This is a genomic window from Streptomyces sp. NPDC053426, assembly GCF_055585405.1.
Genome location: NZ_JBVJKE010000004.1, coordinates 1 through 56,012, shown reverse-complemented (window position 1 = coordinate 56,012; position 56,012 = coordinate 1). Strand labels below are relative to the sequence as shown.

Genomic DNA, 56,012 nt, shown 5'->3' with positions numbered 1-56,012 from the left:
CCGACCAGGCGCCGATCAGCTCCTTGCGGCTGAGCACGGCGGGCTCGCCGCCGTTGAGGCTCGTGTAGTCGAGCCGGATCTCCTCGCTGAACACCTCCGCGAGCGCCTCCCAGGCGCCCGAGTCGATGTACCAGGCCATACGGGTGCAGGTGTCGATGACGTCCAGGCGGTCGGCCACGGAGCTCATGGGCGGGATACCTCCAGTTGTGCGGGTGTACGGACGGGGTCGGTGCGGTGGACGAGGTGGCCCATCCGGCGGGACCAGCGGTGCTCGCTGATCACGGCGCTGACGATGAGCAGTCCGAGCAGGGCCACTTCGACGACGGCGGCGAACAGATGGCCCACGGGAACGGCGGCGACGCCGAGCAGCGCGGCGGCGCAGTGGAAGCGCTGGGGTCCGATCTTGAGGATGCCGTGGAACCACGCGATGCCGGCGAGGTAGAGCGAGACCCCCAGGGCCAGCGCCGCTCCGGGGGCCAGGGCGAGCGGCTCGTAGGGGGCCGCGATGGTCTTCTTGACGGCCGCCGCGATGAGGATCAGCCCCAGCAGCATCGGCACATGGGCGTAGAAGAACGCGGACAGCGCCAGTCTCGACCGCTGGTGCGCGTCCTGGCACTCCAGGGCGTACTCGGCGCGCCGCGCCTTCTCCGACTCGTCGAAGTACACCCACCACAGGCAGGCGGGGATGACGAAGATCAGAACGGCGGTGGTGACCATGGACAGGCCGGCCTGCGCGCCGTCGCTGCCGATGCCGAGCGCCAGGAACGAGTCGCCCAGCGCGATGATCATCAGCAGTCCGTGCCGCTCGACGAAGTGGCTGGGCCGCAGCTCGAAGCCGGAGACCCCGGTCACCATCGGCGCCACGACCTCCAGCACCACGGCCCCGGCCCACAGCGCGTACACCACCGGCCCGTCCAGCAGCCCCGCCACGATGAGCAGCAGCGCGACCACGAGGTGGAACGGTGCGATGCTCAGCATGTTCCGGGCGGCCTTGGGGCCGCCGAACGCGAACAGCGCGGCGTGCACGGAGACGATCAGCAGGTAGCCGACCCCGAAGGCGACGCCGTCACCGTCGAAGGCGTTGGGGGTCGCCAGGCCGAGCACCAGGAACGAGGCCATGCCCAGCAGGAGCAGCAGCCGGTGGCGCTTGCGGTGCGGCGGCAGGTGGTTGGTCAGCCAGGCGTAGCCGCCGTACATCCACCACAGCAGCCAGAAGATCAACAGCACCTGCAGCAGACCCCGGGGGGTCATGTCCCGGCTCAGCAGCCGGGCGAGTTGGGTGAAGTTGAAGACGAAGGCGAGGTCGAAGAACAACTCGAGCGTGGTGACCCGGGTCCCGCCCTGCGGGTCCGCCGGGCCGCCCTTGGCGGCACCTTCGGTGCAAGAGGTTGAGGGCGCATCCGACATGCCGGCGAACGTAACGGCTGCCCGGGTACGCCGGTCAACGATCCCGCCTCGACTCCAAGAGGTCGACGACGGGCCCGCCGACGCCGGGCCCCGACGGGGCGGGGCCCGGCGGGGCGGGGCCCGGCGGGGCGGGGCCCGGCCGCCCCGTCATCCCGGGTCCCGACGGGGCGGGGCCCGGCCGCCCGGCCGACGCGGGGGCCGGGGGCCGAGGTCGGGGGCCGGGCCGGGAGCCGGTGGCCTGGGCCCGGAGCCGGGATGCTGCCGGCGCTCCCATCGTGCTGCCGGGACCGGCCCCGCCGGCACCGGGTCCCGGCGGGGCAGGGCCTGACCGCCCCGCCGCACGGGCCGGGGGCGAAGCACCAGAAAGGGCCGGAGCGCCGGAGGCAGAAGCCGGGGCCGCCCCGGCTCCTCAGGTGCCGAGTGCGTGCCGGTAGACGGTGTGCACCCGTTCGGCGACGCGGTCCCAGCCGAAGAACTTCTCGGCCCTGATCCGGCCCGCGACGCCCATCGCCGACGCCAGGTCCGGATCGGCGATCAGCCGGTTCACGGCGGCGGCCAGGTCCGAGGCGAACCGCTTGGGATCCAGCGGGGTCCCGGTGCCGTCCTGCTCCTGCTCGACCGGGACGAGCAGCCCGGTCTCGCCGTCCGCGACGACCTCGGGTATCCCCCCGGTGGCGGTGGCCACCACCGCCGTCCCGCAGGCCATCGCCTCCAGGTTGACGATGCCCATCGGCTCGTACAGCGAGGGGCAGACGAACACGTCGGCGTGGGTGAGCAGTTGACGCAGGGAGACCTGGTCGAGCATGCCGTCGATGCGGACGACCCCGCCCCGCGAGCGCCCCAGCGCCTCGACCAGCGCGGCCGTCTCGGCGGCGATCCCCGGCGTGTCCGGCCGGCCGCAGCACAGCACCAGTTGCGCCTCCGGGTCCATCTCGAAGGCAGCGCGCAGCAGTTGGGGCAGACCCTTCTGCCGCGTCACCCGCCCGACGAACAGCACGAGGGGACGCTCCGGGTCGATGCCGTGCCGCCGCAGGGCGGCGGTGCCGTGGTCGGGCCGGTGCACGGCGGTGTCGATGCCGTTGTGGACGACGTGCACCCTGTCCGGGTCGATGTCGGGGTGGACGCGCAGCACGTCCCCGCGCATCGCCTCCGAGACCGCGATCACCGCGTCGGCGTGCAGCAGCGCGGTGCGCTCCACCATCGAGGAGAGCGCGTAGCCGCCGCCCAACTGCTCGGCCTTCCACGGGCGCAGGGGCTCCAGGCTGTGCGTGGTGACGACGTGCGGGACGCCGTACAGGGTGCGGGCGAGATGACCGGCCCCGTTGGCGTACCAGGTGTGGCTGTGGACGAGTTCGGCGCCCGCGCAGCCCGCCGCCATCTCCACGTTCGCCCCGAGGGTGCGCAGCGCGGCGTTGGCGTCGTCGCCGAGCCGGGGCTCGCGGTACGCGGTCACCCCCTCCTCGTCCCGGGGGCCGCCGAGGCAGTGCACCCGCAGGTCCACCAACGACCTGAGCGAACGGGCGAGTTCGGCGACATGGACTCCGGCTCCGCCGTAGATCTCCGGCGGGTACTCCTTGGTGAGCAGATCGACGCGTGTCTTCATCTGACTTCCTGAGGTCGGCGGTCCTGGGCGACGCCGGCACGGCAGCCGCGGCGCGCACCGGAGGGCGGGCGTCGGCCGGCCGCGTGCCGGTCGCGGGGTGCCTGTACTGGCATGACCGGGCGCCCGTGGCCGCGCGACGGCGGGGGATCCACCGCACGGCCCCGGGCGCCCTCGGACGCACGGTAACCACATCCGCGCCCGCCTCACTTGGTCCCGACGGTCCGCAGCACCGTCAGCACCAGCGTCCGCGCGGCCTCCACCACCTCCCGCAGGGACACGTGTTCGCGCTCGCTGTGGGCCACCGCGATGTCCCCGGGGCCGTACTGCAGCGTCGGTATCCCGGCACCGGTGTAGTGCCGCAGGTCGCTGCCGTACGTGGCGCCGCGCCGCCTCGGCCGCGGGCCGCCCGTCGCGTCGGCGTACGCGGACCCGACCACGTCCGCGAGGACGTGCCCCTCGGGCAGCCGGCCGCTCGCGAACTGCCCGCCCGGCCAGCTCACCACGGCCGGACGGTCCCGCAGCCAGGGGTCGGCGGCGCACGCCTGCGCCACGCACCGCTCGAACTCGGCGCGCGCGTCGGCCGGTTCCTCACCGAGGCGTACGCCGAACCGCCCCTCGGCGACCAGCAGATCGGGCACGCTGCTCGCCCAGTCCCCGGCACGCACGGTGCCCACCGACAGGCCGTACGGGATCGGGTACTCGGCGAGCAGCGGGTCCGGGTCCCGGTTCCGCTCCGTCTCCAGCGCGGCCAGCGCCCGGTGCAGCGGCAGATACGCGTCGACGGCGCTGACCCCCCGCTCCCGCGAACTGCCGTGCGCCGCCCTGCCGGGCACGGCGAGACGGAACGTCAGCGCGCCCGCGTTCGCGGTGATCAGCGTGGAGGCGGTCGGCTCGGCGATCACGCACGCGTCGCCGCGGTGACCGCGCCGCAGGGTGGCGTAGGCGCCGAGTCCGCCGTCCTCCTCGCCGACGACGAAGTGCGCGGCGACCCGGCCGCGCAGCCGTATCCCGGCGGAACGTATCGCCGCGAGCGCGGCGAGGTGCGCCGCGAGCCCGGCCTTCATGTCGCAGGCCCCGCGCCCGTGCACGAGGTCCCCGGTCACCCGGGGCACGAACGGGTCGCCGTCCCACGCGGCGGGATCACCCGGCGGTACGACGTCGACGTGGCCGTTGAGAATCAGGGTGGGCCCGTCGCCCCCGTCCGGGGTGGTCCCGACCAGCCCCCACGCCTCCTCCCGCGGCGCCTCCGTCCCCGGGAAGTCCGGTTCGGCACGCAGCGCGGACAGATCCATCGACCACAGGTCGACATCCATCCCGAGCGACTCCAGCCGCCCGGCCAGCCGATGCTGAAGCTCCGACTCGGCCCCACTCCCCGTCACACTGGGCACAGCCACCAACTCCAACAACGACCGCCCCAACGCCCCCTCGTCAACCGCCGCCAACGCGGCAGCCTCCTCACCCGTCAGCACGCTCGCCCTCCCCTCACCGGGAGACGACACTCCGCCGCCCCCCCGCACACATACCTGCCCGGAATCGCGGGCAATCGTGCCGCAGGGCGGCACGGGTGGGCGCGACGGCACCCCGCAAGCGCCGGGCAGCGCGACCCACTCCCGCCGCACCGCAACACCGTTCACCCGTCCGACGGCTGCGCGGCCACACCCCCCACCGTGAACCCGGTCACCGTCCCCCCGCCCTCGCGGGAGAAGGCGTACGGCGCTCCCCCATGCGCAAGCGCGACCTCCCGCACGATGGAGAGCCCGAGCCCCGACCCCGGCAGGGACCGCGCATCAGCGGCACGGTAGAACCGGTCGAACACCCGCACCAGATCGTCATCGGCGATCCCCGGCCCCCGGTCCCGCACCTCCACCCGCACCACCCCCGCCCGAGCCGCCCCCGCCCGAGCCGCCCCCGCCCGAGCCGGCCCCGCGACCCGGATCTCCACGGGAGCACGACCCTCCCGGTCGAACTTCACCGCGTTCTCGACGAGATTGGACAGCGCCCGCGTCAGCATCCCCGGCCGCCCGTCGGTCGCGGTGTCACCACTCACCTCGACCACGATCTCCCGCCCGGTACGGCGCCGCGCAAGACCCGCCACCTCCTCCGCGACGTCCGCGAGGTCGACCCGCTGCGGCGGCTCGGTGTCGGACTGCCCGGCCGCGAGGTCGACGAGTTCGTTGACGAGGTCGGTCAGCTCGCGGGCCTCCTGCGTGAGATCGGCGACGAGTTCCTCACGGGTGCCGGGCGGCAGCTCGTCGATGCGGCGCAGCAGGGAGATGTTGGTGCGCAGCGAGGTGAGCGGCGTACGCAGCTCGTGCCCGGCGTCCTGGACCAGCCGCCGCTGGTCCTCCTCCGACTGGGCGAGCCGCCCCAGCATCCGGTCGAAGGCCCGGCCGAGCCGCCCCACCTCGTCGTAACCGGCCACCGGCACCTGGATGCCGAGCCGCCGCGTACGGGCGACGGCCTCGGCGGTGTTGGTGAGGACGACCAGGCGCCGGGTGATGCGCCGGGCCACCCACCAGCCGAGCAGCCCCGCCCCGACCACCACCGCCGCCATCAGGATCAGCGTGCGCCGCTGGAGCGCCCGCAGCAGGTCCTCGGTGTCGCTGAACTCCTGCGCGACCTGCACCGCGCCCCGCTCGCCGCCCAGCGCGACGGTCGCCACCCGGTAGACGTCGTCGCCGACGTCGACGTCCGCGTGCACGACCACCCGCCCCGCGGTCGCGGCTCCCGCGACCCGCCGGTCGGCGTCGACCACCGGCAGGCCGGGGTCGCCGGGGTCGAAGACACTGCCGTCAGGCCCGAGCACCTGCACATCGGTCCGCGCGGGCCGCACCAGATCATGACCGGGCGCGGCGGAGGAGAAGTCGAGCGGCGACATCCGGTTCTCCCGGACCTCGTCCCGCAGGTCCTGCACGACCTCGTCGAACACCGACTGCTGGTCCACCCGCACCAGCCGGGCCGCCGCGTTGTACGACAGGATCCCGACCAGCACGGTGACGGTGGCGGTCACCGCGGCGAACGCCACCGCGAACGTGGTCCCCAGCGACAGCAGCCGCAGCCGCCTCCGGGAGACCGGCCGCCCGTACGACACTCAGCCCTCCCGCAGCACGTAACCCACCCCGCGCACGGTGTGGATGAGCTGCGGCGCGCCGGGCTCGTCGAGTTTGCGGCGCAGGTAGCCGACGTAGACGGCGAGGTTCTTGGAGCCGGGGCCGAAGTCGTAGCCCCAGATGCGGTCGTAGATGGTGGAGTGGTTCAGGACGATGCCCGCGTGGCGGATCAGCAGCTCCAGCAGCTCGAACTCGGTGCGGGTCAGCTCCAGCTCCCGCCCGCCCCGCCAGGCCCGGCGCGCCTGCGGGTCCATGCGCAGCCCGGCCGCCTCCAGGAACCGGCCGGGGGGCTCCGGCCTCGTCTCCGCGACGGGCTCGGGCACCGGGGCCGGAGCCGGGGCAGGTGCCGGGGCCACCCGGCGCAGCAGCGCGCGCAGCCGGGCGAAGACCTCCTCGACGTCGAACGGCTTGACGACGTAGTCGTCGGCGCCCGCGTCCAGTCCCGCGATCCGGTCGGCGGTCTCCACCAGCGCGGTCAGCATCAGCACCGGCGTGCGGTCGCCCTCGGCGCGCAGCACCCGGCACACCTGGAGCCCGTCGATGCCGGGCATCATCACGTCCAGGACCAGCACGTCGGGCCGGCTGCGGTGGGCCTGCGCGAGGGCCTCGACGCCGTCGGCGACGGCCGTGACCCGGTAGCCCTCCAGGGTGAGGGCACGCTCCAGGGCGTTGCGGATGGCGCGGTCGTCTTCGGCGAGCAGAAGGGTGTGCGGCACGCCCCCAGTCTGCCAACCGCCGCCGTCCCGCGGCCCCGGTGGACGGCACCGGGGCCCGCTTCTTACTCCGCTCTCACCCGGCGGGCCGCAGCGCCGCGAGCCGCTCCTCGAACGGGGTGACCTCCTCGAAGGAGTCCCGCCGGGGCAGCGGGCGGGCGGTGGCCGCCCCGGTCGTCAGCGCCGCCAGCTCCCCGGCCGCCCGCTCGACACGCCCGTCCAGGCCCTCGGCGCCCCAGTCCTCGGAGGCGGCGTAGACGCCGGTGGGGACGACGACGGCCTTGAGGTAGGAGAAGAGCGGACGCAGCGCGTGGTCCAGCACCAGCGAGTGCCGGGCCGTACCGCCGGTCGCCGCGATCAGCACCGGCTTCCCGGCGAGGGCCTCGGGGTCGCCGACGCTCAGCGCGTCGAAGAACGACTTGAACAGCCCGCTGTACGACGCCGAGAACACCGGCGTGACCACGATCAGCCCGTCGGCCCCGGCCACCGCGTCGAACGCGGCGGCCAGCGCCCGGCCCGGGAAGCCGTTGGTGAAGTTGTGCGCGATCTCCACGGCGAGGTCGCGCAGCTCGATCACCTGGACGTCGGCCGGGGCCTGCGCGGCGGTCGCGGCGGCCAGCCGGTCGCCGAGCAGCCGGGTGGACGACGGGACGCTCAGCCCCGCCGAGACGACGACGAGCTTCATGCCCGCGCTCCTTCCTTCGCCTTGGCGGTGGCCAGCAGCGAACTGTGGGTGGGCGCGTCCGGCACGTCGGCCGGGCGGTTCTTGGCGAACTCCTCGCGCAGCACCGGCACGACCTCCTCGCCCAGCAGGTCGAGCTGTTCCAGCACGGTCTTCAGCGGCAGCCCCGCGTGGTCCATCAGGAAGAGCTGGCGCTGGTAGTCACCGGCGTACTCGCGGAAGGCGAGCGTCTTCTCGATGACCTGCTGCGGAGAGCCCACGGTCAGCGGGGTCTGCTCGGTGAACTCCTCCAGCGAGGGCCCGTGCCCGTAGACCGGCGCGACGTCGAAGTACGGCCGGAACTCGCGCACCGCGTCCTGGCTGTTCTTCCGCATGAACACCTGACCGCCGAGCCCGACGATCGCCTGCTCGGGCGTGCCGTGCCCGTAGTGGGCGTACCGGGCCCGGTACAGCTCGACCATCCGCCTGGTGTGGTCGGCCGGCCAGAAGATGTTGTTGTGGAAGAAGCCGTCACCGTAGTACGCGGCCTGCTCGGCGATCTCCGGCGAGCGGATCGAGCCGTGCCAGACGAACGGCGCCACACCGTCCAGCGGGCGGGGCGTGGAGGTGAAGCCCTGCAGCGGGGTGCGGAACTTCCCCTCCCAGTCGACGACGTCCTCGCGCCACAGCCGGTGCAGCAGGGCGTAGTTCTCGACGGCGAGGTTGATGCCCTGACGGATGTCCTTGCCGAACCAGGGATAGACCGGGCCGGTGTTCCCGCGCCCCATCATCAGGTCCACCCGGCCGTCGGCCAGGTGCTGGAGCATCGCGAAGTCCTCGGCGATCTTCACCGGGTCGTTGGTGGTGATCAGGGTGGTGGAGGTGGACAGGATCAGCTTCTCGGTGCGGGCCGCGATGTAGCCGAGCATGGTGGTCGGCGAGGACGGCACGAACGGCGGGTTGTGGTGCTCCCCGGTCGCGAACACGTCCAGGCCCACCTCCTCGGCCTTCAGCGCGATGGCGACCATGGCCTTGATCCGCTCCCGCTCGGTCGGCGTACGCCCCGTGGTCGGGTCGGGCGTGACATCCCCGACGCTGAAGATCCCGAACTGCATGGCCGCTCACCCTCCAGGTTGTTGACGGTTCAACTATACCTCTGGAACGACTCCCCACCCCCTCCTATTCCACCCCCGGCCGCACGCCCACGGCACCGGCACCGGCACCGGCCGCGCACGGGTCACCGAAGCACCTCGGTGCCACGACCGGCCGCGATCACACTGCGGAAGGGGAACGCCACGAGCAGCGCGATCACGACGAGCAGTCCACTCACCCAGAACGGCCCGAGGTCTCCGAGGGCGGTGTCGAGGGAGGCCGCGGCGATGAGCGGTCCGACCGCGGCGCCGATGTTGAAAGCCGCGGTCGCGTACGAGCCGGCCATGGTGGGGGCTCCCGTCGCCTCGTAGAGGACCCGCGTGATCAGGGTGCTGCCCAGCACGAACGACAGCGCGCCCTGCAGGAACACCAGGACGAACAGGGCGGCCGGCCGGTCGGCCAGCACGGCCAGGGCCGGCCAGCCGAGGAGAAGCAGCGGGCCGCCGAGAGCGACGACCGGGCCGGGGCGGTGGTCGGACACTCGTCCAGCGACGGTGATACCGACGAAAGCACCGAGACCGAAGAGCACCAGAACGACCGAGACCCACAGACCGCTCAGGCCGGCGACGTCGGTCACCACGGGGGCGAGGAAGGTGAAACTCGCGAAGGTCGCCGCGTTCACCAGGGCACCGAGCAGCATCACGAGGGCCAGGCGCGGGCTCTTGAGCCGTACGAGCTCCGCTCGCAGCGCCGGCCTGTGCGACTCGCCTCCCCGCACGGGACCGGCCGGGACGCCTTTGAGGATGCCGATGGCCGCGGGCAGGCAGAGGACGGCGACGGCCCAGAACGTGGCTCGCCAGCCGAGCACGGTGCCGAGCACCGATCCCGCCGGGACCCCGGCGATCGTGGCCACCGTCGTCCCGGACAGCAGCACCGCGAGCGCGCGTCCCTTCCTGTCCGCTGCCACCAGCTCGGCGGCGGTGGTCAGGGCCACGGCGAGGAATCCCGCGTTCGCGAGCGCCGCGACCACCCGGGTGGCGAACAGGACCGGGAAGTCCGCGGTGGCGGCGCCCAGGACGTGAGCCGCCGCGAAGACGAGGACGAACCCGAGGAGACCGGATCGTGCGGGCCAGTCGCGGGCAAGCCCGGCCATGAGCGGAGCCCCGACGACCATGCCGATCGCGAAGGCCGACGTGAGCGTGCCCGCCGTCCCGACCGTCACGTCGAGGTCGGAGGCGATACCGGGCAAGAGACCGGCGAGCATGAATTCGGAGGTGCCCATGGCGAAGACGGCCATGGCAAGCAGGTACAGCGCGAGAGGCATCGAGTGGCTCCGAGGCGATGAGAAGCAGGAGTGAAGGCGTTCTCGTCACCGCGGTCAGCACCCACGGGCACAGGCGTCCGGCCGCAGAACACGGCGGGACGGCAGAACTACGGACTCAGTGGTCCAGGGGGCTGACGGCGTGACCGAAAGCCCCCGCCCTGGATGCTTCGGGGCTCGACATGCCCCGCACGCTACCCGACCGATACCCGACGGCGCACACCGGTTCGCGCGCGCCGGCACCGCCGCCGGCGCCACGACCGGCCACGACTAGGCGCCCGGAACCTCCCCCGACCGCAGCCGGGCCGCCTGCTCCGCGCTGAACTCCGTCACACGCCTCATATGGCCGGTGAACAGGGCGAGCTGCGCGTCGTCGAGGTCCTCGAAGAGCGCGAACCAGCCACCGCCCAGCCGCTCCCACACCCGCCCGAACTCGGCCCCCCGCTCCGGCACCACCGCCACCAGCACCAGCCGCCGGTCCCCCGCGTCCCGCTCCCGCACCACGTACCCCGCCCGCTCCAGCCGGTCCACCAGCCGCGTCGCCGACCCGGTCGTCAGCCCCGTCAGCTCCGCGACCCGGCCCGTGGACACCGGACCGCCCTCCAACGTCAGCAGGTTCAAGCACTGCAGATCGGTGGGATGCAGGCCCAGATGATCGGCGAGCGCCTGGTTGAACAGGGCGTGGGCCGCCATGTACCGCCGGGACACCACGGCCAGCTCCGCCAGCAGCCCGGCCCGCGTGTCTCCCGTCATGCGCGGCTCCTCTCCGCTCCTGCGGATGTATCCCACCCCCGGCCCGCGCCAGGCGCCGTCCAACAGGTGATCCCCCGCGTGCGAGGCTGCCCGCATGCCGATCCTCCGCTCCGCCGCCCTGTTCGTCCTCGCCGCCGTACTGGAGATCGGCGGCGCCTGGCTGGTCTGGCAGGGCGTACGGGAACACCGCGGCTGGATGTGGGCGGCCGGCGGCGTCCTCGCCCTCGGCGCCTACGGCTTCGTCGCCACCTTCCAGCCCGACGCCCACTTCGGCCGCGTCCTCGCCGCGTACGGCGGGATCTTCGTCGCCGGTTCGATCCTGTGGGGCGTGATCGCCGACGGCTACCGCCCCGACCGCTGGGACATCACCGGCGCACTGGTCTGCCTCGCCGGCATGGCCGTGATCATGTGGGCCCCGCGCAACGGCTGACACCTCACCCACCGCCCCCGCTTATGCTGACCTGGACCGGCCCCGACCGCCCGAGGAGCAGCCCATGGCCACCGCCGTACCGCCCGCCGCGTCCCGTATCGCCGTCGTCACGGGTGCGAGCAGCGGGATCGGCGCCGCCACGGCCCGCCGACTCGCCGAGGCCGGCTACCGCGTCGTCCTCACCGCCCGCCGCAAGGACCGCATAGAGGCGCTCTCCGAGGAGATCACCGCGGCCGGACACCAGGCCACGGCCTACCCCCTCGACGTCACCGACCGCGCCGCCGTCGACGAGTTCGCCACCGCCTTCAAGACCGTCGGCGTCCTCGTCAACAACGCCGGCGGCGCACTCGGCGCCGACCCCGTCGCCACCGGCGACCCGGACCAGTGGCGCACCATGTACGAGACGAACGTCCTCGGCACCCTCAACCTCACCCAGGCCCTGCTCCCCAAGCTGGACGCCAGCGGCGACGGCACGGTCGTCGTCGTCTCCTCCACCGCCGGCCACGCCACCTACGAGGGCGGCGCGGGCTACGTCGCCGCCAAGCACGGCGCCCACGTCCTCGCCGAGACCCTCCGCCTGGAGATCGTCGGCCGCCCGGTGCGCGTCATCGAGATCGCGCCCGGCATGGTCAGGACCGACGAGTTCGCCCTCACCCGCTTCGGCGGCGACACGGAGAAGGCCGCCAAGGTCTACCAGGGCGTCGCCGACCCCCTCACCGCGGACGACGTCGCCGACACCATCGCCTGGGCGGTCACCCGCCCGCCCCACGTCAACATCGACCTGCTGGTCGTCCGCCCCCGCGCCCAGGCCTCCAACACCAAGGTCCACCGGGAGCCCTGATGCCCGAAGACAGCGAAAAGCGCCGCCTGGCCCTGGAGAAGAAGCGCGAACGCTACGTCTGGTACTACCTCGGCTACTTCCTCTTCGGCATCCACATCGTCGCCTTCGTCATGATCTACGCGGTGACCCACGCGAAGTGACCCGAACCGGAAACGGACCACGGGGTACCCCACCATCCGCACCGCAGACCCGGTGACGGCCGCAAGGAGCCTCCCCGTCTCCCTATCGCGGCCGCATGAGGTCCAGATCCTCGCCCCACGCGTCCAGCACCTCGCCATGTCCGGCTTCTCGGGCCGCCCTCTCCACAAGGGTGAACAGATGCCGCTGCAGGGCCACATCGCCAGTCGCCGAAATACGGTCCACAGCGCGGAGCAACACGTCGGCGTCCCAGCCCGGAAGCGGATACCGGGCAAGCTCCCACTCCAGGTACTTGTTGTAGGGGCGGGGGCGACGATCGAGAGCGAAAAGCAGCTCGAGCAGGAACCGAACGCTGTCGGCGGCGTCCAGACGAGCGGCGAGAGCCTGACCGTCCCGATGATTCTTGACCGACCGGTAGAGAGAGTTGACATAGGCGTCGAGCCGGCCACCGGCATCCTGGAACGCCTCATCGGCACCCAGGCGAGCCTTGTCGGCGAGGATCCGGGCGATGCCTCCGTCGAGCCGGTCGAGCACGATCAGGGCTCGGGCGAGGGCGTAGCGTTCAAATCCGGGCATCCCGGCGGCGCGGAACTCGGTGAGAGAGACGATGACGAGATCCAGCTCGGCGGTGCGGTGGCCCGCGAGCCGAGTGAGACCGGTCGTGACGTCATCGGCGAGGATCACGTACAGGTCGTGGTCGGAGTGCTGGGTGGTCATGCCGTCGTGGGCTCGGGAACCTTTGAGGACGAGACCGACGACGGCTGGATCGGCGGTGGCGAGTTCGACGAGCGCGTCGTAGGTGAGAGGCTGCTGAGCAGTCATGGCGTGGATCTCCACTGAGGCGATGACAGACATGCTGACCGAGAGCGACCCCTTCTCCGAGAGGCGCCCCGCACCGTCTGCGGCTGCTCGGGGCCGCCGCCCGGGAGATCAACGCACATCCGGACTCTACCTCCGGCCGACCCGGACATGCCGGCCCTCCTGACCACAGCCGCTCGTCGAGGACGGTGACCAGCACAGCCACCTGACAGCGACCGTGCGGATCCGGTTGATCAGGCGTCCGCGCGGCGCAGCCGCTCAGGTGCTTCTTCCGCCAGCCGAGCGACGGCGGAACCGTCCGGCCGGCCGACCGATGCCTTCTTGGCGTTGAAGGCCAGCACCCACAGCCCCGCGGCCCAGGCCACCTCGGACTCCTCACGCGTCCAGCGCCGTCCGCGGACCCGGGCGTATCCGTTCAGAAACCGCTCGGTCTCGGCGACGGTCGCAGGCCGGTCCTCGGGCCCGCCCGCGGGGAAGACCGCGGCCGCCAGCCCGGCGAGTGCCGCCTCGGGCCGGGCTACCACGCTGTCCCAGTCGTGCACCACGTGCAGCCTGTCACCGTTCCAGCGGATGTTCTGGGACTCGAAGTCACCGTGCCCGACCACCTCGGGCAGAGCCGCACGCCGCAGCCGGGCACGCACCCGACGGGCCGCCTCGTCCAGCCAGCCGGGACCGGAGCGGTCGTTGAGGTCCACGCCCATGTCGTCCGGCCACGGCCAGGGCCGCGGATCGGCATGGTCCCAGCCGTTCCACGGCGGCGCGGGAGCCAACGACGGCACGTCCGCGACCGACGGCGCCGCCGCCATCAGACGGGCCAGCGCCGCAGCGAACAGCTCGGGCGCATCCGGACGCGACGGCAACACGGTGCCACCGGGGACCAACGCCTCGGCCGTGACGACCTGGCCCCTCAACGGCCCCCGGCCGTCCACAGGCTCCGGCCCCGCCAGCACCTCCGGACACGGGAAGCCGGCTCGACGCATACGGCGTTGCACCTCCAGACAACCGACCAGCCGCTCCTCGAACGGCCTTGCCTTGACGACGACTTCGCGGCCGTCCGCCAGCCGCAGACCCACGACCGTGGACAGGTGCGCGCGTTCGAAGAGCGTCTCGACGGGCGGCGACCCCAGCCACTCGCCACACCACGTGGCCAGTCCCCCCACCACAAGAACCCCCGTTCTCGACATCACCGCGCCCGGACAAGGGCGATTGACCATCAACTTCATTAGCCCACAGGGGTGAATGACATCGATAGCACGGCCGAGACATGAACACCCGACCTAGGCTCGCCATCAAGTCAACAGAACGGCACTCGACCGGGATGCCCGTCCCGGCCGAGCGCCTCACCATCAGGAAGGCACAACTTCCCATGGCTGAACAGGACTTTAGCGCGCCCACCCGGCGTTTCATGGACCTCGAAGACCCCGAGTACGCCTACATGTTCGGCTTCCTCCAGGCCGACGGGCACCTCCACCAAGGCACAGGGCAGAAGGGACGCCTCTCGGTCGAAATCAATGCCCGGGACGCCCACATCCTCCACGAGTTCCAGCGGCTGACCCCGTACCACAGCTCCATCAGCGAGCGGACCCGCGCCACCAACTTCGCCGAACAGCACCACTCGGCCACCTGGACGGTGTGCTCGCTCGAAGCCCGCACCATCGTCAACGAACTCGGCATCCCGTACGGAAAGAAATCACTGCTCATCCGGCCGCCCCGCGTCGACTTCCGCCGCCGCGACTACCTCCGGGGAATCATCGACGCCGACGGTTCGCTCGGCTGGACGGCCGAGGGCCTCCCGTACCTCTCCCTGACGTCGGCCAGCACCGGCCTCGCCACGTACATGTGCCACTACGCGAAGAAGGTCACGGGCGCGGAACGCGTCCCCCGCCGCAACACCCGTGACCGGGTCTACGTCCTCACCTACTTCAAGGAGCAGGCACAGCGGCTCGCCGAACACCTCTACTACCCCGGCAGCCTCGCCCTGGACCACAAGAAGGCCAACGCCGCGTCGATCCAGACCTGGACCCGCCCCGCGGACATGAGAATCGCACCGTCCCGCCGCCGATGGACCCCGGCGGACGACCGCGAACTGCTCCGGCTCGGTGATCCCGCAGCCGCGGCCCTCACCCTCGACCGCACCCAGCAGAGTTGCTTCATGCGCCTGTGGCGAATCCGCACCGGCCAGGTCGCGATGCCCGCCGACTGACGCAAGGACCGGGGGCGCCGCCACCCCGGCGCCCCCAACCCCTCACCCCTTCACGCAGACGACCTGCTTCAGCTTCGCCACGACCTCCACGAGGTCCCGCTGCTGGTCGATGACCTGCTCGATCGGCTTGTAGGCGCCCGGGATCTCGTCCACGACGCCGGAGTCCTTACGGCACTCCACGCCCCGCGTCTGCTCCTCCAGGTCCTTCGTCGAGAAGCGCCGCTTCGCCGCATTGCGGCTCATCCGCCGACCGGCGCCGTGCGACGCCGAGTTGAAGGACTTGGCGTTCCCGAGGCCCTTGACGATGTACGAACCCGTGCCCATGGAGCCCGGGATGATCCCGTACTCGCCGGAACCCGCGCGGATCGCGCCCTTGCGGGTCACGAGCAGGTCCATGCCGTCGTAGCGCTCCTCGGCCACGTAGTTGTGGTGCGCGCTGATCTCCGGCTCGAAGACCGGCTTGGCCTTCTTGAACTCCTTGCGGACCACGTCCTTCAGGAGCGCCATCATGATCGAGCGGTTGTACTTCGCGTACTCCTGCGCCCAGAACAGGTCGTTGCGGTACGCCGCCATCTGCGGGGTGTCCGCGATGAAGACGGCGAGGTCGCGGTCGACCAGGTTCTGGTTGTGCGGGAGCTTCTGGGCTATGCCGATGTGGTGCTCGGCGAGCTCCTTGCCGATGTTCCGGGAACCGGAGTGCAGCATGAGCCATACCGAACCGGACATATCCACACAAACCTCACAGAAGTGGTTTCCTCCGCCCAGCGTCCCCATCTGCTTGACCGCGCGCTCCTCGCGGAACTTCACCGCGTCCGCCACCCCGCCGAACCGGCCCCAGAAGTCGTCCCAGCCTCCCGTCGCGAAGCCGTGCAGCCGTCCCGGGTCGACGGGGTCGTCATGCATCCCCCGGCCCACCGGAATGACCTGCTCAATCTTCGACCGCAGCCGCGACAGATCACCCGGCAGGTCGTTCGCCGTCAGGGACGTCTTCACCGCCGACATGCCGCATCCGATGTCGACACCCACCGCCGCCGGGCACACCGCGCCCCGCATCGCGATCACCGATCCGACCGTCGCGCCCTTGCCGTAGTGCACGTCCGGCATGACCGCCAGGCCCTTGATCCACGGCAGGGTGGCGACGTTCCGCAGCTGCTGGAGCGCGCCCTCCTCCACCGTCGCCGGATCCGTCCACATCCGGATCGGCACCTTCGCACCCGGCAGTTCCACGTACGACATAACGTCCCCATTCCCCCATAAAGCCAACAGAAGTCCTGTAATCGCAAAACCGGCGCCAAGGTCGGCGAAAAGGGATGACGGACCGGCGTCCACGGCAGTGCGTGCGATACACATTGTCTGCAGGGGGCGCCCCCGTGCGGCAAACGATTAACCAGCGGGGACACTGGGGAGACCCGGCGGGCACCGGCCCGCACCCACCGTCGAGAGGAGCCCGAACGTGCAGCGGAAGGCGTACGTACCCGGCGTCGCCGCGCTCCTGGCGGCCGTCCTGGCCGGCTGCACCGGCAGCTCGGACGACGGCGGCCAGTCGGACAACTCCAACCCGGGAAGCGCCGGTACGGCCACCCAGGCCGCCCAGCCCGGCAAGTACGCCACGCTCCCCGAGCCCTGCGGTGTGGTCGAGAACGCGACGCTCGACCAACTCCTGCCCGGCATCGAGGAGATGACCGACGAGGCGCAGCGCGAGAAGGCGTACGCGGGCGAGGCGACCCTCACGTACGACACCGACCGCAAGGTGGGCTGTCGCTGGAAGGTGGAGTCGGCGGAGGCGACCGACCATCTGCTGGTCGACTTCGAGCGGGTCGTCTCCTACGACAACGCCGTCAGCGACGACACTCAGGCCGAGGAACTCTTCGCCGAGAAGCGGGAGGCGGCGCACCTTCCGGAGCCGGCGGTGACGGCCTCGGAGTCCGGCACCCCGTCCATCGGCCCTTCCGCGAACCCGAGTTCGTCCCCCTCGTCCGGGTCGTCCGCCACCGCCTCGCCGTCCGCCGCCCCCTCCGACCTCCAGCCCCGTCTGCTGGAGGACCTGGGTGAGGAGGCGTTCCTCGACGACGAGCTGAACAGCTCCGGTTCGACCGCCGAGCAGCGCACGGTGACTGTGGCGTTCCGCACGTCCAATGTGATCGTGACCGTCGAGTACGCGGAGCAGCCGGTGACCGTCGGAGTCGTCCCGGACAGCAAGGAATTGCAGGACAGGGCACGGAAACTGGCCTCGGAGCTGGCCGATTCGCTGAGCGGCTGAGTACCGTCCGGGGTCCCTTCGCCCTCCTGCGCAAAGCACGCGAAGGACGGCCGCGCGGGTGGCTCACCGCGTACCGTGACCCCTCGGACCCGTTCCGACCGCAGGGAACACGAGCGTCATGAGTGAAGGAACCATGCAGCGACGAGTACAGCGAGACCCGCGATCACCGCGAGCGAAGCGCCTCACCCGCGTCCTTGTCTGCGCGGTCGCCGTCCCCCTGGTCGCCGCCGGCTGCTCCTCGGACTCCGGCTCCGACGAGGGCAAGGGCAAGGACAAGGGCGCCTCCGCCTCCGCCTCGCAGTCCGCGAGCCCGTCCCCGACGGTGCGGGCGGCGGCGTACAAGACGCTCCCGGAGCCGTGCACGGTGTTGTCCGAGAAGACCTTGGACGACCTGGCGCCGAAGGCGAAGCAGGGCAAGGAGGGCTCCTCGGACGACGTCTCCACCCGGGGGAGCTGCTCCTGGAGCAGTCTGGACAACAACGGTGTGAAGGGCTCGCAGTTCCGCTGGCTGAACGTGTCGCTGCTGCGCTTCGACTCGGACACCACCCGTGGTGCGGGTGACAAGCTCGCCCAGGAGTACTACGACAAGCAGGTGCGGGACGCGCAGTCGGCCGAGGGTGCGAAGGGCGCCAAGTCGGAGCCGGTCGAGGGGGCTGGTGACGAGGCGACCGCGGTGCGTTACGACCTGAAGAAGAAGGAAGGCGCCTTCAAGCAGCAGACGGTGGTGGCGCGCGTGGAGAACGTGGTCGTCACCCTCGACTACAACGGTGCCGGTCTCGCCGGTGACAAGACGCCGGACGCCGACGACCTGATGAAGGATGCGCAGAAGGCGGCCAAGGAGGCGGTGGCCTCGGTGACGAAGGCGAACGGCACGGGCGCCGCGCCGTCGGCGTCCTCGTCCCCCTCGGAGTCGGCCTCGAAGTCCGCTTCGAAGGCGTCGAGCAAGGGCTGATCCGGCCCTGAACGGGAACCGGCCACCCGTCTCCCGCACACATGTGCCACTCTGTTGCGCGCAACAACACGCACTGGGAGGGGAGTACGGGTGGCCGCGCCACTGCAGCTGACACGGATGCACCGGGTTCTCATCGGCGTGGTCGTCTTCGGTGCCGTGATCATCGCCGGAATCGGCTTCGCGGGTTCGTACGCGGCCGTCCGTGAGCTTGCCCTGCAGAAGGGCTTCGGGAACTTCAGTTACGTCTTCCCGATCGGCATCGACGCCGGTATCTGCGTCCTGCTGGCCCTGGATCTGCTGCTGACCTGGATCCGTATCCCGTTCCCGCTGCTGCGGCAGACGGCGTGGCTGCTGACGGCGGCGACGATCGCGTTCAACGGTGCGGCGGCGTGGCCCGATCCGCTCGGTGTGGGCATGCACGGCGTGATCCCGGTGCTGTTCGTGGTCTCCGTGGAGGCGGCCCGGCACGCGATCGGGCGCATCGCCGACATCACCGCCGACAAGCACATGGAGGGCGTCCGGCTGACCCGCTGGCTGTTGTCGCCGGTGCCGACGTTCCTGTTGTGGCGGCGGATGAAGCTGTGGGAGCTGCGTTCCTACGAGCAGGTGATCAAGCTGGAGCAGGAGCGTCTGGTCTACCAGGCCCGCCTGCGTTCCCGCTTCGGCCGCTCCTGGCGCCGCAAGGCCCCGGTCGAGGCCCTGATGCCGCTGCGCCTCGCCAAGTACGGCGTTCCCCTGGCCGAAACGGCCCCGTCGGGCCTGGCGGCGGCGGGCATAGAACCGGCCCTGATACCCCCGGCGTCCGAGGCGTCGGCACCAGCGGTGGCTGCGGGCGGTCGTGCCGACCTGGCTGCGGGCGGTCGTGCCGCCGGGGCGGCAGCGGCGCCTTCCGGCGAGCAGCGCCTGGAACTGGAGAGCAACCAGGATCCCGGGTCCCAGGAGGACACGGCCCCCGACCAGAACCAGTGGCTCCACGCCCGGGACCCCCGGACCGTCGAGTACCACGGCGGCTACGACCCCACGTACGACCCCGACGAGGAGTACGCCCGCTGGTACGCGGAGCAGCAGCAGGCCGAGCAGTACGAGGACCAGTACCAGGAGGAGCCTCCCCTCCAGGAGCCCTCCCCGGAGGAGACCGGCAGTTTCCCCATCCCGGTGGTCCCCGGCCGCACCCGTGAGCTGGGCGAGGGCGGCGGCACCCCTCTCTCGGACCCGGACGAGGAGGCGTACTACCAGGTGTTCCGCCAGTCGATAGACGGCAGCTACCCCACGCCCCGTGTCCTGGGTGACAACATCCAGGCGACCTACGGCACGACGCTGAATCCGAGCGAGCTGAAGACCCTCGCCGAACGCTTCCAGCAGCGCCACACGGCGGAGCTGGAGGAGGACCACATCGCGTGAGGCGCGAGTACGACGACAGGGGGCGCCCGGTACCGGCCGGGCGCCCCCTGTCGTCGTACGGGCGGAGAGGCGTACGGGCGGGGGCTACTCCCCGAGCAGCACCCGCACCCGCTCCTGCCCCACCGCGAGCAGCAGCGTGGGCAGTCGCGGTCCCGTGTCCCGCCCGACCAGCAGGTGGTACAGCAGTGCGAAGAACGACCGCTGGGCGGTCTTGATCTCGGCCGGCAGTTCCTTGGGCGTGGCGTCGGCGGAGAAGCCCGCCTGGACCTTGGGCACGCCGTAGACGAGGTGGGTGAGTCCGTCCAGCGACCAGTTGTCGGCGAGTCCGTCGAGCAGCAGCCGCAGCGACTGCCGTCCCTGTTCGTCGAGCGACTTCAGCAGTTCGGTGTCGGGTTCCGCGCGGACGATGGTGCGCTGGTCGGCGGGGACGTGGGTGTTGATCCACGCCTCGGCCTTGTCGTAGCGCGGCCGGGCCTCGTCCAGGGAGCCCAGCGGGTCGGTCGGGTCCAGCTCGCTCAGGATCCGCAGTGCCTGGTCCTCGTGTCCGGCGGTGATGTCGGCCACGGAGGCGAGCGTGCGGTACGGGAGCGGCCTGGTCGTCCGCGGCAGCTCACCGCTCGCGGTGCGCACCGCGCGGGAGTGTGCGGCGGCGTCGGCGGGCAGGGCGGAGCCGTCGGCGACCTTGGCGTCGAGGCGGTCCCACTCGTCGTAGAGGCGCTGGATCTCCTGGTCGAAGGCGATCTTGAAGGACTGGTTGGGGCGGCGGCGGGCGTAGAGCCAGCGCAGCAGCTGCGGCTCCATGATCTTCAGTGCGTCGGCGGGCGTGGGCACGCCGCCCCGCGACGACGACATCTTCGCCATGCCGCTGATGCCGACGAACGCGTACATCGGTCCGATCGGCTGCTTGCCGTCGAAGATCCCGACGATCTGCCCGCCGACCTGGAACGACGATCCGGGGGACGAGTGGTCGACCCCGCTCGGCTCGAAGATCACGCCTTCGTACGCCCAGCGCATGGGCCAGTCGACCTTCCAGACCAGCTTGCCGCGGTTGAACTCGTTGAGCCGGACGGTCTCGGAGAAGCCGCACTCCGTGCAGGCGTAGGTCAGCTCGGTGGAGTCGTCGTCGTAGGCGGTGACCGTCGTCAGGTCCTTCTCGCAGTTGCCGCAGTAAGGCTTGTACGGGAAGTATCCGGCGGCGCCGGAGCTGCCGTCGTCCTCGGCGGCGGCGCCGGAGCCCTCGGCGGCCTCCAGCTCGGCCTCGTCGACGGGCTTCTGCTGCTGCTTCTTCGCCGGGGCCTTCTTGGTGCGGTACTGGGCGAGGATCGCGTCGATGTCGGCGCGGTGCCGGACGGCGTGCAGGATCTGCTCGCGGTAGACGCCGGAGGTGTACTGCTCGGTCTGGCTGATCCCGTCGAACTCCACGCCCAGCTCGGCCAGCGACGCGGTCATCGCGGCCTTGAAGTGCTCGGCCCAGTTCGGGTGCGCGGAGCCCTTGGGGGCGGGGACGGAGGTCAGCGGCTTGCCGATGTGCTCGGCCCACGTCTCGTCGACGCCGGTGATGCCGGCCGGGACCTTGCGGTACCGGTCGTAGTCGTCCCAGGAGATCAGGTGCCGGACCTGGTGGCCGCGGCGGCGGATCTCGTCGGCGACGAGGTGGGGGGTCATGACCTCGCGGAGGTTGCCCAGGTGGATCGGGCCGGAGGGCGAGAGCCCGGACGCGACGACCACAGGTTTGCCCGGGGCCCGACGCTCCGACTCCTCGATGACCTCATCCGCGAAACGGGAGACCCAGTCGGTGGTCTCGGTGCTCTGAGCCACGATCGGCACGTCCTTCTTTCTGCTCGGGCAGCCGGTACGGTCGCACGGCTGACCGCTCCATTCTCCCAGTACGGCCCGCATCCGCGAAAACCGCTTTTCACCGCGTGGGATACTCGGCTTCGGTAGTAGTCCACGAACCCGAGCAGAACGGCAGCCTCCATGGCCTCGGTCACGTCCCTCACCGACTCCGTCCAGCAGCATCTCGCGTCCGCCCTCTCGGCCACCCGCCCCGAGGCCGCCGGCGCGGACCCGCTGCTGCGACGAAGCGACCGGGCGGACTTCCAGGCCAACGGCATCCTGGCGCTGGCGAAGAAGTCGAAGGCGAACCCGCGGGAGCTGGCGACCGAGGTCGTCTCGCACATCACCACCGGCGGCGACCTGATCGAGGACGTCGAGGTCTCCGGCCCCGGCTTCCTCAACATCACCCTCGCCGACCGGGCGATCACCCGGAACCTCGCCGCGCGGCACGCGGACGGCGAGCGCCTCGGCGTGCCGCTGAAGGAGGACGCGGGCGTCACGGTCGTCGACTACGCCCAGCCGAACGTGGCGAAGGAGATGCACGTCGGCCATCTGCGGTCGGCGGTCATCGGTGACGCCCTGCGCGGCATGCTCGACTTCACCGGCGAGCGGACGATCGGCCGGCACCACATCGGCGACTGGGGCACCCAGTTCGGCATGCTCATCCAGTACCTGTTCGAGCACCCCGGCGAGCTGGCCCCGCCGGAGGACGTCGACGGCGAGCAGGCCATGTCGAACCTGAACCGGGTCTACAAGGCGTCGCGTGCGCTCTTCGACTCGGACGAGGAGTTCAAGGAGCGGGCCCGTAAGCGGGTCGTCGCCCTGCAGTCCGGCGACAAGGAGACGCTGGAGCTGTGGCAGCAGTTCGTGGACGAGTCGAAGGTCTACTTCTACTCCGTCTTCGAGAAGCTCGACATGGAGATCCGCGACGAGGAGATCGTCGGCGAGTCCGCGTACAACGAGGGCATGCCCGAGACCGCCCGCCTCCTGGAGGAGATGGGTGTCGCGGAGCGTTCCGAGGGCGCGCTCGTGGTGTTCTTCGACGAGATCCGCGGCAAGGACGACCAGCGGGTGCCGCTGATCGTGCAGAAGGCCGACGGCGGCTTCGGCTACGCGGCGTCCGACCTGACCGCGATCCGCGACCGCGTCCAGGACCTGCACGCGACCACGCTGCTGTACGTCGTCGACGTGCGCCAGTCGCTGCACTTCAAGATGGTCTTCGAGACGGCCCGCCGGGCCGGCTGGCTGAACGAGGACGTCACCGCGCACAACATGGCCTACGGCACGGTGCTCGGCGCGGACGGCAAGCCCTTCAAGACGCGCGCGGGTGAGTCCGTGCGCCTCGAGGACCTGCTGGACGAGGCGGTGCAGCGGGCGGCGGAGGTCGTGCGGGAGAAGGCGCGGGACCTCACCGAGGACGAGATCCAGGAGCGGGCCGCGCAGGTCGGCATCGGGGCCGTGAAGTACGCGGACCTGTCGACGTCGCCGAACCGCGACTACAAGTTCGACCTGGACCAGATGGTCTCGCTCAACGGCGACACCAGCGTGTACCTCCAGTACGCCTACGCCCGTATCCAGTCCATCCTCCGCAAGGCCGGCGAGGTCCGCCCGGCGGCTCACCCGGAGCTGGAGCTGCACGAGGCGGAGCGGGCGCTGGGCCTGCACCTGGACGCGTTCGGGGACACGGTCTTCGAGGCGGCCGCGGAGTACGCCCCGCACAAGCTGGCCGCGTACCTGTACCAGTTGGCGTCGCTGTACACGTCGTTCTACGACAAGTGCCCGGTGCTGAAGGCCGATTCGCCGGAGCAGGTGGCCAACCGCCTGCTGCTGTGCGACCTCACGGCCCGCACGCTCCACCGGGGCATGGCCCTGCTGGGCATCCGGACTCCCGAGCGGCTCTGACGTCGCCGCCGGGGTCCGGCCCGGTCCCCGTCACCGCAGGAGCGTCAGGCCCGCCGGTGCGTCGATGCCGAACTCCTCGGCCAGCGCCCGGCGGGCCTCCGTCTCGTCGGACAGCTTCCTCTCGGTGACCGTGCCGTCGTCGGTGCGCGTCACGGTGAGGCGGTCGCCGTCGAGGAGCAGGTGGGTGTCCGGGGTGAGGCGCTGGACGTAGGGGCGCCGGGAGAACGGGGAACGCGGGTTCGTGGCGATGTGCCAGTTGATCATCTCGTAGTCGGACGGTTCGAACGGCTCCAGGGTGAAGGCGTACTGCGCCTGCCAGCCGCCCGCCACGTGCGCCTGGAGCACCCAGGTCTCCAGCGGTCCCCGGCGCGGTGCGTGCACCAGCCGGTGCCGGCGTCCGGCGTCGTGGAACTCGGTGTCCGCCGTGAGCGGCACCGGTTCCAGCAGCGAGCCGACGGCGCCGAAGCCGACGTCGGCCAGGTGGGGCCGCGGGTCGCCGGGCAGCTCGGCGAGGAGCGCCATGTGGGTGCGCGGGCGGTCCTCGAAGCGGTCGGCGCCGACGACGACCCGCGCGGTCAGCCGGGTCACCCGGACGCCGAGTGCCTCCAGGGCCGCCGCGAACAGGGTGTTGTGTTCGTAGCAGTAGCCGCCGCGCCGGCGGCCGTGGACCAGTTTGGCCATCAGGTCGGAGAGGTCGAGGGAGGGGGCACGGCCGCCCAGGGCGTCGAGGTTCTCGAAGGGGATGGCCCTCATGTGGGCGAGCTGCACGCCGCGGAGCGTGGCCGTGTCGGGGCGCCGCCCGCCCTCCCAGCCGATGCGTTCGAGGTAGGCGTCGAGGGAGAAGGGTGTCGTCGTCCGTGCGCTGTCAGACATGGCATCACCGTACGTGCGGCGGCGGCGCCCCCGCCCTCGTCCGTTGGTCCTACGCCGGGCCCGCCGCGGGCCCTAAGCCGTCCGGTGCGCCGCCGCCCGCAGCCCCTCGCCCAGCCTGCGCAGCCCTTCCGCGATCTCGTCCGGGGTCTGTGTGACGAAGCAGAGCCGCAGCGTGGCCCGGTCGGGGTCGTCGGCGTGGAAGGGCGCGCCGGGGACGTACGCCACGTCGTGCCGGACGACGTCGGGGAGGAGGGCGGTGGTGTCGTACGGGTCCGGCAGCCGGACCCACAGGAACATGCCGCCCTCGGGCCGGGTCCACGCCGCCCCCGCCGGAAGCGCGTCCGCGAGTCCCGCGAGCATGGCGTCCCGGCGTGCCCGGTAGGCGGCGGTGACGCGGGCGACGTGGGCGTCGAGGTCGTTGTCGGCGAGGTAGCGGGCGGCGGCGAGCTGGTTGACGGTGGGGGTGTGCAGGTCGGCGGCCTGCTTGGCGACGGCGCAGGCGCGGCGCAGCCCGTCGGGCGCCCGCAGCCAGCCCAGGCGCAGGCCGGGTGCCATGACCTTGGAGAAGGAGCCCAGCAGCACGGTCCGGTCCCGGGCGCCCTCGTAGGAGGCGATCCACGGCACCCGCTCGCCCTCGAAGCGCAGCTCCCCGTACGGGTCGTCCTCGACGATCCACAGCCCGTACCGCCCTGCGGCCTCGGCGACGGCGGCGCGGCGGGCGGCCGTCATGGTGCGGCCGGTGGGGTTGGAGAAGGTGGGGACCGTGTAGAGCAGCTTGGGGCGTTCGCGCACCACCAGTTCCTCCAGTGCCCCGGGGTCGATCCCGTCCTCGTCCCCCGGCACGGCCAGCACCCGGGCGCCCGCGAGGCCGAAGGCCTGGAGCGCGGCCAGGTAGCAGGGGCGCTCGACGAGGACGGTGTCACCGGGTTCGAGGAGGGCGGTGGCGAGGAGCGACAGGGCCTGCTGGGAGCCGGTGGTGACGAGGACGTCGTCGGCGTCGGTGGCCAGTCCGCGTGCCGAGGTGCGGGCGGCGAGCGCGGCCCGCAGGGTGGGCTCGCCCTCGGTGGTGGAGTACTGCAGGGCCCGCGCGGGTGTCTCGGCGAACACCGCGCGGTACGCCGCCGCTATGCCGTCGGTGTCGAACAGTTCGGGGGCCGGCAGCCCGCCCGCGAAGTTGATCACCTCGGGGCGGGCGGTGACGGCGAGGATGTCCCGTACGGGCGAACCGCCGGTCGACCGGGTCCGCGCGGCCAGTGGCGGCGGCGGAGCGGTCACGGCGGTGGCGGTGGAGGCGTTGTCGGTCACGGTCATGCGCGCACCCTAGAGAAGTACGTGCTGTCTACAAGGGAGTTTCCGCGATCCGGACGGCCGGGCCCGTCTCAGCCCTTCGTGGCGACGGCCCCGTAGACGTTGATGTCGGCGTCCGTCACGTCGTCGATGTCCTCGTAACTGACCCGTTCGACGGGGTCGAGGCCCTCCAGGCGGGAGGCCTCAGGGCGTTCGGGGACGGGGGCGGCGTGGCCGGGGCGCCAGTGGTGCACGGGGACCACGCCCGGGTCCACGACGTCCAGGGAGTTCCCGGTGAGGAACCGCTCCACGTCCGTCCGCGTGCGCAGCACGGACGTGAACCCCCGCTCGGTGTAGGTCCGTCGCACCGCCCGTACGTTCTCCGGGTTGAGGTCCTCGGTGAGGTGGCTGAGCACCACGCGGCTGCCGGAGGGCAGGGCGCCGACGAGTTCGCGCACGATCGGGTACGCCTCCTCGTCCTCGACGAAGTGCAGGACGGCGACCGGGCACAGCGCGATCGGCCGGTCGAGGTCCAGTGTCCTCGCCCCCGAGGAACACGTCGTAGACCCGGGCCGGATGCGCCTTGCCGCTGTCGATCCGCCGCTGCGGCTCGGCGGGATCCTGACTGAGCGCGTCACCGGTCATGGGCGTCTCCCCGGGGGCGGAATGCCGGTCGGCGTTCGACCACCCAACGCGCGGCCGGACTTGGTGGTGCCCGGCCGGCTCCGTCTATCCGATGTTCGTCGTGCCCTCCGGAACCCATTCCTCGCCGCCGAGCGGGAACTCGTACGCCGGGCGCCCGTTGTTGCCGCTGGTGCGGAAGGGGCGGCCCTTGTCGTCCACGGCGAGCGTGCCGCTGCGGGGGCCGCTGGACCACTTCAGCTCCAGGTACCAGCTCACGTCGTAGGCGGAGGCGTCGGCGGTGATGTAGTAGACCTCGGGGTCCGACTCGCTCACCGAGAACGGGAAGTCCCGCTGCCCGGACTCCGGGGTCACGACCGGGCGGGCGGCGTCGAGGGCGACCGTGAAGGAACGCGTGGGCACGTCGCCGCCGCAGCCCACGCCGGGGTAGCCCATCACGAAGTCGTTCCAGGCCAGCGGCGAACGCTTGCCCGCCACCCGCACGTTGAGCTCTTCCAGGACCACCGTCTCGTCCCCGGTCCCCTGCACGGTGAGCCGCACGTACTGCTTCTCCGACGAGACGGCCCCGAACGAGCTGACCCACGCCGTCGCGCCCGACTCCGTCGGCGGCGGTTTCACCTCGCTCGCCGGCCTGTTGACCAGGTACCGCTGCGAGCAGGGGCTCTCCCACGCGTACGGTTCGCTCCGCACGGTCAGCGGCACGGCGTTCCCGGCGCCGTCGTCCGCCGGGGCGGTGGAGGCGGTGGCCGGGGTGCGGGGTGCCTCCTTCCCGTCCTTCGCGGAGGGGGACGGGGACGCGGAGGGGGAGGGGGAGGAAGAGGCGGAGGTGGATGCGGAGGGTGACGCGGTGACGTCCTTGCCCTTGTCCGTATCGCTGCCGGCCGCGGCTCCCACCGGGCTCTTCCGGTCGCCCCCGCCCCCGTCGCCCGGCAGGCCCCCCAGGGCGAACGTGACCCCACCGAGCACGGCGGCCACGGCGATCCCCGCGAGGACGGCGGTACGGGTACGACGGCGGGGGCGGGGACGGACCCCGCCGGGGCCGGTGACCGCGGGGATCTCGGCCTCCGGGGTCCCTGCTTCCGGAGCCCCCGCTCCCGCGGTCCCCGCTCCCGGAGCCCCCGCTTCTGCGGCCCCCGTTTCTCCGGCCCCTGCTTCCGCGGTCCCCGTTTCTGCGGCCCCTGCTTCCGCGGTCCCCGTTTCCGGAGCCTCCGCTCCCAGGGTCCCTGCTTCCGGGGTCCCTGCTTCCGGGACCCCGGCCTCGGGCTGCCCGACCGTGGGCTGCCCGGCCACCGGACCGCCGTCCGCTTCCTGGTCCCGGACCGCCGCGTCCTCCGCCGGTTCACCGGTGCGCGCCGGTCCACCGGCGGGTGCCGGTGCGTCCGTGGACGCCGCTCCCCCGGCGGGCCCCGCCCCCTGCGAAGGCGCTCCCTTCCGCCCCCGGGTCACGTCCGCCAGCACCCACTTCCGGTGCAGCTCGACCAGTTCCTCGGGGCGCGCCTTGCACAACCGGGCCAGCCGTTCGACCGGCGCGTACTCCGTCGGCACCGCGTCCCCGTTGCAGTACCGGTGCAGGGTCGACGTACTCATGTGGAGCCGTTTGGCGAGCACCCCGTAGCTCAGCCCGGACCGCTCCTTCAAGATCCTCAACTGCGCGGCGAAATCCGCCGCGGCCGTGTTCTCCGACACTGTTCCTCCCGCCCCCGTGTCCCATTCCGCCGTTCCAGGGGACGGTCGTTTCCCCAGGTCACAGCGTTCCGCGCGTTCCAGTGTCCCGGATCCCCCGCCAGGTGTGGCGACCGGGACGGATCGGCGGACAAGCTCTGGTCATCCAAGCACGCCGCTCCCGGTTCCCGGTCGAGTGGCCACGCCGAACCCCTGAACCACGCAAAGGAATTCATCATGCGCACCTCTCGCATCCGCCTCGTCGCCGCCGCCGGAGCCGTCCTCGCCACCCTCGCCCTCACCGCCTGCGAGGACGGCACGGGCACGCAGGACGAGGGCGCCTCCCAGCCCGCGGGGGCGGCGGAGAGCGTCGAGACGACCCCCTCGGGCGGCTCCCAGGGCGACAAGGGCCAGAGCACCGGCGGCGGCACCGCGGAGCAGGACGCGGCCGGCGACAAGAGCGGCAACAAGACCGGCGACAAGGGAACGTCCGCCGGCACCGGCGGGAACTCCGGTGGCTCCGAGAACTCCCGCGTCATCTGCAACGGCACCAACACCACCGTCGACGCCCGGCCGGTCTCCCGCCCCGTCAACCACATGCTGATCACGGTCAAGAACTCGGGTTCGGGGACCTGCGACCTCCCCTACTACCCGGTGCTCCGCTTCGACGAGATGCAGTGGGTGCCGCAGCCCGTCGAGGCGTCGAAGCCGCAGGCCGTGGTCACCCTCGCCCCGGGGGAGACGGCGTACGCGGGCGTGCTCCTGTCGGCCGCCGACGGCAGCGGGGACGGCGGCACCACCGCCCACAAGCTCACCGTCGCCTTCCAGGGCACCACCCCGAACAGCGACGGCGGCCCGTCGGCCATCCCGGCCCTGCCCGCGGACGGCGTGTACTACGACAGCAGCATGGCGGTGACGTACTGGCAGCAGTCGATGGACGACGCCCTCACCTACTGAACCTGCTGAACCTGCTGAACCTGCTGAACCTACTGAACGGCACCCAGCTTCTGGGCCACCTCGGTGGCCCAGTAGGTGAGGATGTTGCGCGCACCGGCCCGCTTGATGCCGGTCAGCGCCTCCAGGATCGCCCGGTCCCGGTCGATCCAGCCCTTCTCGGCGGCGGCCTCGATCATCGAGTACTCACCGGAGATCTGGTACGCCGCCACCGGCACGTCCACCGAGTCCGCGACCCGGGCGAGGATGTCCAGATACGGGCCCGCCGGCTTCACCATCACCATGTCGGCGCCCTCCTCCAGGTCGAGCGCCAGTTCGCGCATCGACTCGCGGACGTTCGCCGGGTCCTGCTGGTACGTCTTGCGGTCACCCTGGAGCGAGGAGGCGACGGCCTCCCGGAACGGCCCGTAGAAGGCGGAGGCGTACTTGGCGGTGTAGGCGAGGATCGCGACGTCCTCCCGCCCGATCTGGTCGAGGGCGTCGCGGATGACGCCGATCTGCCCGTCCATCATCCCGCTCGGCCCGACGACGTGGGCGCCCGCGTCGGCCTGCACCTGGGCCATCTCGGCGTACCGTTCGAGCGTGGCGTCGTTGTCTACGCGCCCCTGCTCGTCGAGGACCCCGCAGTGCCCGTGATCGGTCGTCTCGTCGAGGCACAGGTCGGACATGACGAGCAGGTCGTCCCCGACCTCGGCCCGCACGTCCCGCAGGGCGACCTGGAGGATCCCGTCCGGGTCGGTGCCGGGCGTCCCGATCGCGTCCTTCCTGGACTCCTCCGGCACGCCGAACAGCATGATCCCGGAGACCCCTGCCGCCACGGCCTCCGCCGCCGCCTTCTTCAGGCTGTCCCGCGTGTGCTGCACGACACCGGGCATCGCCGCGATCGGCACCGGTTCGTCCGCGTCCTCGCGCACGAAGGCCGGGAGGATGAAGTCGGCGGGGTGCAGCCGGGTCTCGGCGACCATGCGCCGCATGGCGGGGGTGGTACGCAGACGCCGCGGCCGCGCGCCGGGGAAGGATCCGTACGTCGTCATACCACCTACGCTACGCCCGCCCCTCCCGTGCCTTTGCCGACGCGGAGTCGGCCCGGACCTCCGGGGCCGGTCACCGGCGGGATACGCTGCTCGTCACCCGTCATCACGCCGCCCGAGGGGGACCCGACCGTGCACAGCGCCGCCGTGACGGCCGAGGGCGACCGCATCCGCTGGGTCGAGCTGCCCGGCCGGGACCCGGCCCGCGTCTACGTGCACGGCCTCGGCGCCACCTCCCCCGCGTACTTCACCGCGACCGCGGTCCACCCGCTCCTCGCGGGGCACCGCTCGCTCCTGGTGGACCTGCTCGGCCACGGCCACAGCGACCGTCCCGTCTCGTTCGCCTACACCCTGGAGGACCACGCCGACGCGCTCGCCGCCGCCCTGCGCGCCGCCGGCGTCACGGGGGCCGACGTGGTCGCCCACAGCATGGGCGGTTCCGTCGCCGTCGTCCTCGCCGCCCGCCATCCGGAGCTGGTGTCGCGGCTGGTCCTGGTCGACGCCAACCTCGACCCGCTGCCCCGGGTGCCCGGCGCCCTCGGCAGCAGCGGCATCGCGGCGTACCCGGAGGAGGAGTTCGTGGCGGGCGGCTGGCGCGAGGTCCGTGACCGCGCGGGCGCGCACTGGTGGTCGACGATGCGGCTGGCGGGCCTGGAGGCCCTGCACCGCAGCGCGTCCCACCTGGTCGACGGCACCGACCCGACGATGCGCGAACTGCTGCTCGCCCTGCCGGTCCCCCGCACGTTCCTGTTCCCCGAGGCCGACGCCCCGTTCCCCGGCACGGACGGGCTGACGGCCGCGGGTGTTTCGGTGGTCCCGGTCCCCGACTGCGGCCACAACGTCATGCTGGACAATCCGGAGGCGTTCGCCCGAGCCGTGGCGGAGGCGCTGGCCCCTTAGGAAAGGACTTCCGTGCCGCTTCGCTGTGCCGTGCTCGACGACTTCCAGGACATCGCCACCACGATCGCCGACTGGAGCCCCCTCCACGGCCGCGTGGAGGTGACCGTCTTCACCGAGCACTTCGCCACGGAGGACGAACTGGCCGCGGCGCTCGCGGACTTCGACATCGCGGTGACACTGCGGGAACGCGTCCCGTTCCGCGCCTCCCTGCTGGACCGGCTCCCCCGGCTGAAGCTGATCGTCGCGTCCGGCATGCGCAACTCGGTCATCGACCACGCCGCCGCCGAACGCAACGGCGTCACGGTCTGCGGCACCCGGAGTTCCCCCACCCCGCCGGTGGAGCTGACCTGGGCGCTGCTGCTCGGACTGGCCCGCGGCATCGTCCCGGAGAACAACGCCCTGCGCACGGGCGGCCCTTGGCAGTCGACGGTCGGCGCGGACCTGCACGGCCGCCGCCTCGGCCTGCTCGGACTGGGCAAGATCGGCAGCAGGGTGGCGCGGGTGGGCCTCGCCTTCGGCATGGAGGTCACGGCGTGGAGCCCGCACCTCACCAAGGAGCGCACGGACGAGGTGGGCGTCGAACTGGCATCCTCGAAGGAGGAGTTGCTCCGCACCGGCGACTTCGTCTCGCTCCACCTCGTCCTGGGCGACACCACCCGGGGCATCCTGGGCGCCCCCGAACTGGCCCTGATGAAGCCGACCGCCCACCTGGTCAACACCTCCCGCTCGGCACTCGTCGACCAGGACGCGCTGCTCACCGCGCTGCACGAGGGCCGGATCGCGGGCGCGGCCGTCGACGTCTTCGACACGGAGCCCCTGCCCGCCGACCACCCGATGCGCACCGCCCCCCGCCTCCTGGCCACCCCGCACCTCGGCTACGTCTCCCGGCTCAACTACCGCACGTACTACGGCCAGGCGGTCGAGGACATCGAGGCCTACCTGTCCGGCACCCCGATCCGCCGTCTCGGCTGAGGCCGCGGGGCGCTAGAGTGTGCGTGTTGGCCTTCGACGCCCCCGCGGGAGCGTTCGAAGGCTTTTTTCATGCCTTCCGACACCTCCGAACCCACCACCACGTACCGCGCGTTGCTCGGCAACCGCGAGTTCGCCGGCCTGTACGCGAGCTTCACCCTCACGGTCGCCGCGAGCACGCTGTCGGGCTTCGCGCTCGCCACGCTGGTCGACCAACGAACCGGCTCCCCGTTCCTGACGGCCGTGAGCATGTACGGCGCCACCTTCGCGACCGTGCTCGGCGCGATGACGCTGATGTCGGTCGCGGACGGGAACCGCCCCCGCCGCACCCTCGTCGCGCTCCAGTGCGTCTCGCTGCTGGGCGTGGCCGCACAGGCGGTCCCCGGGCTGCCGCTGACCGCCCGCTTCGCCCTCCTCCTGGTGCTGGGCTTCTTCCAGTCCCTGGGCACCGGCACCCGGATGGGGCTGCTCGCCGAGGTGGTGCCCGCCTCCGCGTACGTCCCGGCGCGTTCGCTGATGAACATCACCTCGGGCGGCATGGCCGTCCTCGGCTACGCGCTCGGCGCCGTACTGCTGCGGTACCTGAGCCCGCAGGGCGTCTTCGTCACCGCGACGGCCCTGACCGGCGCCGGGCTGGTCGTGGTGGCGACGACCGTCCGGGAACGCTCGATCCGCCCGCCCCGCCGCCCCGGCCTCCGCCAGACCTGGACGACGAACACCGCGCTCCTCTCCCGCTCCGGCCCGCGTGCGCTGCTGCTGAACCTGTGGGTCCCCAACGGCCTGGTCGTCGGCTGCGAGGCCCTGTTCATCTCCTACGCCCCCGACCACGCCGGTGTCCTCCTGGCCGCCGGATCCGCGGGCATGCTCCTCGGCGACCTGGCCGTCGGACGGCTCCTGACCGCCGAACGGCGGCGCCGCTGCGCGTTCGCCCTGCGCCTGCTGCTCGCTGCCCCCTACCTGCTGTTCGTCCTCCACCCTCCCCTGCCGGTGGCGACGGCCGCCGTGTTCGTGGCCAGTGCCGGTTTCGCCGCCACCCTCCCCCTTCAGGAACGGCTCCTGGCGCTGACCCCCGATCCGGTCCTCGGCCAGGTCCAGGGCGTCGAGTCGGCCGGCCGCATGACGTGGCAGGGCATCGGCGCCGCGCTCGCGGGCGGCGCCGCCCAGTACCTCACCCCCGCCGTGACGATCACCGCTCTCGCCGCGGTCTCCGTCACCGTCACGGTCCTCTCCCGCCCCTTCGTGGCCCGCACCTGAGCCGCCGCCCGGCAGGGGGTGCCAGGTCGGTCGCCCCGCGCCTTTTGGACCGGTCGGACCGGCACCTTTTGGCTCTGCCCTTCGGACCATGGCCGCAGCAGGCTGGGAGGACCGTCGACCTCTCGGAGGGTTCCCTTGAGTCCCGCGTTCCTGCTGACCACCCTGGTCGTGGTGGTCACCCCCGGCACCGGCGTGGTGCACACCCTCGCCGCCGGGCTGCCCCACGGCCGCCGGACGAGCGTGGTGGCCGCGCTGCCACACACCGGCGCCGGCATGTGCGCCGCGGCCGTGCGCGACCGTCCGACGGCCCGCCCCCGGATCATGACCGGCGTCCGCCGGGTGTTCGCCGTCTGCTTCGTGGGCCTGAGCGCACGGATGGCGGTGGCGTGAGATGCGTTTCCGGCACACGGACGCGATCTGGTCCGACCACCCCCACCTCGCGGTGGGCGCGCTCCACGCCACCGGCGTCAGCCGGGCGACCGACGTCGGCCCGCGCGTCGCGGAGTACACCGCCCGCGCCCTGGCCCGGCTGGCCGACGCCCCCGAGGGCCGGTTCCCCGAAGTGCTGGCCTGGCGCCGGGCCTTCGCCCGGATGGGGCTGAAGCCGACCCAGTACCGGTGCGCCTCGGAGTCCCTGCTGCGGCGGCTGCGGAAGGAAGGGACACTGCCGCGCATCCACCCGGTGGTCGACCTGTGCAACGCGGTCTCCGTCGCGTACGCCGTCCCGGTCGCGGTGCTCGACGCCGACCGCGTCACCGGCCCGCTGCTCGAAGTGCGCCACGCCCGCGGTGACGAGGAGTACACGACCTTCGGCGGCGGTACGGAACACCCGGCACCCGGCGAGGTGACGTACGCCGACTCCGCCGGGCGGGCGCACGCCCGCCGCTGGACCAACCGGCAGAGCGGCCACTCCGCGGTCGGCGATCACACCAGCCGGGTCTTCGTGGTGGTGGAAGCCGTGCACGACGGCGGAACGGACACCGTCGCAAAGGCGCTGCGGACGATCGCGCGGGAACTCACCGAGCACTGGCGGGTCACCCCGGCGACGGCCCTTCTCACCTCCTCCGCGAGGGAGTTCACGTTCAGCGACGAGCCGCTGTCCGGCACTCGGGCGGCGCCGTAGCGGTGCGTGGCACCAGTGCCGCCGATGGCACCATGGGTGCGGTGAGCGAGAGGGAAGCACCGACGGGCGGTACGGCGGCGCACGGCTCCGACTTCCTGCAACTACGGCCCGAGGACGCGCCCTCGGGCGGCAAGGCGGACTGGCTGGCCGGGCGGCTGCGGCAGGCGATCACCGACCGCCGGCTGACCGTGGGCAGCAGACTGCCGGCCACCCGGGTGCTCGCCGCCGAGCTGCGCGTCTCCCGGGGCGTGGTCACCGAGGCGTACCGGCGGCTCGCCGAGGACGGCCACGTCGAGGGGCGCCGGCGCGGCGGCACGGTGGTGGTCGCGGCGCCCCCCGCCCGCGGGCCGAAGGTCCCGCACCCCGGTCGGACGGCGTCCCGCTCCCCCTTCACCGGCGAGCCCGGCGCCGACGTCTTCGACGCGCTGCGCGCCGCCGACGCCCGCGTCGACCTCACCCCCGGCCGCCCCGACCTCTCCGCGTTCCCCCGCACGGCCTGGCTGCGCGCCGAACGGGCCGTGCTCGCCGAACTGTCCACCGCGGACCTCGGGTACGGCGATCCCCGCGGTGCCCCACGGCTGCGCCGCGCCGTCGCCGACTGGCTGGCGCGCAGCCGCGGCATCCGGGTCGAGCCGGACGGGATCCTGATCGTCGCCGGCACCGCGCAGGCACTCACCCTGCTGCACCCCGTGCTGTCGGCGGACGGCGTCACCGGTGTCGCGGTGGAGGACCCCGGCTCGCTCGGCACCCGCCAGCACCTGCGCAACGGCGGTCTGGCCACCCCGCCGGTACCGGTCGACGACCAGGGCCCGCGCGTCGACGCGCTGCGCGCCACCGGCGCCCGCGCCGTACTCCTCACACCGGCCCACCAGTTCCCCACCGGGGTCGTGACGAGCGGCGAGCGCCGCCGCGAGCTGCTGCGCTGGGCCGCGGACGGCGGCCTGATCCTGGAGGACGACTACGACGCCGAGCACCGCTACGACCGTCCGCCCGTGCCCGCGCTGCGCTCCCTGCTCGCCGACCGCCTGTGCTACATGGGCAGCGTCTCCAAACTCCTCGCCCCCGCACTGCGGATCGGCTGGATGATCCCGCCGCCCCGCCACCTGCACGCGCTGACCGAAGCGAAACGCTTCACCGACCTGGGCAACGCCGCACTGCCGCAACTGGTCCTCGCCCGGCTGATGGAATCGGGCCAACTGGAGCGCCACCTACGGCTGCTCCGCGCCCGTCACATCCGCCGCCGCGACGCGATGATCGACGCCGTCACCGCACACCTGCCGGGCGCGGTCGTCCACGGCGCGGCGGCCGGCCTGCACCTGACGGTCACCTACGCGCCGGACGTGCCCGACACCGAACTGGCCGCCGCCGCCCTCGCCCGCGGCGTGAAGTGCCACCCCCTGTCCTGGCACCGCCAACTCCCCGGCCCCCAGGGCCTGGTCCTCGGTTACGCGGCCGACCCGCCCGGAGTCCTCACCGAGGGCGTACGGACCCTCGGCCAGGCCCTGCGCGAGCTGACCCGGCGTTCCCGATCCTCGTGTCACCGTCTCCCTCCATCTGTAACAGGGGTGTATTAGCGGGCGTTTGGGCGAAACGCGGGACCGGACCGGCCGCTCTTGGTGTGTGGAAACGCCGCCCGTACCGAGGGTCCGGCACCCCGACCGACACCGAGGAAGACACCATGCGCGTCAACAAGCTCACCATCGCAGCCCTGGCCGTCGTCGCGGGCCTCTCGCTCACCGCCTGCCAGAACGACGACCTCGCCGCGGACCAGGGCGACTCGTCCTCCTCCTCTTCCTCCTCGGCCGGCGGCTCGGCTCAGGGCTCCGCGAAGGACTCCGCGAAGGGCTCCACCGGAAAGGAAACGGGAGGGGGGCAGGGCACGTCCGCCGGAACCGGCTCCGGCGAGGACGGCGAGACCGGCAAGTGCCGCACCGACGAACTGGAGGTCACGGCGGTGGACCACTCCGCCGAGGGCGACCCGGAGGGCATGGTCGCGGTGGAGTTCACCAACGGCGGCGGCCGGGACTGCGCGATGTCGGGTTACGCGGGCGTCGACCTGAAGACCAGCGCGGGATCGCTGTCCGCGGAGCGCACCGGCGAAGAGGCCCCCTCGATCGTCCTCAAGGACGGCGATTCGGTGGCCTTCGCCGTCTCCTACCCGGTCAACGACTCGGGCGGCTCCGGCGTCCGCGTCACCGGGCTCGTGGTGACCCCGCCGAACGAGACGAAGTCGGTCACCCTCGACTGGCCGGGCGCCGCCTCGCTGCCCGTCACGGACGGCTCCGGCACCCCGGTGAAGGTCGGCCCGATCGGCAGCGCCGGCCAGGGCGGCTGACCCGCGCCACCGGTACCGGGGTCACCGTCAGTGGATGGTGTACTCGCACAGGTGCTTGCCCTCGACGCCGCCCTCGTCCTCGACGACCTTCTTCCCGTCGACGGTGACCGAGCAGGGAGCCGCGCCCAACCGGCCGTTGGACGTCTTCACCGGGCCCGGCACGACGGACACGATGGTCCCGACCTTGCGCTGGGTGGAGTTCAGGGTGAGTTCGCCCGACTTCTTCCACGGCAGCGTGACCTGCTCGGAGCGGTTGGTGTCGAGGTTGTAGTAGACACTGGTCCTGCCCTCGCCACCGACTTCGAGGGTGACCTCGTACGTCCTGTCCTCGCCCTCAAAGGCCGTCCCGGAGGACGAGGCGGCCGTGCTCTTGTCGTCGCGCCCCTTCTCGTCACCGTCACCGTCACCGCTGCCGCCGCCGCACGCCGTCATCAGCCCGGCCGCCGACGGACCGCTCAGCAGTACTTGTAGGAGGCGAAACGCTCCCCGCCGTTGGCCCAGACGATCCAGCGCCCGCTTGCATCGCGGTCGGCGAGATGGCGCAGCGAGGACTGGGGCGAGTCGTAGTTGATGATGTCCTCGCCGTAGATGTTCGTGCCGGAGGCCCTCAGGTACTGGCCCGCCTTGGTGAACGTCTTCGGCCCCGCCACCCCGTCGGCCACGAGGCCGTGGTCCCGCTGCCACTGCTTGGTGGCCGCCAGGGTGTTGGTGCCGAAGGAGCAGTCCACCGCGGCGGAGTGGTTGGTTCCCAGGTAGCCGTCGGCCCAGAGAATGGTCTGCCACACCGCGACGGCGCCGCTGTACTGCCCGTACTTCACCGGGCCCTCGTCGGTCAGGTCGTCCAGCACGGTTCCGGCACCCGAGATGTATCCCCCGGAGACAGTGGCGCCGGCCGGGGTGGCGATCGTCAGCGTGCCGGCGATCGCCAGGGCCACGGCGGTGGCGGTGAAGTACGACTTGCGTCTCATGCTGTGTCCGATCGTCCGTACGGTCGAGTCGTTGCGGCGGGTTGCCGGCGCCTTCAGCCCTGGAGATTAGGGGGCGACGGGGAGGCGGACTTTGTCGTGCGCGTGCGGGTGTTTGTCAGTCGTGCACGCCGGCCGCCGGCCCCGCCGCCCCGCCCCTTGTGCGCCGAACACCGGCGGCCCCATCCTGATCTTCGCGAGGGGCGGGACGACCGTGGGGAGAGGTGGCTCGTGGGGGGAGCGGATCGTCACGCCATCACGCCGGCACCCGGTCCGAGGCACGCGGCGCTGGACGTCTCGGCCGTACCGCCGCAGGAACGCGAGGACACGATCCGGCACGCCCTGTGGGAGTCCTTCTCCCGGGTCGACATCGCCCATCACTCCCCCGCGGGGAAGATCTGGGGGCGCATGAGACTCGGCACCGTGGGTCCCGTCAAGCTCTGTTCCGCGCAGGGACCCCCGGTGACCTTCCACCGTACGGAGCGGCTGGCCCGGGAGGACGACGAGCCGGCGGTGTTCCTCGGCCTTCAGGTGACGGGGACCAACCTGGTGGAACAGTACGGGCGCCAGTCCCTGGTCACTCCGGGAAACCTCGTGGTCTACGAAACGACCGCCCCGTACACGCTTCACTTCGGCAAGGGGGTCGGCTACCACTCCTTCCGCATCCCGCGCGAGGTGCTCGCGCTTCCGGAACGGTTACTGCGCGCCGTCGCCGCCACTCCCCTCGGCCCCGACAACCCCACCGCGCGCCTCGCCTTCACGTACTTCTCCCAGTTGGCGGTCAGCGAGGAGCTGCACGACGGGGCACACGCCGAAGCCGTCATGGAACCCAGCGTGGAACTCCTCCGCGCGGTCGTGGCCTCCCAGCTCGGCGGCACCGGCCCCGGCCGGGTGGCACCGGCGGAGGTACCGCTCAGCCTGCGGATCACCCGGTACGTCCGGACGCACCTGGCCGATCCCACCCTGTCGGCCGCGCGGATCGCCGCCGCGCACGGCATCTCGGTCCGCCACCTCTACACCGTGCTGTCCCGGTCGGGCATCAGCCTCGGAGACTGGATCCGCTCACACCGCCTGGCCGAGTGCAGGCGGGAACTGGCCGGACCGGGCGGCCGGACGCGGACCATCGCCGGAATCGGCCGGAGCTGGGGCTTCGTGGACGCGACCCACTTCAGCAAGGTGTTCAAGCAGGCCTACGGCGTCTCCCCACGAACCTGGCGGGACCAGCACCACCCCGCCCCCGCGCGAAAGAGCCGTACACGGGAGACGAGTCCGGGCCGCTGACGCGAACGGGGCGGGCGCAGCGTACGTACGCTGCGCCCGCCCCGCTGCTCGCCGGGATCAGGTCGTCGACCGCCGCCTCCGCGCCCCCGGCCGCCGCTCGCTCGGCCTCGTCACCGGGTCGCCCGCGTCCAGCGCGGCCAGTCGGCGGCGCGTGCCGAAGTCGGCCAGGGCCTCCGCCAGCTTGTGGACCGACGGCTCGGGGGCCATCACGTCGACGCGCAGGCCGTGTTCCTCGGCCGTCTTCGCCGTCGCCGGGCCGATGCAGGCGATCACCGTCACGTTGTGCGGCTTGCCCGCGATGCCGACCAGGTTCCGGACCGTCGAGGACGACGTGAAAAGCACCGCGTCGAAGCCGCCGCCCTTGATCGCCTCGCGGGTCTCCGCCGGGGGCGGCGACGCGCGGACCGTGCGGTAGGCGGTCACGTCGTCGACCTCCCAGCCCAGCTCGATCAGGCCCGCGACCAGCGTCTCCGTGGCGATGTCGGCGCGCGGCAGGAAGACGCGGTCGATCGGGTCGAAGACCGGGTCGTACGGAGGCCAGTCCTCCAGCAGACCCGCCGCCGACTGCTCGCCGCTCGGCACCAGGTCCGGCTTCACGCCGAAGGCGATCAGCGCGTTGGCCGTCTGCTCGCCCACCGCCGCGACCTTGATGCCCGCGAAGGCACGGGCGTCGAGGCCGTACTCCTCGAACTTCTCACGGACCGCCTTCACCGCGTTGACCGACGTGAACGCGATCCACTCGTAGCGGCCCGTCACCAGGCCCTTGACCGCCCGCTCCATCTGCTGCGGGGTGCGCGGGGGCTCCACGGCGATCGTCGGCACCTCGTGCGGCACGGCACCGTACGAGCGGAGCTGGTCGGAGAGCGACGCCGCCTGCTCCTTCGTGCGCGGGACGAGCACCTTCCAGCCGAACAGCGGCTTGGACTCGAACCACGACAGCTCGTCGCGCCGGGCGGGGGCGCTGCGCTCACCGACCACGGCTATCACCGGCCGGCCGCCGTCCGGCGACGGCAGCACCTTCGCCTGCTTCAGCGTCTGCGCGATCGTGCCGAGCGTCGCCGTCCAGGTGCGCTGCCGGGTCGTCGTACCGGCGACGGTCACCGTCAGCGGGGTGTCGGGCTTGCGTCCGGCGGACACCAGTTCGCCCGCCGCGGCGGCCACGGAGTCCAGCGTGGTGGAGACGACCACCGTGCCGTCCGACGCCCCGACCTCCGTCCAGCAGCGGTCCGAGGCCGTACGCGCGTCCACGAAACGGACGTCCGCGCCCTGCGCGTCCCGCAGCGGCACACCGGCGTACGCGGGTACGCCGACCGCCGCCGCGACACCGGGGACGACCTCGAACGGCACCCCGGCCGAGGCGCACGCCAGCATCTCCTCGGCGGCGTACGCGTCGAGCCCGGGATCACCGGACACCGCACGCACGACCCGCCTGCCGCCCCGCGCGGCCTCCATGACAAGATGTGCCGCATCCCGCATCGCGGGGACACCGGTGGTTGTTGACGTGCCGTCAACGACCGTCAGCTGGGGCGTGCCCGTGCCCGGATCCGACGTGTCGGAGTCCGTGTGCACCTCGGCGACGCCCTGCCTCGCGTGCGTGCGTACGACGTCGAGCACCTCGTGCTCGGCGACGAGGACGTCCGCGTTCGCCAGCGCCTCCACGGCGCGCAGAGTCAGCAGTCCCGGATCCCCGGGTCCGGCACCGAGGAAGGTGACGTGCCCGTGTTCCGGAGGGGCGGGAAGGGTGGTGGGGCTCACTGCGCTCGCTCCCCCATCAGACCGGCCGCGCCCTGCGCGAGCATCTCGGTGGCGAGTTCGCGACCGAGCGCCATCGCCGCCTCGTGCGTCTCGGGCACGGGACCGGTGGTGGACAGCTGCACCAGCGTCGAGCCGTCGGTCGAGCCGACGACGCCGCGCAGGCGCATTTCCTTGACAATCTGCCCGTCGGCCAAAAGGTCGGCCAGCGCGCCCACAGGGGCGGAGCAGCCGGCCTCCAGGGCGGCGAGCAGGGAACGCTCGGCCGTCACGGCGGCCCGCGTGAACGGGTCGTCGAGCTCGGCGAGCGCGGCGATCAGCTCCGCGTCGTCCGCGGCGCATTCGATCGCCAGTGCCCCCTGGCCGGGGGCGGGCAGCACCGTGTCGACCGACAGGAAGTCGGTCACCTCGTCACTGCGTCCGATCCGGTTCATTCCGGCGGCGGCCAGCACCACGGCATCCAGTTCGCCCTGCCGGACGTACCCGATGCGGGTGTCGACGTTGCCCCGGATCGGAACCGTCTCGATGTCCATGCCGTGGCTGCGCGCGTACGCGTTGAGCTGCGCCATGCGGCGCGGCGAACCCGTGCCGATGCGGGCTCCGCGCGGCAGGTCGGTGAGCTTCAGCGCGTCGCGCGTGACCATCACGTCGCGCGGGTCCTCGCGCACCGGGATGGCCGCCACGACCAGTTCGTCGGGCTGCGTGGTCGGCAGGTCCTTCAGCGAGTGCACCGCGAAGTCCACCTCGCCCCGCGCCAGCGCCTCGCGCAGCGCGGCCACGAACACGCCCGTGCCGCCGATCTGCGCGAGGTGCTCGCGCGAGACGTCGCCGTACGTGGTGATCTCGACGAGCTCGACGGGCCGTCCGGTCACCTGGCTCACGGCTTCCGCCACCTGCCCGGACTGGGCCATGGCGAGCTTGCTCCGCCTGGTCCCCAGCCTCAGTGCCTTCTCAGTCATGCCGGCCCTCGGTTCCTTGCGTTCTTCTCGGTGCTTTCCTCGGCTCGGGAGACGGAGGCCACCGTCTCGGGGTCGAGGTCGAACAGGGTGCGCAGCGCGTCCGCGTACCCGGCGCCGCCGGGCTCGGCCGCGAGCTGCTTGACCCGTACCGTCGGCGCGTGGAGCAGCTTGTCGACCACCCGCCGCACGGTCTGGGTGATCTCCGCGCGGTGCTTGTCGTCCAGGCCGGGAAGCCGCCCCTCCAGACGGGCGATCTCGCCGGCCACCACATCGGCCGCCATGGTGCGCAGGGCGACGACGGTCGGCGTGATGTGCGCCGCCCGCTGTGCCGCCCCGAACGCGGCGACCTCGTCGGAGACGATACGCCGCACCTGGTCCACATCGGCAGCCATCGGAGCGTCCGCGGAGGCTTCCGCGAGCGATTCGATGTCGACGAGGCGCACCCCGGCCAGCCGGTGCGCGGCCGCGTCGATGTCGCGCGGCATCGCCAGGTCCAGCAGGAACAGCACGGGCTCGGGGCGCGGCGGCTCGGCCACCGGCTCCGGGCGGCGCCGCTCGGGGATCCGGCCGGCGGTGGACGCGGTCGCGGCGAGCGCGCCGATCAGCTCGGCGTCGGCCTCCGGACCGCCGCGGCCGGTCCGGCCACGGTCGACGGTCGTGCCCGCGGCCCACGCCGCGTGCTGCTCCAGCGTCGCCGCGTCCATGCCGGCGACGGCGGCCTCGCCCATCACGGAGAAGCCGGGCCGTACGGCGGACAGGTCCAGCGGGCAGCCGTCCTCGGTGCCCACGGAGGTGGGCGGGAGCGGTGCCTCCTCGACCGGCGCCTCCTCGGCCGGGGCGGTCCCGACGGCTGGCTGCTCGCCGACCCGGCCCTCGACGCCGGCGGCGATCGCGCCGCCCGTGAGGACCAGTCCCGTCGCGCCGGTGCAGGAGACGACGACGTCGGCACGTGTCAGCTCCAGCGGCACCGATCCCATCGGGACCGCGCGGGCCAGCACGTCCGTGTCGTCGCCCTCGGTGAGACCCTGCCCGTGCTGCTCTTCGAGCAGGTGCGCGAGGCGCTCGGCGCGCTCGGGCGTGCGGTTGGCGATCACGATCTCGGCGACACCGGCCCGCGCGAGCGTGGCCGCGGCCAGCGAGGACATCGAACCGGCGCCGATGACCAGCGCCTTCTTCCCCCGCGCCCAGGTCTCGACGGGCGCGCCGACGGCGAGCTGCTCCAGGCCGAAGGTGACCAGGGACTGCCCGGCGCGGTCGATACCGGTCTCGGAGTGGGCGCGCTTGCCGACCCGCAGCGCCTGCTGGAACAGGTCGTTCAGCAGCCGTCCGGCGGTGTGCAGCTCCTGCGCGCGGGCGAGCGCGTCCTTGATCTGGCCGAGGATCTGGCCCTCGCCCACGACCATCGAGTCCAGCCCGCAGGCCACCGAGAACAGGTGGTGGACGGCCCGGTCCTCGTAGTGCACATAGAGATAAGGAGTGAGCTCCTCCAGGCCGACCCCGCTGTGCTGGGCGAGCAGCGTGGACAGCTCGGCGACACCGGCGTGGAACTTGTCCACGTCGGCGTAGAGCTCGATGCGGTTGCAGGTGGCGAGGACCGCGGCCTCGGCGGCGGGCTCCGCGGCGACCGTGTCCTGCAACAGCTTGACCTGCGCGTCCACGCTCAGCGAGGCCCGCTCCAGCACGCTGACCGGCGCGCTGCGGTGGCTCAGTCCGACGACGAGGAGACTCATGCCGGCATCACGGCGGGTACGTCCCCGTCGGGCCCCTGGTCGGTGGCGGACTGCTTGCGGGGGACGGCGGCCGGGGCGGCGACGGGCTCGGCCGTGGCCTCCTCGCCGGCCTTGCGCTGCTCGTGGAAGGCGAGGATCTGCAGCTCGATGGAGAGGTCCACCTTGCGCACGTCGACACCGTCCGGAACGGTCAGCACGGTCGGCGCGAAGTTCAGGATCGAGGTGACGCCGGCGGCCACGAGACGGTCGCAGACCTGCTGGGCGGCGCCGGCGGGGGTCGCGATCACGCCGATCGACACGCCGTTGTCCGTGATGATCGACTCGAGCTCGTCGGTGTGCTGCACCGGGATGCCGGCGACGGGCTTCCCGGCCATCGCGGGGTCGGCGTCGATCAGCGCGGCGACCCGGAAACCACGGGAGGCGAACCCGCCGTAGTTGGCGAGGGCGGCGCCGAGGTTGCCGATTCCCACGATCACAACCGGCCAGTCCTGGGTCAGGCCGAGTTCGCGGGAGATCTGGTACACGAGATACTCGACGTCGTAGCCGACGCCCCTGGTCCCGTACGAGCCCAGGTAGGAGAAGTCCTTGCGCAGCTTCGCGGAGTTGACCCCCGCGGCGGCGGCCAGCTCCTCCGAGGAGACCGTGGGCACCGAGCGCTCGGAGAGCGCGGTGAGGGCGCGGAGGTACAGCGGAAGGCGGGCGACGGTGGCCTCGGGAATCCCTCGGCTACGGGTCGCCGGTCGGTGAGTTCGGCCAGTTGCCACGGTGCTCCTGCGGGTAGAGCGGGGCTTCAGGCGGTCATACGTCAGGTCATACGTCCCCGGACCGCCCCGTCGCATGCAGGCTATGTCTTTGTGAACGCGTGCACAAAGATTGTGTCCGATTTGCCCGGCCAACGTGACCGGGGTCACGCGCCCCCGGCGCACTCGTGAGGAACCGGCGCACGAGCGCCACCGTTCCTTTTCTTCTGGGGGCAAAACCGCACACTCTCCTCTGTGAATCCCGCCCCCGAGACCAAGCCACCATCGATCCTAAGCGACTTTCCGGCCACTTTGGACTGGCCGGTCAGTCGGTGAGGGCCTTGCGGAGACGGTCCTCGTTCACGCGCCAGAAGGTGTGCTGGTCACCGTCGACGAGGACGACGGGGATCTGCTCCCAGTACCGGTCGTGCAGCTCCCGGTCCTGGGTGATGTCCTTGTGCTCCCACGGGACGCCGAGCTCCCCGCACACCTTCTCCACCACCACCTGCGCGTCGTCGCACAGATGGCAGCCGGGCTTGCGCACGAGGGTGACGAGCCGGTCCTGCGGGGCGGCCGGGGTGTTGCGGCGGAAGAGAGGGCTCATACGGGCCATTGTCCCGCGCGCCTTAACGCCCCGGACCCGGAGAGTTCACGACGCTCGAACCTCTCGGCTCCGGAACATCCGCGCCGACTGGCTATGCTCACGCCATGGCCGCTCTCGGATGGCTCACTCCCCGTAGGCGCTCCGCCACGGCACGAAGCGTGCTGGCAGGCGAGGCCTCGGCGGAGGCAGCGCGCAAGTCCACCCAGGAAGTTTCCGAACGCGAACCGGAGTTCCCGGTCGTCGGGGACGAACGGGCCGCCGCGTTCTTCGACCTGGACAACACGGTGATGCAGGGCGCCGCCCTGTTCCACTTCGGGCGGGGACTGTACAAGCGGAAGTTCTTCGAGACGCGCGAGCTGGCACGGTTCGCCTGGCAGCAGGCGTGGTTCCGGCTGGCCGGGGTCGAGGACCCCGAGCACATGCAGGAGGCCCGCGACTCGGCGCTCTCCATCGTCCAGGGCCACCGCGTCTCCGAGCTGCAGTCCATCGGCGAGGAGATCTACGACGAGTACATGGCCGAGCGGATCTGGCCGGGCACCCGGGCGCTGGCACAGGCGCACCTGGACGCCGGGCAGCGGGTGTGGCTGGTGACGGCGGCGCCGGTGGAGATCGCCCAGGTGATCGCGCGCCGGCTGGGGCTGACGGGCGCGCTCGGCACGGTGGCGGAGTCGGTCGACGGCGTGTACACGGGCAAACTGGTGGGCGAACCGCTGCACGGCCCCGCGAAGGCGGAGGCGGTACGCGCGCTGGCCCTGGCGGAAGAACTGGACCTCGGCCGCTGCGCGGCGTACAGCGACTCGCACAACGACATCCCGATGCTGTCCCTGGTGGGCCACCCCTACGCGATCAACCCGGACTCCAAGCTCCGCAAGCACGCCCGCCGCATGGACTGGCGCCTGCGCGACTACCGCACCGGCCGCAAGGCGGCCAAGGTCGGCATCCCGGCGGCGGCAGGCGTCGGCGCGGTGGCCGGCGGCACGGCAGCCGCCATCGCCCTCCACCGCAAACGCCGCTGAGCACCGACCACTGACGACACCCCGCCACCACCGCCCTCCACGGGCACCCGCGCCTCCCCCAGCACCTCAAGGGCCTGGGAGGTACCCCCAGGCCGGCACGGGCAGGCGCGACAACACCCCGCCACCACCGCCCACCGCGGGCAGTCGCGCCTCCCCCAGCGCCTCAAAGGCCTGGGAGGTACCCCCAGGCCGGCACGGGCGGGCGCGACAACACCCCGCCACCACCGCCCTCCGCGGGCAGTCGTGCCGCTGGGGCGACACGGGCGGGCGCGACAACACCCCGCCACCACCGCCCTCCGCGGGCAGTCGTGCCGCTGGGGCGGCACGGGTGGGCGCGACGGCACCCCGCCAGCGCCGGGCAGCGCGACAGACCCCCGCCCGGCCACAGCACCGCGCACCCGACAAACGCCGGGCCGCCCGGCCCCGGCACCGGCCCCCGGTCAACCCCGCCGCCGCACCGCGCCCCCGGTCAACCCCCATCCCCCCACCGAACCGCCCACCGCGGACCACTTCCGCCACCCCGTCCCCGACCCCGGCCAATCCAACTGCCGTACCCCACAACCCCCTTGCCCAGTCCTCTTGGCTGCACACGGCCACAACCCGCCCCACACCCACCCGAAACACGAACCATTCCGGTCAACAACCGATCACCACACCGCACCTGAACGCCCATCAACCGGTTACGGAAACGACGTAATCGACGATTTGAGCAACTCGGTGTAGCAGAGCCTGCACGAAGCGTTATTCTCCTCAGACGCAATCCGGTACCCCAACCCAGCTACCAGGGGTGAACGGTCCCGCACTGCACGTGATGGAAGCTCTGCCTCTGGGAGTCCCGTGTACCCACACGTCGGGGTTGACGCCTCGGGCCTGGCTACGCTGCGCGCGACAGTCGCGACAGCCCGAGACCTGCTGCGCGGCATCGTCCCCACCGCGCACACGGTCCCCGCGTTCGCCACCGCCCCCGCCGCCGGCCCGTGCTACGCCCTCGCCGACGGCAGCGCCGCGGTCGGCGGACGGGGGCGCCGCTCCACGGCGCCCTCCACAACCCCCGCCGCCACGGCCAGGGGCGCGGCCAGAGGAGCCGCCGCCAGGACGACCACCGGCACCCCCGCCGCCCGCCGCCCCGCCGCCGACAGCGACAGCGCCCGGATGATGGACCTCGTCGAGCGCGCCCAGGCCGGCGAGGCCGAGGCCTTCGGCCGGCTGTACGACCAGTACAGTGACACCGTCTACCGCTACATCTACTACCGCGTCGGCGGCAAGGCGACCGCCGAGGACCTCACCAGCGAGACCTTTCTGCGCGCACTGCGCCGCATCGGCACCTTCACCTGGCAGGGCCGCGACTTCGGCGCCTGGCTGGTGACCATCGCCCGCAACCTCGTCGCCGACCACTTCAAGTCCAGCCGCTTCCGCCTCGAGGTCACCACCGGGGAGATGCTCGACGCCAACGAGGTCGAGCGCTCTCCCGAGGATTCCGTTCTCGAGTCCCTGTCCAACGCCGCCCTCCTCGATGCCGTACGACGACTCAACCCCCAACAGCGGGAGTGCGTCACGCTCCGATTCCTCCAAGGTCTGTCCGTCGCGGAGACCGCCCGTGTGATGGGCAAGAACGAGGGTGCCATCAAGACCCTCCAGTACCGGGCCGTCCGCACCCTCGCCCGGCTCCTCCCGGACGACGCCCGCTGACCCGGCCCCGTCCGTACACCCGCCGACCGGAACACGCTCCGCGACATCCAACTCACGGTATGTGAAACCCGGTTGGCTTCCTCATTCGGCCATCCCGGGTCCGTAACCCAAGTGCCGCGCCGCTCGTTGTGCGGGATACAGGCTCCCTGTGGTCACCCCCTGACCGACTTCGATCACTCGATCGTGTGGCCCTGGTCAGGGCGGGAACCCTCAGGACCCCCTGGGGAGTCGACCGTGATGACGAGAGGAGGTGCCGCCAGTGATCGCGAACGTATCGGCGCACCGGCGGGCGAACGCCTTCGCCCAGGCCCTGGAGGAGCAGTCCGACCGGGGCACGGCGGCCGAGCAGTCCGAAGGATCGGCACCGGCCCCGGCCGCCGCCGTGGAAACCGAGCAGGCGAAACTGCTCGCGCTGACCTCCGGCCTCGGCGCACTGCCCAAGCCGGAACTGGACCCCGAGGTCAAGGTCGTCCAGCGGGCCCAGCTGGTGGCCGCGTTCGAGGCCATGCTCCAGGAGGGCACCGCCGCGGGCGAGGCGACGCACCAGGCCGTACCCGAACAGCGCTCGCGCCGGGCCCGGGGCACCCACCGGGCGACCCCGCTGGGCAAGCTGCGACCACGCTCACGGCTGGCCAAAGGGCTCACCGCGGGCGGACTCACCGTCGGCGTCGCCGCCGGCGCCCTCGGCGGAGTCGCCGTCGCCAGCTCCGACGCCCTGCCCGGTGACTCCCTCTACGGAGTCAAGCGCGGCATCGAGGACGTCAAGCTCGGCCTCGCCGACGGCAACGACGAGCGTGGCCGGGTCTACCTCGACCACGCCTCCACCCGCCTCGGCGAAGCCCGCCGGCTGATGGAGCGCGGCCGCGGCGGCCCCCTCGACCACGAGTCCCTGGGCGAGATCCGCCGCGCCCTGTCCGGGATGCGGCACGACGCCGCCGAGGGCCACCGGCTGCTGCGCGAGGCCTACGAGCGCGACCCGGACTCCCTGGACCCCATGCGGGCGCTCTCCTCCTTCTCCCGGACGCACCGCCAGAGCTGGGGCACCCTGCGCGACCGGCTGCCCGTGCAGCTCGGGGACGTGAGTGAGCAGGTCTCGTCGGTGCTCGACGCCATAGAGGAAGACGTCGCCCCGCTGCGGTCGCTGCTCCCCCAGCCCTCGACCGGCGAGGACGGCGACGGTGCGGAGCGGAGCGGCTCCGAGTCGGCGTCCGGCACCCCGTCGTCCGGCACGGACCCCTCACAGTCCCCCGACAAGGGCGACGGCACCTCCGGCGAGAGCGGCACCGGCAGCACCGGCCCCTCCGGTTCCGCCGACACCGGCCGCGAGAGCGACGGCCTGCTGGGCGGCAACACCGGCGGCCTGCTCGACCCGCCCAAGGAAAGCGGCACCGGCTCCACCCCTCCACCGGAGGAAGGCCACATCACCCCACCCCCCGCCCCCGACATCACCCTCCCGCCCCTCCTCCCCGGCCTCCTCCCGGGCCTGGGCATCGACGGCGAGGACGACGAGTAGAACAGAACACGCAGTTCCCCGCCCCCTTCAGGGTCGGGGAACTGCGCTTCCTCAGGAGCACGGGGAACTGCGCTCCTTCAGGGGCGCGGGGAACTGCGCGAACAACCACAACCGGCCCGCACCCGCCCCACAACCCACCGCACCGAGCTCTCCCGCGCCCCGCGCCCCGGGATCCAAAGGGGCGACCCCTTTAAAAGAACACCGACCGCCGCTGCACCAGCAACTTGTACAACGTGTGCTGAATCTGCTCCCTGACCTGATCGGTCAGATTGAACATCAGCATCGGATCATCCGCCGCCTCCAACGGATACCCATCCGTCAAAATCGGCTCACCGAACTGAATCGTCCACTTCGTCGGCAACGGAATCGCCCCCAACGGCCCCAGCCAAGGAAACGTCGGCGTCAGCGGGAAGTACGGAAAGCCCAGCACCCGCGCCAACGTCTTCGCGTTGCCGATCATCGGGTAGATCTCCTCCGCCCCGACGATCGAGCACGGAATGATCGGGACGCCCTGCCGCAGCGCGGTGGAGACGAACCCCCCGCGCCCGAACCGCTGCAACTTGTACCGCTCGCCGAACGGCTTCCCGATGCCCTTGAACCCCTCCGGCATCACCCCCACCAGCTCACCCTGCCCGAGCAGCTGCTCGGCATCCTCCGCGCACGCCAGGGTGTGCCCGAGCTTGCGGGCGAGTTCGTTGACCACGGGCAGCATGAACACCAGGTCCGCCGCGAGCAGCCGCAGATGCCGGCCGGCCGGATGGTGGTCGTGGACGGCGACCTGCATCATCAGCCCGTCCACCGGCACCGTCCCCGAGTGGTTGGCGACGATCAGCGCGCCGCCCTCCGAGGGGATGTTCTCGATGCCCTTCACCTCGACCCGGAAGTACTTCTCGTACACCGGCCGCAGCAGGGACATCAGGACCTGGTCGGTGAGTTCCTCGTCGTAACCGAAGTCGTCGACGTCGTAGTCCCCGGTGAGCCGGCGGCGCAGAAACGCCAGCCCGCTCGCGACCCGCCGCTCCAGACCGCCGGTGCCACCGGTGCCACCGTCGGCGGCCTCCGCGGCCGGCTCCTGGGGCTGCTCGTCCTCACCGGTCACCGGACCATCATCCTGCACGGACGCCACACCCGGCAGCGGCTGCACCTCCCCGGCCTCTCCGACCACCGCGGACCGCGCACCGCCCTGGCGCCGGCTCCCCGCGCCCCGGCGACGCGACGGGCGCTGCGCGGCGCCCCCACGCGAGCGGTGATCGTCGTCGAACGGAATGACCTTGGCGTCCGCCATCGTTGCTGCGCTCCTCAGTTGGCGCTCTGCGTCGGGGGGTGACCGCTGCCCGGCAGGGGCAGCGCGGCGATCCGGTCGACGGCCCTCGCGAGCCTCTCCGGCGGAAGCAGCCCGGGACCGCGACTGCGCACGAAGTCCGCAAACGTTTCAGCAGTCGAGTACTTCGGGGTGAAACCCAGGGTCTCCCGCATCTGGTCCGTCGCCACCACCCGCCCGTGCGTGAGCAGCCGGATCTGCTCGGGCGAGAAGTCCGTCATCCCCAGCGTACGCACCAGCGAGCCCGCCCAGGTGACCGCGGGAAGCAGCAGCGGCACGGTCGGCCTGCCCAGCCGCCGCGAGCACTGCGAGAGCAGCAGCACGCCGTCGCCGGCGATGTTGAAGGTCCCGCTGTTGAGCGTGGAGCGCCTCGGTTCGTGCGAGCCGATCCGCAGCACCTCGATCACGTCGTCCTCGTGCACGAACTGCAGCCGGGGGTCGTAGCCGAACACGGTCGGCAGCACCGGCAGCGAGAAGTACGAGGCGAGCGGGCTGTCCGCGGCCGGGCCCAGGATGTTGGCGAACCGCAGCACGCACACGGCGACGTCCGGTCGGCGCCGCGCGAAGCCGCGCACGTACCCCTCGACCTCGACCGTGTCCTTCGCGAAGCCACCGCTGGGCAGCGACTTGGGCGGGGTCGACTCGGTGAAGACCGCCGGATCGCGGGGCGCGGAACCGTAGACGTTCGTACTGGACTTCACGACCAGCCGCTTGACGTTCGGGGACTTCTGGCAGGCACCCAGCAACTGCATGGTGCCGATGACGTTGGTCTCCTTCAGCGCGGTCCGGCCGCCGCTGCCGAGCGGCGTGCCGGTCACGTCGAGGTGGACGACCGTGTCGGCGCCCGACTCGGCCAGCACCCGCGCGACGGTGGGCTGGCGGATGTCCGCCTGGACGAAGTCGGCGCCGCCCAGGTGGTGCTCGGGCGGGACCGCGTCCACGCCGACGACCCGGTCCACCTCCGGATCCCGCAGGATCCGCCGGACGAAACGGCCCCCCAGCTGACGGGCCACCCCGGTCACGAGCACGACCTTTCCCAAGATCAGCGCCTTCCTCTCGCCCTGCTCCCGACGGCCAACCTATCGGGTCGCCGTCGCTCCGGGGTGCCGACCGGATGCTTGAAGTGACGACAGCCCCGGACGTACGAACGCCGGAAGTCCGAATGGCAGTGGCCCCCCACCGGAGTGCGGTGGGGGGCCACTGGACACGCTCTCGCGCTGTCGCTTACTTCTTGTTGCGACGCTGAACGCGCGTGCGCTTGAGCAGCTTGCGGTGCTTCTTCTTGGCCATCCGCTTGCGCCGCTTCTTGATAACAGAGCCCACGACTACCCTCGCTCACTTCTCATCACTCGGTGTTTGGGCGCCATGGGCCCACACGACCTACGAGGGGCTAGCCTACCCGCCCGAGCGCTGAGACCGTAATCGAGGTGACCGGGGAGGCCCACGAGTGCCCGGTACGGACCTCCCCGGATCGCCGTCAGGCGGTTTCCACCCCCACGTAGCTCTCGCGGAGGTACTCGTGAACCGCTTGCTCCGGGACGCGGAAGGACCGCCCCACCCGGATCGCGGGCAGATGACCGCTGTGCACCAGCCGGTACACGGTCATCTTCGACACTCGCATCACCGAGGCGACTTCCGCCACGGTAAGGAACTGAACCTCGTTCAGAGGCCTCTCGCCAGCTGCAGCCATGACACACCTGCACCTTCCGCACTCGACGGCCACCGGCTTCCCCTTCCGGTGACTCTTCGTCGCTGCGTGCTCACTCCCCAATGTAGGGGCGGGTGATGCGAGTGGGGAAGAGGTGCACCCATCGGCGGCCTACTGTGACAGACACGCGCGATTGAGTACGTAGCGGGCCAGCGGCAGGTAGTGATCGGACCGCACGCCGTCATCAAGTGGAACGACGAGGGACACGGTCCCCTCGGCCTCGCCGACGAACGGCGCGGGGTCGTTCACATCGGCCGGCCCGACGGCCTCGAACCCCAGCTGACCTGCCCCGCAGACCCAGCCGTGGTCTCCGATCACCAACTCCGGAAGCGGCCCGCCGGCGTCGGCCGCCGCGGCGAGCGCGGCCCGAACCGGGAGGGGGGAGTGCGTGTGTGCGCCCGGCTCACAACCGGGGCGTTCCGCGGTCGCGCCCCGGACGAGCCCGACTCCTCGCACGTAGTCGAGATTGCACGTGCGTAGACCGAACCGGGTCGTTATGTCGACACAGCGACCCTGCGCGGGGGTGAGGACGGCACATCCCGCCGCCGACAATGCGTCTGCCAGAGCGGCGTAGAAGCCGAGCAGCCGGTGCGGATGACCGGTGCCGAGCAGCACAGGACCGCCACGCTCCGCAGCGGCCGCCAGCCGCTCGGCGAAGGCGTCCAGGGCGGCCAGGGTCCGCTCGGGGTCGATCACATCATGGCCGAAGGTGTGCGCGGGATCGGCCGAAACCCCGCACCGGTCCGCCATCAGAGCGAGCAATTCCCGCTCGCCCCATACCCGTTCCGGGTCCAACCCGATCAGCAGACGCGGATCCCGGGCGGCGAACAGCCGGTAGCTCCGCAGGCTCTCCTCCCGCGTGGTGCCCACGACCCCGGCGAGCCGGACGGCGAGGAGGTGCGCACGAAGCTCGGCGGTGGCGGTGGTCGGCACGCAAGCGATGGTGCGGGATACGGGGCCGAGGCGGGCCGGGAACGGCGGAACACCGCACGGGCGGCGTAACGGAACGCCCGTACGGCCGTCAGGCCAGCAGCCCCCGCAGCGGGAACACCGCGCGCCGCGCCGCCAGGATCGCCTGGTCCAGACGGTCCGCCGGGTCGTACCCCTCGTCCCACTCGGCCCAGGAGACCGGCCACCGCCCGTCCGTCATCCGCCGCGGCGCCGGCTGCCGGGTCCGGGCGTAGACCTCCTGCCGCCAGCCCTCGGGGATCACCGTCGTGGGCTCCACCGGCCGCTCGGCCGCGATGCCCACCAGATGGGTCCAGGACCGCGGCACGACCTCCACCACCGCGTAACCGCCACCGCCCAGCGCGACCCACCGCCCGTCGGCGTACTCGTGCGCCAGCTCGTGGCACGCCACCTGCACCGCCCGCTGCGCGTCCAGCGACACCGCCAGATGCGCCAGCGGATCCTCGAAGTGCGTGTCGGCCCCGTGCTGCGTCACCAGCACCTGCGGCCGGAAGTCCGCGATCAGCTCCGGCACGACGGAGTGGAACGCCCGCAGCCACCCCGCGTCCCCGGTCCCGGCCGGCAGCGCCACGTTGACCGCGCTGCCCTCCGCGCTGTCCGCCCCCGTCTCCTCCGGCCACCCGGTCTGCGGGAACAGCGTCCGCGGATGCTCGTGCAGCGAGATCGTCAGCACCCGCGGGTCCTCCCAGAACGCCGCCTGCACCCCGTCCCCGTGATGCACGTCGACGTCGACGTACGCGACCCGCTCCGCCCCCAGCTCCAGCAGCCGGGCGATCGCCAGCGCGGCGTCGTTGTACACGCAGAAGCCGGAGGCCGAGCCCGGCATGGCGTGGTGCAGTCCGCCCGCGAAGTTCACCGCGTGCGGCGCGTCCCCGCGCCACACCGCCTCCGCCGCGCCCACCGACTGCCCCGCGATCAGCGCCGACACCTCGTGCATCCCGGCGAACGCGGGGTCGTCCACCGTCCCCAGCCCGTACGACTGGTCCGCCGCCGCCGGATCGGCCGAGGCGGCCCGCACCGCCTCGATGTAGTCCTCCCGGTGGACGAGCCGCAGCGTCGACTCCCCGGCCGCCTTCGCGGCGACCACCTCCACCTCACGGTCGAGCCCGAGGGCACCGACCAGACTCCGGGTCAGCGCCAGCCGGACCGGGTCCATCGGATGGTCCCGGCCGAAGTCATAGCCCGTTACCGCCTCGTCCCACATCAGCTGTACGCGCCCGCTCATGCCCGACACCGTATCGGTCCGGTTCAGCGGCGAACGACCTGGCGTACACGAGCGTCACCAGTACCAACACCATCGGTACGAGCATCGCCCCCCGGTAGCTCCAGGCGTCGCCGAGCGCCCCGACCAACGGCGAACCGATCAGAAAGCCCACATAATTGAAGACGTTGAGCCGCGCGACGGCCGCGTCCGAAGCCCCGGGGCCCCCATGCTCGGCGGCCCGCCGCCCCGCCGCCGCGAAGGTCTGCGGCACCAGCACGCACAGCCCGAGCCCCAGCAGCGTGAACCCCAGCATCCCCACCCACGCACCCGGCGCCCCGGCCACCACGGCGAACCCCACCGCCGCCACCAGCGCCCCCGCCCGCACCACCGTCACGGCCCCGAACCGCCGCACCCCGACGTCCCCGATCGCCCGCCCCAGCAGCGTGGTGACCATATAGACGTTGTACGGAACGGTCGCGAGCTGCTCCGAACTCCCCAGCACGTCCTGGAGGTACTTCGCGCTCCAGTTGGAGACCGTCGAGTCCCCGATGTACGCCACCGTCATCACCAGGCACAGCGGCAACAGCCACTTGAGGCCGCCGGCCACGTGCCCGCTCTGCGTGGTCTCCCTCTTCGTGGTCTCCTGGGCCGCCTGCTCCCCACCCCCGTCGACGTACCACCGGCTGCCGACCAGCGCGGCCGGCAGCAGCACCAGCACCACCGGCAGATACGACACCCACAACGCCAGATCCCAGTGGGCCCCCACCCACGCGAGTGACGCCCCGACGATCCCGCCCGCGCTGTACGCGGCATGAAAGCTCAGCATGATGCTGCGCCCGTACGCCCGCTGCAGACTCACCCCGAGCATGTTCATCGACGCGTCCAGCGCACCGACGGCCAGCCCGAACGCGGCCAGCGCCACCGCGAGGGCCGCCATGTGCCCGCCCGCCCCGACCCCGAGGAGCGCCAGCAGCACGACGGGCTGCGACCACCGCAGCACCCGGCTCGGCGGCACCCGCCTCACCAGCCGCTCCGTGGTGACACTCCCGACGCCGGCCAGGACCGGCACGGCGGCGAGGAAGACCGGCAGCAGCGCGTCGGAGACCCCGTACCGGTCCTGGACGGCCGGGATCCGCGTCACGAGCAAAGCGAAGGCGACGCCCTGCACGAGGAAGCTGAACGCCAGCGAGGCCCTGCCGCGCCGCAGCACATCCGTCATGGCGGCGAGCGTAGGGCTCGGGGGTACCGGTGGGTAGATCCGGTCAAAGATGAGTTGTGTTCAGTTCCGGCTCGGGGCCCCGTCGAGCAGTGCGGTCAACTCCCGCATGTCACCGAAAAGTCCTGTGGCCCCGGAGAGCTTCCCGGCGGGCGTCATCGCGGTGAACCCGTACACGTCCATCCTGGCCGCGACCGCCGCCTGGACGCCCAGTGGACTGTCCTCGACGACCACGCACCGCTCGGGCGCCACACCCATCCGCTCGGCCGCGTACAGGAACAGATCCGGCGCCGGCTTCCCCCGCCCCACATCCTGCGAGCTGAAGATCCGCTCGTCGTCGAACCACCGGTCGAGCCCCGTCGTACGGTGCCCCACCCGGATCCGCTCATGGCTCCCGGACGAGGCCACGCAGTACGGCACCCCGTCGGCGGCCAGCTTCTCGAGTACGTCCATGGCGCCGACCACCGGCTTCAACTCCTGCTCGAACGCGGCGAAGACCCGGGCGTGGAACACGTCGTCGAAGTCCGCCGGCAACCGCCGACCGGTCCGTTCCTCGACGAGATCGTGCACGCGGTGCATGGCGGAGCCCATGTAGTCCCGGATGGAGTCCTCGTACGAGGTCGGGTGGCCGAGGTCGGTGAGATAGGCGGCCAGGAGCCGGTTGGAGATCGGCTCACTGTCGACGAGAACACCGTCGTTGTCGAAGAGGACCAGGTCATAGCGCATACCCCTGACCCTAAACGCAGAAAACCCCGCACCGATACGGTGCGGGGTTTTCCTCAATATTTGTTCGGCGGCGTCCTACTCTCCCACAGGGTCCCCCCTGCAGTACCATCGGCGCTGTAAGGCTTAGCTTCCGGGTTCGGAATGTAA

At 72.0% G+C, this 56,012-nt stretch carries 53 protein-coding genes, 1 rRNA gene and 1 pseudogene (1 of these 55 running past the window's edge); 20 read left to right on the top strand and 35 right to left on the bottom strand.

Annotation, left to right across the window (positions count from 1 at the left end):
* The 10 genes from ACZ62B_RS09680 to ACZ62B_RS09635 form a co-directional block, all read right to left on the bottom strand.
* Window positions 1-187, bottom strand: partial view of a nuclear transport factor 2 family protein gene (locus tag ACZ62B_RS09680; RefSeq protein WP_344565956.1) — the start only. It extends 281 nt beyond the left edge of the window; only the first 187 of its 468 coding nucleotides appear in the window; the start codon lies at window positions 185-187; its stop codon lies off the left edge, out of view.
* Window positions 184-1,407 carry a low temperature requirement protein A gene (locus tag ACZ62B_RS09675; RefSeq protein WP_451831765.1) on the bottom strand — a complete coding sequence of 408 codons (1,224 nt, stop codon included), beginning with the start codon at window positions 1,405-1,407 and terminating at the stop codon, window positions 184-186. The genes ACZ62B_RS09680 and ACZ62B_RS09675 overlap by 4 nt, the downstream gene beginning before the upstream one ends.
* Before the next feature lie 409 nt (window positions 1,408-1,816).
* Window positions 1,817-3,010, bottom strand: coding sequence for a glycogen synthase (gene glgA / locus ACZ62B_RS09670; RefSeq protein ID WP_469689678.1), 1,194 nt, complete (start codon window positions 3,008-3,010; stop codon window positions 1,817-1,819).
* A gap of 203 nt (window positions 3,011-3,213) precedes the next feature.
* Window positions 3,214-4,479 carry an ArgE/DapE family deacylase gene (locus ACZ62B_RS09665; protein ID WP_469689676.1) on the bottom strand — a complete coding sequence of 422 codons (1,266 nt, stop codon included), beginning with the start codon at window positions 4,477-4,479 and terminating at the stop codon, window positions 3,214-3,216.
* A 161-nt stretch (window positions 4,480-4,640) separates the two neighbouring features.
* The gene (locus ACZ62B_RS09660) at window positions 4,641-6,101 is read right to left on the bottom strand and encodes a HAMP domain-containing sensor histidine kinase (protein WP_468719819.1); all 1,461 of its coding nucleotides are present in this window, start codon (window positions 6,099-6,101) and stop codon (window positions 4,641-4,643) included.
* Complete coding sequence (locus tag ACZ62B_RS09655) at window positions 6,102-6,836, bottom strand: response regulator transcription factor (RefSeq protein ID WP_344565946.1); 735 nt, start codon at window positions 6,834-6,836, stop codon at window positions 6,102-6,104.
* Between the two features lie 73 nt (window positions 6,837-6,909).
* Entirely contained in the window at window positions 6,910-7,518 is a 609-nt protein-coding gene (locus tag ACZ62B_RS09650; RefSeq protein WP_469689674.1) for a CE1759 family FMN reductase, read from the bottom strand.
* A complete protein-coding gene (locus ACZ62B_RS09645) occupies window positions 7,515-8,609 on the bottom strand; it encodes an LLM class flavin-dependent oxidoreductase (RefSeq protein ID WP_344565944.1) in 1,095 nt (364 codons plus the stop codon). Before ACZ62B_RS09645 ends, ACZ62B_RS09650 begins: the two co-directional genes overlap by 4 nt.
* 122 nt (window positions 8,610-8,731) lie before the next feature.
* The gene (locus ACZ62B_RS09640; RefSeq protein WP_468886398.1) at window positions 8,732-9,910 is read right to left on the bottom strand and encodes a Cmx/CmrA family chloramphenicol efflux MFS transporter; all 1,179 of its coding nucleotides are present in this window, start codon (window positions 9,908-9,910) and stop codon (window positions 8,732-8,734) included.
* Window positions 9,911-10,177: 267 nt separating this feature from the next.
* Entirely contained in the window at window positions 10,178-10,660 is a 483-nt protein-coding gene (locus ACZ62B_RS09635) for a MarR family winged helix-turn-helix transcriptional regulator (RefSeq protein ID WP_468882090.1), read from the bottom strand.
* Between the two features lie 94 nt (window positions 10,661-10,754).
* Between ACZ62B_RS09635 and ACZ62B_RS09630 the strand changes: the two genes are divergently transcribed.
* From ACZ62B_RS09630 to ACZ62B_RS09620, 3 genes are all read left to right on the top strand, one after another.
* Window positions 10,755-11,090 carry a YnfA family protein gene (locus tag ACZ62B_RS09630; protein ID WP_468719814.1) on the top strand — a complete coding sequence of 112 codons (336 nt, stop codon included), beginning with the start codon at window positions 10,755-10,757 and terminating at the stop codon, window positions 11,088-11,090.
* A 64-nt stretch (window positions 11,091-11,154) separates the two neighbouring features.
* A complete protein-coding gene (locus ACZ62B_RS09625) occupies window positions 11,155-11,931 on the top strand; it encodes an SDR family NAD(P)-dependent oxidoreductase (protein WP_468882093.1) in 777 nt (258 codons plus the stop codon).
* Window positions 11,931-12,071, top strand: coding sequence for a hypothetical protein (locus tag ACZ62B_RS09620; protein WP_344565933.1), 141 nt, complete (start codon window positions 11,931-11,933; stop codon window positions 12,069-12,071). Before ACZ62B_RS09625 ends, ACZ62B_RS09620 begins: the two co-directional genes overlap by 1 nt.
* A gap of 82 nt (window positions 12,072-12,153) precedes the next feature.
* On the opposite strand, the gene ACZ62B_RS09615 is transcribed toward ACZ62B_RS09620, so the two are convergent.
* Entirely contained in the window at window positions 12,154-12,891 is a 738-nt protein-coding gene (locus ACZ62B_RS09615) for a hypothetical protein (RefSeq protein ID WP_469689670.1), read from the bottom strand.
* Window positions 12,892-13,121: 230 nt separating this feature from the next.
* Complete coding sequence (locus ACZ62B_RS09610) at window positions 13,122-14,048, bottom strand: phosphotransferase (protein WP_468719807.1); 927 nt, start codon at window positions 14,046-14,048, stop codon at window positions 13,122-13,124.
* A 206-nt stretch (window positions 14,049-14,254) separates the two neighbouring features.
* On the opposite strand from ACZ62B_RS09610, the gene ACZ62B_RS09605 reads away from it, so the two are divergent.
* A complete protein-coding gene (locus ACZ62B_RS09605) occupies window positions 14,255-15,091 on the top strand; it encodes an LAGLIDADG family homing endonuclease (protein WP_469689668.1) in 837 nt (278 codons plus the stop codon).
* 42 nt (window positions 15,092-15,133) lie between these two features.
* Here the strand turns inward: ACZ62B_RS09605 and ACZ62B_RS09600 are convergent, their stop codons facing one another.
* The gene (locus tag ACZ62B_RS09600) at window positions 15,134-16,327 is read right to left on the bottom strand and encodes an RtcB family protein (protein ID WP_468882100.1); all 1,194 of its coding nucleotides are present in this window, start codon (window positions 16,325-16,327) and stop codon (window positions 15,134-15,136) included.
* A gap of 217 nt (window positions 16,328-16,544) precedes the next feature.
* On the opposite strand from ACZ62B_RS09600, the gene ACZ62B_RS09595 reads away from it, so the two are divergent.
* The 3 genes from ACZ62B_RS09595 (at window position 16,545) to ACZ62B_RS09585 (ending at window position 19,704) form a co-directional block, all read left to right on the top strand.
* Window positions 16,545-17,351 carry a DUF3558 domain-containing protein gene (locus ACZ62B_RS09595; RefSeq protein ID WP_468719802.1) on the top strand — a complete coding sequence of 269 codons (807 nt, stop codon included), beginning with the start codon at window positions 16,545-16,547 and terminating at the stop codon, window positions 17,349-17,351.
* 118 nt (window positions 17,352-17,469) lie between these two features.
* Window positions 17,470-18,303, top strand: coding sequence for a DUF3558 family protein (locus ACZ62B_RS09590; RefSeq protein WP_468719800.1), 834 nt, complete (start codon window positions 17,470-17,472; stop codon window positions 18,301-18,303).
* 90 nt (window positions 18,304-18,393) lie between these two features.
* On the top strand, window positions 18,394-19,704 hold the full coding sequence (locus tag ACZ62B_RS09585) for a DUF2637 domain-containing protein (protein ID WP_468719798.1): 1,311 nt from the start codon (window positions 18,394-18,396) through the stop codon (window positions 19,702-19,704).
* Between the two features lie 84 nt (window positions 19,705-19,788).
* Here ACZ62B_RS09585 and lysS read toward each other — a convergent pair whose 3' ends face one another.
* Window positions 19,789-21,531 carry a lysine--tRNA ligase gene (gene lysS, locus ACZ62B_RS09580; RefSeq protein ID WP_468882104.1) on the bottom strand — a complete coding sequence of 581 codons (1,743 nt, stop codon included), beginning with the start codon at window positions 21,529-21,531 and terminating at the stop codon, window positions 19,789-19,791.
* 150 nt (window positions 21,532-21,681) lie between these two features.
* Here lysS and argS point away from each other — a divergent pair, with 150 nt between their 5' ends.
* Complete coding sequence (gene argS / locus ACZ62B_RS09575) at window positions 21,682-23,442, top strand: arginine--tRNA ligase (protein ID WP_344565921.1); 1,761 nt, start codon at window positions 21,682-21,684, stop codon at window positions 23,440-23,442.
* Between the two features lie 30 nt (window positions 23,443-23,472).
* Here argS and ACZ62B_RS09570 read toward each other — a convergent pair whose 3' ends face one another.
* The 4 genes and pseudogenes from ACZ62B_RS09570 to ACZ62B_RS09555 form a co-directional block, all read right to left on the bottom strand.
* A complete protein-coding gene (locus ACZ62B_RS09570; protein ID WP_469689664.1) occupies window positions 23,473-24,315 on the bottom strand; it encodes an arylamine N-acetyltransferase family protein in 843 nt (280 codons plus the stop codon).
* Window positions 24,316-24,387: 72 nt separating this feature from the next.
* On the bottom strand, window positions 24,388-25,626 hold the full coding sequence (locus ACZ62B_RS09565) for an aminotransferase-like domain-containing protein (RefSeq protein ID WP_469689662.1): 1,239 nt from the start codon (window positions 25,624-25,626) through the stop codon (window positions 24,388-24,390).
* 68 nt (window positions 25,627-25,694) lie between these two features.
* A pseudogene (locus tag ACZ62B_RS09560) lies at window positions 25,695-26,247 on the bottom strand (SAM-dependent methyltransferase).
* An 84-nt stretch (window positions 26,248-26,331) separates the two neighbouring features.
* Window positions 26,332-27,930 carry a helix-turn-helix domain-containing protein gene (locus ACZ62B_RS09555; RefSeq protein WP_469689659.1) on the bottom strand — a complete coding sequence of 533 codons (1,599 nt, stop codon included), beginning with the start codon at window positions 27,928-27,930 and terminating at the stop codon, window positions 26,332-26,334.
* 213 nt (window positions 27,931-28,143) lie between these two features.
* Here ACZ62B_RS09555 and ACZ62B_RS09550 point away from each other — a divergent pair, with 213 nt between their 5' ends.
* Window positions 28,144-28,863: a DUF4232 domain-containing protein gene (locus ACZ62B_RS09550; RefSeq protein WP_469689657.1), complete on the top strand. Its 720-nt coding sequence runs from the start codon at window positions 28,144-28,146 to the stop codon at window positions 28,861-28,863.
* A 29-nt stretch (window positions 28,864-28,892) separates the two neighbouring features.
* Here the strand turns inward: ACZ62B_RS09550 and hemB are convergent, their stop codons facing one another.
* Entirely contained in the window at window positions 28,893-29,894 is a 1,002-nt protein-coding gene (gene hemB, locus ACZ62B_RS09545) for a porphobilinogen synthase (protein ID WP_469689655.1), read from the bottom strand.
* 129 nt (window positions 29,895-30,023) lie between these two features.
* On the opposite strand from hemB, the gene ACZ62B_RS09540 reads away from it, so the two are divergent.
* The 7 genes from ACZ62B_RS09540 (at window position 30,024) to ACZ62B_RS09510 (ending at window position 36,472) form a co-directional block, all read left to right on the top strand.
* Window positions 30,024-30,791: an alpha/beta fold hydrolase gene (locus tag ACZ62B_RS09540; RefSeq protein ID WP_344565910.1), complete on the top strand. Its 768-nt coding sequence runs from the start codon at window positions 30,024-30,026 to the stop codon at window positions 30,789-30,791.
* Window positions 30,792-30,803: 12 nt separating this feature from the next.
* The gene (locus ACZ62B_RS09535) at window positions 30,804-31,763 is read left to right on the top strand and encodes a D-2-hydroxyacid dehydrogenase family protein (protein WP_468886388.1); all 960 of its coding nucleotides are present in this window, start codon (window positions 30,804-30,806) and stop codon (window positions 31,761-31,763) included.
* Window positions 31,764-31,832: 69 nt separating this feature from the next.
* Window positions 31,833-33,014, top strand: a complete 1,182-nt coding sequence (locus tag ACZ62B_RS09530; RefSeq protein ID WP_469689653.1) for an MFS transporter — start codon at window positions 31,833-31,835, stop codon at window positions 33,012-33,014.
* A 135-nt stretch (window positions 33,015-33,149) separates the two neighbouring features.
* Window positions 33,150-33,404 (top strand): hypothetical protein, encoded by a 255-nt coding sequence (locus ACZ62B_RS09525; protein ID WP_468719783.1) that lies wholly within the window; start codon window positions 33,150-33,152, stop codon window positions 33,402-33,404.
* Between the two features lies 1 nt (window position 33,405).
* Window positions 33,406-34,137, top strand: coding sequence for a B3/B4 domain-containing protein (locus ACZ62B_RS09520; protein WP_469689651.1), 732 nt, complete (start codon window positions 33,406-33,408; stop codon window positions 34,135-34,137).
* A 32-nt stretch (window positions 34,138-34,169) separates the two neighbouring features.
* Window positions 34,170-35,711 (top strand): MocR-like pyridoxine biosynthesis transcription factor PdxR, encoded by a 1,542-nt coding sequence (gene pdxR / locus ACZ62B_RS09515; protein WP_469689649.1) that lies wholly within the window; start codon window positions 34,170-34,172, stop codon window positions 35,709-35,711.
* Window positions 35,712-35,815: 104 nt separating this feature from the next.
* Window positions 35,816-36,472 (top strand): DUF4232 domain-containing protein, encoded by a 657-nt coding sequence (locus ACZ62B_RS09510; RefSeq protein WP_344565898.1) that lies wholly within the window; start codon window positions 35,816-35,818, stop codon window positions 36,470-36,472.
* Window positions 36,473-36,499: 27 nt separating this feature from the next.
* Here the strand turns inward: ACZ62B_RS09510 and ACZ62B_RS09505 are convergent, their stop codons facing one another.
* Together ACZ62B_RS09505 and ACZ62B_RS09500 are read right to left on the bottom strand one after the other, a co-directional pair.
* Window positions 36,500-36,904 carry a hypothetical protein gene (locus ACZ62B_RS09505; protein ID WP_469689646.1) on the bottom strand — a complete coding sequence of 135 codons (405 nt, stop codon included), beginning with the start codon at window positions 36,902-36,904 and terminating at the stop codon, window positions 36,500-36,502.
* A 23-nt stretch (window positions 36,905-36,927) separates the two neighbouring features.
* The gene (locus ACZ62B_RS09500) at window positions 36,928-37,440 is read right to left on the bottom strand and encodes a peptidoglycan-binding domain-containing protein (RefSeq protein WP_469689644.1); all 513 of its coding nucleotides are present in this window, start codon (window positions 37,438-37,440) and stop codon (window positions 36,928-36,930) included.
* A gap of 228 nt (window positions 37,441-37,668) precedes the next feature.
* Between ACZ62B_RS09500 and ACZ62B_RS09495 the strand changes: the two genes are divergently transcribed.
* Window positions 37,669-38,718 (top strand): helix-turn-helix domain-containing protein, encoded by a 1,050-nt coding sequence (locus tag ACZ62B_RS09495; RefSeq protein WP_469689642.1) that lies wholly within the window; start codon window positions 37,669-37,671, stop codon window positions 38,716-38,718.
* Between the two features lie 57 nt (window positions 38,719-38,775).
* Here the strand turns inward: ACZ62B_RS09495 and ACZ62B_RS09490 are convergent, their stop codons facing one another.
* The 5 genes from ACZ62B_RS09490 to ACZ62B_RS09470 all read right to left on the bottom strand — a co-directional run bounded on the left by ACZ62B_RS09490 (window position 38,776) and on the right by ACZ62B_RS09470 (window position 44,503).
* A complete protein-coding gene (locus tag ACZ62B_RS09490; protein WP_344565879.1) occupies window positions 38,776-40,473 on the bottom strand; it encodes a bifunctional uroporphyrinogen-III C-methyltransferase/uroporphyrinogen-III synthase in 1,698 nt (565 codons plus the stop codon).
* The gene (gene hemC / locus ACZ62B_RS09485) at window positions 40,470-41,429 is read right to left on the bottom strand and encodes a hydroxymethylbilane synthase (RefSeq protein WP_344565877.1); all 960 of its coding nucleotides are present in this window, start codon (window positions 41,427-41,429) and stop codon (window positions 40,470-40,472) included. Before hemC ends, ACZ62B_RS09490 begins: the two co-directional genes overlap by 4 nt.
* A complete protein-coding gene (locus ACZ62B_RS09480) occupies window positions 41,426-43,159 on the bottom strand; it encodes a glutamyl-tRNA reductase (RefSeq protein WP_344565875.1) in 1,734 nt (577 codons plus the stop codon). The genes hemC and ACZ62B_RS09480 overlap by 4 nt, the downstream gene beginning before the upstream one ends.
* Complete coding sequence (locus ACZ62B_RS09475; protein WP_344565873.1) at window positions 43,156-43,923, bottom strand: redox-sensing transcriptional repressor Rex; 768 nt, start codon at window positions 43,921-43,923, stop codon at window positions 43,156-43,158. The genes ACZ62B_RS09480 and ACZ62B_RS09475 overlap by 4 nt, the downstream gene beginning before the upstream one ends.
* Before the next feature lie 301 nt (window positions 43,924-44,224).
* Entirely contained in the window at window positions 44,225-44,503 is a 279-nt protein-coding gene (locus ACZ62B_RS09470) for a glutaredoxin family protein (RefSeq protein WP_344565871.1), read from the bottom strand.
* Window positions 44,504-44,607: 104 nt separating this feature from the next.
* On the opposite strand from ACZ62B_RS09470, the gene ACZ62B_RS09465 reads away from it, so the two are divergent.
* From ACZ62B_RS09465 to ACZ62B_RS09455, 3 genes are all read left to right on the top strand, one after another.
* Window positions 44,608-45,519 carry an HAD family hydrolase gene (locus tag ACZ62B_RS09465; RefSeq protein WP_073933024.1) on the top strand — a complete coding sequence of 304 codons (912 nt, stop codon included), beginning with the start codon at window positions 44,608-44,610 and terminating at the stop codon, window positions 45,517-45,519.
* Between the two features lie 837 nt (window positions 45,520-46,356).
* Window positions 46,357-47,208, top strand: coding sequence for an ECF subfamily RNA polymerase sigma factor, BldN family (locus ACZ62B_RS09460; protein WP_344565869.1), 852 nt, complete (start codon window positions 46,357-46,359; stop codon window positions 47,206-47,208).
* 259 nt (window positions 47,209-47,467) lie between these two features.
* Window positions 47,468-48,721 carry a DUF5667 domain-containing protein gene (locus ACZ62B_RS09455; RefSeq protein ID WP_344565867.1) on the top strand — a complete coding sequence of 418 codons (1,254 nt, stop codon included), beginning with the start codon at window positions 47,468-47,470 and terminating at the stop codon, window positions 48,719-48,721.
* A 190-nt stretch (window positions 48,722-48,911) separates the two neighbouring features.
* Here ACZ62B_RS09455 and ACZ62B_RS09450 read toward each other — a convergent pair whose 3' ends face one another.
* From ACZ62B_RS09450 to rrf, 9 genes are all read right to left on the bottom strand, one after another.
* The gene (locus tag ACZ62B_RS09450; RefSeq protein ID WP_468719757.1) at window positions 48,912-50,006 is read right to left on the bottom strand and encodes a lysophospholipid acyltransferase family protein; all 1,095 of its coding nucleotides are present in this window, start codon (window positions 50,004-50,006) and stop codon (window positions 48,912-48,914) included.
* Window positions 50,007-50,020: 14 nt separating this feature from the next.
* The gene (locus ACZ62B_RS09445) at window positions 50,021-51,082 is read right to left on the bottom strand and encodes an NAD-dependent epimerase/dehydratase family protein (RefSeq protein WP_344565862.1); all 1,062 of its coding nucleotides are present in this window, start codon (window positions 51,080-51,082) and stop codon (window positions 50,021-50,023) included.
* Window positions 51,083-51,266: 184 nt separating this feature from the next.
* Window positions 51,267-51,365, bottom strand: coding sequence for a 30S ribosomal protein bS22 (locus ACZ62B_RS09440; protein ID WP_003948845.1), 99 nt, complete (start codon window positions 51,363-51,365; stop codon window positions 51,267-51,269).
* A gap of 154 nt (window positions 51,366-51,519) precedes the next feature.
* A complete protein-coding gene (locus ACZ62B_RS09435) occupies window positions 51,520-51,732 on the bottom strand; it encodes a helix-turn-helix domain-containing protein (RefSeq protein WP_004984898.1) in 213 nt (70 codons plus the stop codon).
* Between the two features lie 129 nt (window positions 51,733-51,861).
* Complete coding sequence (locus ACZ62B_RS09430) at window positions 51,862-52,692, bottom strand: phosphatase (RefSeq protein ID WP_469690052.1); 831 nt, start codon at window positions 52,690-52,692, stop codon at window positions 51,862-51,864.
* Window positions 52,693-52,771: 79 nt separating this feature from the next.
* The gene (locus ACZ62B_RS09425) at window positions 52,772-53,944 is read right to left on the bottom strand and encodes an acetoin utilization protein AcuC (protein ID WP_344565857.1); all 1,173 of its coding nucleotides are present in this window, start codon (window positions 53,942-53,944) and stop codon (window positions 52,772-52,774) included.
* Complete coding sequence (locus tag ACZ62B_RS09420; protein WP_469689636.1) at window positions 53,895-55,142, bottom strand: MFS transporter; 1,248 nt, start codon at window positions 55,140-55,142, stop codon at window positions 53,895-53,897. The genes ACZ62B_RS09425 and ACZ62B_RS09420 overlap by 50 nt, the downstream gene beginning before the upstream one ends.
* Before the next feature lie 60 nt (window positions 55,143-55,202).
* Window positions 55,203-55,865 (bottom strand): HAD family hydrolase, encoded by a 663-nt coding sequence (locus ACZ62B_RS09415; RefSeq protein WP_468719746.1) that lies wholly within the window; start codon window positions 55,863-55,865, stop codon window positions 55,203-55,205.
* 62 nt (window positions 55,866-55,927) lie between these two features.
* Window positions 55,928-56,012, bottom strand: a 5S ribosomal RNA gene (gene rrf / locus ACZ62B_RS09410); the annotation flags it as partial.

Bases quoted from the DNA above. Each gene is read 5' to 3' on its own strand.
- ACZ62B_RS09620 (WP_344565933.1), top strand. From the start codon at position 11,931: ATGCCCGAAGACAGCGAAAAGCGCCGCCTGGCCCTGGAGAAGAAGCGC.
- ACZ62B_RS09600 (WP_468882100.1), bottom strand. From the start codon at position 16,327: ATGTCGTACGTGGAACTGCCGGGTGCGAAGGTGCCGATCCGGATGTGG.
- ACZ62B_RS09450 (WP_468719757.1), bottom strand. From the start codon at position 50,006: ATGGCGGACGCCAAGGTCATTCCGTTCGACGACGATCACCGCTCGCGT.
- ACZ62B_RS09650 (WP_469689674.1), bottom strand. From the start codon at position 7,518: ATGAAGCTCGTCGTCGTCTCGGCGGGGCTGAGCGTCCCGTCGTCCACC.
- ACZ62B_RS09570 (WP_469689664.1), bottom strand. From the start codon at position 24,315: ATGTCTGACAGCGCACGGACGACGACACCCTTCTCCCTCGACGCCTAC.
- ACZ62B_RS09640 (WP_468886398.1), bottom strand. From the start codon at position 9,910: ATGCCTCTCGCGCTGTACCTGCTTGCCATGGCCGTCTTCGCCATGGGC.
- ACZ62B_RS09550 (WP_469689657.1), top strand. From the start codon at position 28,144: ATGCGCACCTCTCGCATCCGCCTCGTCGCCGCCGCCGGAGCCGTCCTC.
- ACZ62B_RS09605 (WP_469689668.1), top strand. From the start codon at position 14,255: ATGGCTGAACAGGACTTTAGCGCGCCCACCCGGCGTTTCATGGACCTC.
- ACZ62B_RS09500 (WP_469689644.1), bottom strand. From the start codon at position 37,440: ATGAGACGCAAGTCGTACTTCACCGCCACCGCCGTGGCCCTGGCGATC.
- ACZ62B_RS09435 (WP_004984898.1), bottom strand. From the start codon at position 51,732: ATGGCTGCAGCTGGCGAGAGGCCTCTGAACGAGGTTCAGTTCCTTACC.
- ACZ62B_RS09590 (WP_468719800.1), top strand. From the start codon at position 17,470: ATGAGTGAAGGAACCATGCAGCGACGAGTACAGCGAGACCCGCGATCA.
- ACZ62B_RS09615 (WP_469689670.1), bottom strand. From the start codon at position 12,891: ATGACTGCTCAGCAGCCTCTCACCTACGACGCGCTCGTCGAACTCGCC.
- hemB (WP_469689655.1), bottom strand. From the start codon at position 29,894: ATGACGACGTACGGATCCTTCCCCGGCGCGCGGCCGCGGCGTCTGCGT.
- ACZ62B_RS09635 (WP_468882090.1), bottom strand. From the start codon at position 10,660: ATGACGGGAGACACGCGGGCCGGGCTGCTGGCGGAGCTGGCCGTGGTG.
- ACZ62B_RS09625 (WP_468882093.1), top strand. From the start codon at position 11,155: ATGGCCACCGCCGTACCGCCCGCCGCGTCCCGTATCGCCGTCGTCACG.
- ACZ62B_RS09425 (WP_344565857.1), bottom strand. From the start codon at position 53,944: ATGAGCGGGCGCGTACAGCTGATGTGGGACGAGGCGGTAACGGGCTAT.
- ACZ62B_RS09520 (WP_469689651.1), top strand. From the start codon at position 33,406: ATGCGTTTCCGGCACACGGACGCGATCTGGTCCGACCACCCCCACCTC.
- ACZ62B_RS09480 (WP_344565875.1), bottom strand. From the start codon at position 43,159: ATGAGTCTCCTCGTCGTCGGACTGAGCCACCGCAGCGCGCCGGTCAGC.
- ACZ62B_RS09675 (WP_451831765.1), bottom strand. From the start codon at position 1,407: ATGTCGGATGCGCCCTCAACCTCTTGCACCGAAGGTGCCGCCAAGGGC.
- argS (WP_344565921.1), top strand. From the start codon at position 21,682: ATGGCCTCGGTCACGTCCCTCACCGACTCCGTCCAGCAGCATCTCGCG.
- ACZ62B_RS09505 (WP_469689646.1), bottom strand. From the start codon at position 36,904: ATGACGGCGTGCGGCGGCGGCAGCGGTGACGGTGACGGTGACGAGAAG.
- ACZ62B_RS09470 (WP_344565871.1), bottom strand. From the start codon at position 44,503: ATGAGCCCTCTCTTCCGCCGCAACACCCCGGCCGCCCCGCAGGACCGG.
- ACZ62B_RS09565 (WP_469689662.1), bottom strand. From the start codon at position 25,626: ATGACCGTGACCGACAACGCCTCCACCGCCACCGCCGTGACCGCTCCG.
- ACZ62B_RS09415 (WP_468719746.1), bottom strand. From the start codon at position 55,865: ATGCGCTATGACCTGGTCCTCTTCGACAACGACGGTGTTCTCGTCGAC.
- glgA (WP_469689678.1), bottom strand. From the start codon at position 3,010: ATGAAGACACGCGTCGATCTGCTCACCAAGGAGTACCCGCCGGAGATC.
- ACZ62B_RS09420 (WP_469689636.1), bottom strand. From the start codon at position 55,142: ATGACGGATGTGCTGCGGCGCGGCAGGGCCTCGCTGGCGTTCAGCTTC.
- pdxR (WP_469689649.1), top strand. From the start codon at position 34,170: ATGGGTGCGGTGAGCGAGAGGGAAGCACCGACGGGCGGTACGGCGGCG.
- ACZ62B_RS09465 (WP_073933024.1), top strand. From the start codon at position 44,608: ATGGCCGCTCTCGGATGGCTCACTCCCCGTAGGCGCTCCGCCACGGCA.
- hemC (WP_344565877.1), bottom strand. From the start codon at position 41,429: ATGACTGAGAAGGCACTGAGGCTGGGGACCAGGCGGAGCAAGCTCGCC.
- ACZ62B_RS09510 (WP_344565898.1), top strand. From the start codon at position 35,816: ATGCGCGTCAACAAGCTCACCATCGCAGCCCTGGCCGTCGTCGCGGGC.
- ACZ62B_RS09530 (WP_469689653.1), top strand. From the start codon at position 31,833: ATGCCTTCCGACACCTCCGAACCCACCACCACGTACCGCGCGTTGCTC.
- ACZ62B_RS09645 (WP_344565944.1), bottom strand. From the start codon at position 8,609: ATGCAGTTCGGGATCTTCAGCGTCGGGGATGTCACGCCCGACCCGACC.
- ACZ62B_RS09630 (WP_468719814.1), top strand. From the start codon at position 10,755: ATGCCGATCCTCCGCTCCGCCGCCCTGTTCGTCCTCGCCGCCGTACTG.